Origin of the sequence: Neoalteromonas facilis (genome assembly GCF_002807665.1) — a bacterium.
GTDB classification, from domain to species: domain Bacteria; phylum Pseudomonadota; class Gammaproteobacteria; order Enterobacterales; family Alteromonadaceae; genus Alteromonas_E; species Alteromonas_E facilis.
This window is the reverse complement of the sequence record NZ_PEAY01000003.1, coordinates 288,358-346,028: the sequence shown is the minus strand read 5'-3', so window position 1 is coordinate 346,028 and position 57,671 is coordinate 288,358. Positions and strand designations below refer to the sequence as shown.

56 protein-coding genes (2 of these 56 only partly in view) are annotated in these 57,671 nt (G+C 45.2%); 22 read left to right on the top strand and 34 right to left on the bottom strand.

The window, feature by feature from the left end:
* The 3 genes from rsmH to CSH93_RS09895 all read right to left on the bottom strand — a co-directional run.
* On the bottom strand, window positions 1-344 hold the start of the coding sequence (rsmH, locus tag CSH93_RS09905) for a 16S rRNA (cytosine(1402)-N(4))-methyltransferase RsmH (RefSeq protein WP_100643083.1). 595 nt of this gene lie to the left of the window's left edge; 344 of the gene's 939 nt are visible here — the first part of the coding sequence; it begins with the start codon at window positions 342-344; its stop codon lies beyond the left edge, outside the window.
* Window positions 341-799, bottom strand: coding sequence for a division/cell wall cluster transcriptional repressor MraZ (mraZ, locus tag CSH93_RS09900; protein WP_100643082.1), 459 nt, complete (start codon window positions 797-799; stop codon window positions 341-343). The genes rsmH and mraZ overlap by 4 nt, the downstream gene beginning before the upstream one ends.
* 307 nt (window positions 800-1,106) lie before the next feature.
* Window positions 1,107-1,868, bottom strand: coding sequence for a SapC family protein (locus CSH93_RS09895; RefSeq protein ID WP_100643081.1), 762 nt, complete (start codon window positions 1,866-1,868; stop codon window positions 1,107-1,109).
* Between the two features lie 250 nt (window positions 1,869-2,118).
* Between CSH93_RS09895 and CSH93_RS09890 the strand changes: the two genes are divergently transcribed.
* Window positions 2,119-3,315, top strand: coding sequence for a dipeptidase (locus CSH93_RS09890; RefSeq protein ID WP_100643080.1), 1,197 nt, complete (start codon window positions 2,119-2,121; stop codon window positions 3,313-3,315).
* A 7-nt stretch (window positions 3,316-3,322) separates the two neighbouring features.
* On the opposite strand, the gene CSH93_RS09885 is transcribed toward CSH93_RS09890, so the two are convergent.
* The 3 genes from CSH93_RS09885 to CSH93_RS09875 are packed head-to-tail and all read right to left on the bottom strand — an operon-like array spanning window position 3,323 to window position 5,421.
* Window positions 3,323-3,628: a hypothetical protein gene (locus CSH93_RS09885; protein ID WP_100643079.1), complete on the bottom strand. Its 306-nt coding sequence runs from the start codon at window positions 3,626-3,628 to the stop codon at window positions 3,323-3,325.
* Window positions 3,629-3,649: 21 nt separating this feature from the next.
* A complete protein-coding gene (locus CSH93_RS09880; RefSeq protein WP_100643078.1) occupies window positions 3,650-4,684 on the bottom strand; it encodes an alpha/beta hydrolase in 1,035 nt (344 codons plus the stop codon).
* The gene (locus CSH93_RS09875; RefSeq protein WP_100643077.1) at window positions 4,681-5,421 is read right to left on the bottom strand and encodes a glutathione peroxidase; all 741 of its coding nucleotides are present in this window, start codon (window positions 5,419-5,421) and stop codon (window positions 4,681-4,683) included. The genes CSH93_RS09880 and CSH93_RS09875 overlap by 4 nt, the downstream gene beginning before the upstream one ends.
* 225 nt (window positions 5,422-5,646) lie before the next feature.
* On the opposite strand from CSH93_RS09875, the gene CSH93_RS09870 reads away from it, so the two are divergent.
* Both CSH93_RS09870 and CSH93_RS09865 read left to right on the top strand, forming a co-directional pair.
* Entirely contained in the window at window positions 5,647-6,342 is a 696-nt protein-coding gene (locus CSH93_RS09870; protein ID WP_100643383.1) for a division plane positioning ATPase MipZ, read from the top strand.
* 291 nt (window positions 6,343-6,633) lie between these two features.
* Entirely contained in the window at window positions 6,634-8,703 is a 2,070-nt protein-coding gene (locus CSH93_RS09865; protein ID WP_100643076.1) for a GGDEF domain-containing protein, read from the top strand.
* 1 nt (window position 8,704) lies between these two features.
* On the opposite strand, the gene prsR is transcribed toward CSH93_RS09865, so the two are convergent.
* The 5 genes from prsR to CSH93_RS09840 all read right to left on the bottom strand — a co-directional run bounded on the left by prsR (window position 8,705) and on the right by CSH93_RS09840 (window position 15,787).
* Window positions 8,705-10,063: a PEP-CTERM-box response regulator transcription factor gene (gene prsR / locus CSH93_RS09860; protein ID WP_100643075.1), complete on the bottom strand. Its 1,359-nt coding sequence runs from the start codon at window positions 10,061-10,063 to the stop codon at window positions 8,705-8,707.
* 29 nt (window positions 10,064-10,092) lie between these two features.
* On the bottom strand, window positions 10,093-12,117 hold the full coding sequence (gene prsK / locus CSH93_RS09855) for an XrtA/PEP-CTERM system histidine kinase PrsK (RefSeq protein ID WP_100643074.1): 2,025 nt from the start codon (window positions 12,115-12,117) through the stop codon (window positions 10,093-10,095).
* Window positions 12,114-13,238, bottom strand: a complete 1,125-nt coding sequence (locus CSH93_RS09850) for a beta-ketoacyl-ACP synthase III (RefSeq protein WP_100643073.1) — start codon at window positions 13,236-13,238, stop codon at window positions 12,114-12,116. Before CSH93_RS09850 ends, prsK begins: the two co-directional genes overlap by 4 nt.
* A 127-nt stretch (window positions 13,239-13,365) precedes the next feature.
* Window positions 13,366-15,195, bottom strand: coding sequence for a choice-of-anchor I family protein (locus CSH93_RS09845; protein WP_100643072.1), 1,830 nt, complete (start codon window positions 15,193-15,195; stop codon window positions 13,366-13,368).
* A 136-nt stretch (window positions 15,196-15,331) separates the two neighbouring features.
* Entirely contained in the window at window positions 15,332-15,787 is a 456-nt protein-coding gene (locus tag CSH93_RS09840) for a hypothetical protein (protein ID WP_100643071.1), read from the bottom strand.
* A 152-nt stretch (window positions 15,788-15,939) separates the two neighbouring features.
* Here CSH93_RS09840 and CSH93_RS09835 point away from each other — a divergent pair, with 152 nt between their 5' ends.
* On the top strand, window positions 15,940-16,728 hold the full coding sequence (locus CSH93_RS09835) for a M48 family metallopeptidase (RefSeq protein ID WP_100643070.1): 789 nt from the start codon (window positions 15,940-15,942) through the stop codon (window positions 16,726-16,728).
* Between the two features lie 65 nt (window positions 16,729-16,793).
* Here CSH93_RS09835 and CSH93_RS09830 read toward each other — a convergent pair whose 3' ends face one another.
* The gene (locus CSH93_RS09830; protein WP_100643069.1) at window positions 16,794-17,615 is read right to left on the bottom strand and encodes a mechanosensitive ion channel family protein; all 822 of its coding nucleotides are present in this window, start codon (window positions 17,613-17,615) and stop codon (window positions 16,794-16,796) included.
* Between the two features lie 326 nt (window positions 17,616-17,941).
* On the opposite strand from CSH93_RS09830, the gene CSH93_RS17925 reads away from it, so the two are divergent.
* The 6 genes from CSH93_RS17925 to ruvX all read left to right on the top strand — a co-directional run bounded on the left by CSH93_RS17925 (window position 17,942) and on the right by ruvX (window position 22,541).
* Window positions 17,942-18,118 carry a hypothetical protein gene (locus CSH93_RS17925; protein ID WP_164078340.1) on the top strand — a complete coding sequence of 59 codons (177 nt, stop codon included), beginning with the start codon at window positions 17,942-17,944 and terminating at the stop codon, window positions 18,116-18,118.
* Window positions 18,119-18,235: 117 nt separating this feature from the next.
* A complete protein-coding gene (locus CSH93_RS09825; protein ID WP_100643068.1) occupies window positions 18,236-18,964 on the top strand; it encodes a 16S rRNA (uracil(1498)-N(3))-methyltransferase in 729 nt (242 codons plus the stop codon).
* A gap of 111 nt (window positions 18,965-19,075) precedes the next feature.
* The gene (locus tag CSH93_RS09820) at window positions 19,076-20,518 is read left to right on the top strand and encodes a GAF domain-containing sensor histidine kinase (RefSeq protein WP_100643067.1); all 1,443 of its coding nucleotides are present in this window, start codon (window positions 19,076-19,078) and stop codon (window positions 20,516-20,518) included.
* A gap of 83 nt (window positions 20,519-20,601) precedes the next feature.
* Window positions 20,602-21,552, top strand: a complete 951-nt coding sequence (gene gshB, locus CSH93_RS09815; RefSeq protein ID WP_100643066.1) for a glutathione synthase — start codon at window positions 20,602-20,604, stop codon at window positions 21,550-21,552.
* Between the two features lie 3 nt (window positions 21,553-21,555).
* Window positions 21,556-22,122: a YqgE/AlgH family protein gene (locus tag CSH93_RS09810; protein WP_100643065.1), complete on the top strand. Its 567-nt coding sequence runs from the start codon at window positions 21,556-21,558 to the stop codon at window positions 22,120-22,122.
* The gene (gene ruvX / locus CSH93_RS09805; protein WP_100643064.1) at window positions 22,122-22,541 is read left to right on the top strand and encodes a Holliday junction resolvase RuvX; all 420 of its coding nucleotides are present in this window, start codon (window positions 22,122-22,124) and stop codon (window positions 22,539-22,541) included. The genes CSH93_RS09810 and ruvX overlap by 1 nt, the downstream gene beginning before the upstream one ends.
* An 82-nt stretch (window positions 22,542-22,623) precedes the next feature.
* Here the strand turns inward: ruvX and CSH93_RS09800 are convergent, their stop codons facing one another.
* Genes CSH93_RS09800 through CSH93_RS09790 form a run of 3 tightly spaced genes read right to left on the bottom strand, consistent with a single transcriptional unit; the run spans window position 22,624 to window position 25,121 of the window.
* Window positions 22,624-22,959 (bottom strand): putative signal transducing protein, encoded by a 336-nt coding sequence (locus tag CSH93_RS09800; RefSeq protein ID WP_338063495.1) that lies wholly within the window; start codon window positions 22,957-22,959, stop codon window positions 22,624-22,626.
* Window positions 22,959-24,074, bottom strand: a complete 1,116-nt coding sequence (locus CSH93_RS09795) for a PilT/PilU family type 4a pilus ATPase (protein WP_100643063.1) — start codon at window positions 24,072-24,074, stop codon at window positions 22,959-22,961. The genes CSH93_RS09800 and CSH93_RS09795 overlap by 1 nt, the downstream gene beginning before the upstream one ends.
* Window positions 24,075-24,077: 3 nt before the next feature.
* On the bottom strand, window positions 24,078-25,121 hold the full coding sequence (locus CSH93_RS09790; protein ID WP_100643062.1) for a type IV pilus twitching motility protein PilT: 1,044 nt from the start codon (window positions 25,119-25,121) through the stop codon (window positions 24,078-24,080).
* A 31-nt stretch (window positions 25,122-25,152) separates the two neighbouring features.
* On the opposite strand from CSH93_RS09790, the gene CSH93_RS09785 reads away from it, so the two are divergent.
* From CSH93_RS09785 to CSH93_RS09770, 4 genes are read left to right on the top strand one after another with little or no spacing between them, the layout of a single operon-like run.
* A complete protein-coding gene (locus tag CSH93_RS09785) occupies window positions 25,153-25,839 on the top strand; it encodes a YggS family pyridoxal phosphate-dependent enzyme (RefSeq protein ID WP_100643061.1) in 687 nt (228 codons plus the stop codon).
* Window positions 25,840-25,874: 35 nt separating this feature from the next.
* A complete protein-coding gene (gene proC, locus CSH93_RS09780; protein WP_100643060.1) occupies window positions 25,875-26,696 on the top strand; it encodes a pyrroline-5-carboxylate reductase in 822 nt (273 codons plus the stop codon).
* Window positions 26,697-26,710: 14 nt separating this feature from the next.
* Entirely contained in the window at window positions 26,711-27,250 is a 540-nt protein-coding gene (locus CSH93_RS09775) for a YggT family protein (protein ID WP_100643059.1), read from the top strand.
* Window positions 27,251-27,274: 24 nt separating this feature from the next.
* Window positions 27,275-27,703: a DUF4426 domain-containing protein gene (locus tag CSH93_RS09770; RefSeq protein WP_100643058.1), complete on the top strand. Its 429-nt coding sequence runs from the start codon at window positions 27,275-27,277 to the stop codon at window positions 27,701-27,703.
* Window positions 27,704-27,715: 12 nt separating this feature from the next.
* Here the strand turns inward: CSH93_RS09770 and CSH93_RS09765 are convergent, their stop codons facing one another.
* The 4 genes from CSH93_RS09765 to yaaA all read right to left on the bottom strand — a co-directional run bounded on the left by CSH93_RS09765 (window position 27,716) and on the right by yaaA (window position 30,684).
* Window positions 27,716-28,216: a GAF domain-containing protein gene (locus tag CSH93_RS09765; RefSeq protein ID WP_100643057.1), complete on the bottom strand. Its 501-nt coding sequence runs from the start codon at window positions 28,214-28,216 to the stop codon at window positions 27,716-27,718.
* Between the two features lie 38 nt (window positions 28,217-28,254).
* Window positions 28,255-28,590, bottom strand: coding sequence for a VOC family protein (locus tag CSH93_RS09760; RefSeq protein WP_100643056.1), 336 nt, complete (start codon window positions 28,588-28,590; stop codon window positions 28,255-28,257).
* Window positions 28,591-28,681: 91 nt separating this feature from the next.
* Window positions 28,682-29,812 carry an EAL domain-containing protein gene (locus CSH93_RS09755; RefSeq protein WP_100643055.1) on the bottom strand — a complete coding sequence of 377 codons (1,131 nt, stop codon included), beginning with the start codon at window positions 29,810-29,812 and terminating at the stop codon, window positions 28,682-28,684.
* Window positions 29,813-29,913: 101 nt separating this feature from the next.
* Complete coding sequence (yaaA, locus tag CSH93_RS09750) at window positions 29,914-30,684, bottom strand: peroxide stress protein YaaA (RefSeq protein WP_100643054.1); 771 nt, start codon at window positions 30,682-30,684, stop codon at window positions 29,914-29,916.
* A 167-nt stretch (window positions 30,685-30,851) separates the two neighbouring features.
* Between yaaA and tal the strand changes: the two genes are divergently transcribed.
* The 3 genes from tal (at window position 30,852) to CSH93_RS09735 (ending at window position 34,056) form a co-directional block, all read left to right on the top strand.
* Window positions 30,852-31,805 (top strand): transaldolase, encoded by a 954-nt coding sequence (gene tal, locus CSH93_RS09745; RefSeq protein ID WP_100643053.1) that lies wholly within the window; start codon window positions 30,852-30,854, stop codon window positions 31,803-31,805.
* Between the two features lie 249 nt (window positions 31,806-32,054).
* Window positions 32,055-33,716 (top strand): glucose-6-phosphate isomerase, encoded by a 1,662-nt coding sequence (pgi, locus tag CSH93_RS09740; protein WP_100643052.1) that lies wholly within the window; start codon window positions 32,055-32,057, stop codon window positions 33,714-33,716.
* A gap of 169 nt (window positions 33,717-33,885) precedes the next feature.
* A complete protein-coding gene (locus CSH93_RS09735) occupies window positions 33,886-34,056 on the top strand; it encodes a DUF3545 family protein (protein ID WP_100643051.1) in 171 nt (56 codons plus the stop codon).
* A gap of 171 nt (window positions 34,057-34,227) precedes the next feature.
* Here CSH93_RS09735 and ung read toward each other — a convergent pair whose 3' ends face one another.
* From ung to CSH93_RS09695, 8 genes are all read right to left on the bottom strand, one after another.
* Complete coding sequence (gene ung / locus CSH93_RS09730) at window positions 34,228-34,890, bottom strand: uracil-DNA glycosylase (protein WP_100643050.1); 663 nt, start codon at window positions 34,888-34,890, stop codon at window positions 34,228-34,230.
* Between the two features lie 3 nt (window positions 34,891-34,893).
* The gene (gene thrC, locus CSH93_RS09725) at window positions 34,894-36,180 is read right to left on the bottom strand and encodes a threonine synthase (RefSeq protein WP_100643049.1); all 1,287 of its coding nucleotides are present in this window, start codon (window positions 36,178-36,180) and stop codon (window positions 34,894-34,896) included.
* Window positions 36,181-36,199: 19 nt separating this feature from the next.
* The gene (thrB, locus tag CSH93_RS09720; protein ID WP_100643048.1) at window positions 36,200-37,159 is read right to left on the bottom strand and encodes a homoserine kinase; all 960 of its coding nucleotides are present in this window, start codon (window positions 37,157-37,159) and stop codon (window positions 36,200-36,202) included.
* Entirely contained in the window at window positions 37,149-39,614 is a 2,466-nt protein-coding gene (gene thrA / locus CSH93_RS09715; protein ID WP_100643047.1) for a bifunctional aspartate kinase/homoserine dehydrogenase I, read from the bottom strand. The genes thrB and thrA overlap by 11 nt, the downstream gene beginning before the upstream one ends.
* Window positions 39,615-39,953: 339 nt before the next feature.
* Window positions 39,954-42,011 (bottom strand): type IV pilus modification PilV family protein, encoded by a 2,058-nt coding sequence (locus tag CSH93_RS09710; protein ID WP_100643046.1) that lies wholly within the window; start codon window positions 42,009-42,011, stop codon window positions 39,954-39,956.
* A gap of 10 nt (window positions 42,012-42,021) precedes the next feature.
* The gene (locus CSH93_RS09705; RefSeq protein ID WP_100643045.1) at window positions 42,022-43,158 is read right to left on the bottom strand and encodes a PilX N-terminal domain-containing pilus assembly protein; all 1,137 of its coding nucleotides are present in this window, start codon (window positions 43,156-43,158) and stop codon (window positions 42,022-42,024) included.
* Window positions 43,151-43,786: a prepilin cleavage protein gene (locus tag CSH93_RS09700; protein ID WP_100643044.1), complete on the bottom strand. Its 636-nt coding sequence runs from the start codon at window positions 43,784-43,786 to the stop codon at window positions 43,151-43,153. Before CSH93_RS09700 ends, CSH93_RS09705 begins: the two co-directional genes overlap by 8 nt.
* On the bottom strand, window positions 43,780-44,298 hold the full coding sequence (locus CSH93_RS09695) for a GspH/FimT family protein (protein WP_100643381.1): 519 nt from the start codon (window positions 44,296-44,298) through the stop codon (window positions 43,780-43,782). Before CSH93_RS09695 ends, CSH93_RS09700 begins: the two co-directional genes overlap by 7 nt.
* Window positions 44,299-44,423: 125 nt before the next feature.
* On the opposite strand from CSH93_RS09695, the gene CSH93_RS09690 reads away from it, so the two are divergent.
* Window positions 44,424-44,798, top strand: a complete 375-nt coding sequence (locus tag CSH93_RS09690; RefSeq protein WP_100643043.1) for a type IV pilin protein — start codon at window positions 44,424-44,426, stop codon at window positions 44,796-44,798.
* Between the two features lie 17 nt (window positions 44,799-44,815).
* On the opposite strand, the gene CSH93_RS09685 is transcribed toward CSH93_RS09690, so the two are convergent.
* A complete protein-coding gene (locus CSH93_RS09685) occupies window positions 44,816-45,181 on the bottom strand; it encodes a response regulator (RefSeq protein WP_100643042.1) in 366 nt (121 codons plus the stop codon).
* 158 nt (window positions 45,182-45,339) lie between these two features.
* Here CSH93_RS09685 and aceK point away from each other — a divergent pair, with 158 nt between their 5' ends.
* On the top strand, window positions 45,340-47,058 hold the full coding sequence (aceK, locus tag CSH93_RS09680; RefSeq protein ID WP_100643041.1) for a bifunctional isocitrate dehydrogenase kinase/phosphatase: 1,719 nt from the start codon (window positions 45,340-45,342) through the stop codon (window positions 47,056-47,058).
* Between the two features lie 5 nt (window positions 47,059-47,063).
* Here aceK and CSH93_RS09675 read toward each other — a convergent pair whose 3' ends face one another.
* From CSH93_RS09675 to CSH93_RS09655, 5 genes are all read right to left on the bottom strand, one after another.
* On the bottom strand, window positions 47,064-47,459 hold the full coding sequence (locus CSH93_RS09675) for an MAPEG family protein (protein WP_100643040.1): 396 nt from the start codon (window positions 47,457-47,459) through the stop codon (window positions 47,064-47,066).
* 67 nt (window positions 47,460-47,526) lie between these two features.
* Window positions 47,527-50,454, bottom strand: coding sequence for a ligand-binding sensor domain-containing diguanylate cyclase (locus tag CSH93_RS09670; protein ID WP_100643039.1), 2,928 nt, complete (start codon window positions 50,452-50,454; stop codon window positions 47,527-47,529).
* Window positions 50,455-50,622: 168 nt separating this feature from the next.
* The gene (locus CSH93_RS18220) at window positions 50,623-51,924 is read right to left on the bottom strand and encodes a methyl-accepting chemotaxis protein (RefSeq protein WP_100643038.1); all 1,302 of its coding nucleotides are present in this window, start codon (window positions 51,922-51,924) and stop codon (window positions 50,623-50,625) included.
* Between the two features lie 150 nt (window positions 51,925-52,074).
* Window positions 52,075-52,623: a DUF3833 domain-containing protein gene (locus CSH93_RS09660; protein ID WP_100643037.1), complete on the bottom strand. Its 549-nt coding sequence runs from the start codon at window positions 52,621-52,623 to the stop codon at window positions 52,075-52,077.
* A 9-nt stretch (window positions 52,624-52,632) separates the two neighbouring features.
* On the bottom strand, window positions 52,633-53,145 hold the full coding sequence (locus tag CSH93_RS09655; protein WP_240615563.1) for a chalcone isomerase family protein: 513 nt from the start codon (window positions 53,143-53,145) through the stop codon (window positions 52,633-52,635).
* A gap of 237 nt (window positions 53,146-53,382) precedes the next feature.
* On the opposite strand from CSH93_RS09655, the gene CSH93_RS09650 reads away from it, so the two are divergent.
* From CSH93_RS09650 to nspC, 3 genes are all read left to right on the top strand, one after another.
* A complete protein-coding gene (locus CSH93_RS09650) occupies window positions 53,383-54,282 on the top strand; it encodes a 1-aminocyclopropane-1-carboxylate deaminase/D-cysteine desulfhydrase (protein ID WP_100643036.1) in 900 nt (299 codons plus the stop codon).
* A gap of 96 nt (window positions 54,283-54,378) precedes the next feature.
* Window positions 54,379-55,578, top strand: a complete 1,200-nt coding sequence (locus CSH93_RS09645) for a saccharopine dehydrogenase family protein (RefSeq protein WP_100643035.1) — start codon at window positions 54,379-54,381, stop codon at window positions 55,576-55,578.
* 14 nt (window positions 55,579-55,592) lie between these two features.
* The gene (gene nspC / locus CSH93_RS09640) at window positions 55,593-56,729 is read left to right on the top strand and encodes a carboxynorspermidine decarboxylase (RefSeq protein ID WP_100643034.1); all 1,137 of its coding nucleotides are present in this window, start codon (window positions 55,593-55,595) and stop codon (window positions 56,727-56,729) included.
* 9 nt (window positions 56,730-56,738) lie between these two features.
* Here the strand turns inward: nspC and CSH93_RS09635 are convergent, their stop codons facing one another.
* Window positions 56,739-57,671, bottom strand: partial view of a TonB-dependent receptor gene (locus CSH93_RS09635; RefSeq protein WP_100643033.1) — the 3' end only. Its footprint extends 1,137 nt past the window's final position; the window shows 933 of its 2,070 coding nt (coding positions 1,138-2,070); its start codon lies off the right edge, out of view; its stop codon occupies window positions 56,739-56,741.

Here is a 57,671-nt window from a genome sequence, read left to right as displayed (position 1 = left end):
GAAGCGTCATCCAGCTGAGGTGAAGACACGCCTAAATCCATCAATACGCCATCAACTTTTCCCGCCAAGCCTTTGCTTTCGCATACTTGCTGCATTTCAGCGAACGGCTCATGGATAATAGAAAATCGAGGATCATTGGCGAAACGTTGTGCGGACTCAATTGCCGTAGGATCGCGATCAAACGCTATTAAGCGGCCTTTGTCAGATAGTTGAGCCAAAATAGCCTGAGAGTGACCTCCACGGCCAAATGTGGCGTCAATGTATGTGCCTTCAGGTTTGATATTAAGCGCATCAACCGAAGCATCAAGCAGGACCGAACGATGTTCGAATACCTCAGTATTCACAGTGAGAAGTCCTGCAGGCGCTCTGTTAATTCAAAGCCACCAGCCTGCTCCGCAGCCATATCATCGCTAACCTGCTCGCTCCAAATACCAGCATCCCAAATCTCAAAACGATTGAGTTGGCCAACGAGCATAATCTGTTTATCGAGTTTTGCATGAGCACGCAGTGGTGGAGGTAGTAGAAAACGACCACTCTTGTCCATTTCACCTTCAGTCGCATGCCCCAACAACAAGCGTTGTAAGCGCCGCTCTTGCGGGATCATAGATGAAAGTTTGGTTAACTTGAGTTCGATTTCTTCCCATTCGGTAAGTGGGTAAAGCAGCAAACAACTTTGTTGAATGTCAACTGTACAAACCAGATTTCCGCCGCAATCATCAAGCAGCGCTTGGCGATACTTGGTGGGGATAGCCACCCTGCCTTTACTGTCAAGATTGATTGCGTTAGCGCCGCGGAACATTCCCCTAGCCTTCTTTGTTGTTTTTTATTATTCGTGTTTTGAAGCTCTGCTTTGCAAACAATTGACCACTGACATTCAACATTGATCCACAATTTGCCACTTTTACCCACATTTGTGAGTTTAGGTACGCAATAGCCCCACTGTCAAGCTTATTTCGGTATAAAAACCGCAAAATGAGGAAGGTTAAATTTCGGCAAAATTTGCCAGAGAAGAGAAGTTGCTGATTAGCTTATAAAAAAACCGCCACGGCTAAGGTGGCGGTTTTAATTTACGAGCTAAATTTTTTTACTTACACACGATGTGTCAATTAAGCGTTCGCAGTTTGCGCTTCAGGTTGAGCCGCACGAATTTGAAGATTTGCAATCGGCGTATCAGTATTGTTTGACAATTCAACCAAGCGGTTTAGCTGACCTAGAGAAATCATAGTTGCATAGATAGCGCCTAAGAAGCCATTCTTATGCATCTCTGAAACAACATCATCACTCAATTCACGCAATTTCTTTTCGTTGATTGACATCATGCCAGTCACGTTGCGCTGTTGACCGTTTGCGAAAGTTAAGCCAATTTCAATAGATTCCAGCAAACCAAGATCAACGACTTGCTTAACAAACTTTTGCGTCAGTAATTCGCTGTTCGCCAAGTCCGCTAAGAACTTTTGACGTACATTTAAGAATTCTGATGGTTCACCCTCATCGGTAAACACCGCTTGACCGTCTTCTTTATTCAGCAATTCACTGTTTTCATCAAAGAACACGCCCAATTTATCGCCATCAGGACGCACGTCAAATGGGTAACGCTGGATGTTCATTGGTACATGAGGACCCTGCCACACGCCATCTTTAACGTAGAAGTTTTTATTCTGTTCAGTACCCAACATCGCCACTACGTGGTAGTTACCCGACTGTGGGTCTTGAATGAATACGATTGGCATTGAACCAGCCAATTGTGCGAACTCGCGGATTGTTGCTGCAGCCAAGTGGCTATTTTTTGCGAATTCGAAGTCTTTATGTGCGCTAACCTTAAGCTCTTTATGCTTATTCTTGTCTAGCGGGATGTAATTTACTGCCATGGATTTATTCTCAGTCTGATTTATTCAAGTGTGGACCACACCATCAATTTGACTATGCATGAAGAAGGATAATGAAGAACCACTAATAATTATTGGTCTGTGTTTTACTGCATAATAAAACCGACCGTCCGTATTTTTCGGATGCGTAGTATCTAAGATCTCAAGCCCAATGTCGACAATGATTGCGAGATTTAAACGCTTAAGCTAGGGTAGTCGTCTTATTATCGCCTTAAATCAAGGAACTACCTCTATGTTATCTAAATATTCTGTTGTTGCTGCAAGCGTTGTTTTGTCTTTAAGTTCTCTCGCGAACGCTTCTAACAGCGAACAAAAAGCAAACGAAATCGCACAGCAAACCATTATTGTAGATGGCCACATAGATGTTCCCTATCGCGTAAAAGAGCGTTGGGTAGATGTGACCCAAGCTACCGAAGGGGGAGATTTTGATTATCCCCGTGCCAAGCAAGGCGGTTTAAATGCACCGTTTATGTCTATTTATGTACCGGCGTCACTGGATAACAGCCCAAAGTCGACACAACTTGCACACGAACTGATTGATTCTGTAGAAGCCATTGTTGCGCGTGCCCCCGATAAGTTTGCTATTGCCACATCAGTAGCAGAGGTAAAGGATCATTTTGCTAAAGGCTTAATTTCACTGCCTATGGGAATGGAGAATGGGTCACCGATACAAGGCGATTTAGACAACCTAAAAGCGTTTTATCAGCGCGGTATTCGCTATATCACATTAGCGCACTCGCAAAGTAATCACATCAGTGACTCTTCTTATGACTTACGCCGCCAGTGGAAGGGACTGAGTCCATTTGGCAAGCAATTAGTTAACGAAATGAATAACCTTGGCATAATGGTCGATATTTCACATGTGTCTGATGCAGCCTTTTATCAAGCACTGGAAATCACCAAAGTACCGGTGATCGCGTCTCATTCCAGCCTGCGTAAGTTTACCCCGGGGTTTGAACGCAATATGGACGATGACATGCTCAAAGCATTAGCCAAAAATGGTGGGGTCATCATGATCAACTTTGGTTCTGGTTTTGTAAGCCCAATAGCACGCCAATGGCGCGACCGTCTCACCGAGCGCCGAGAAGCATTAATTGAAGAGTTTGGCGAGCAAAGTGAACAGGTAACGGCATTTGACGAGCAATATCGAGAGCAAAATCCTTACCCTTTCTCTACCCTCGATATGGTGCTTGACCACATCGACCATGTGGTTGAAACCGTTGGCATAGATTACGTAGGCATAGGTTCAGATTATGACGGTGTTGGTGATTCGTTACCCGAAGGATTAAAGGATGTGTCGACCTTTCCTAACTTAGTGGCCGGTTTGTTGAAACGCGGTTATAGCGAAGCCCATATCAAACAAATACTCAGTGGCAATTTACTGCGTGTTTGGCAACAAGTAGAAGACTACGCTGCCAAACAAGGATAATTCGACCTTAGATCAACAACATGCTACCAATGATGATGCCAGCTAATAACATGACCATATAAGGTAATGGCGAGCGCCACAATGACAGTGGCGCTGCTGGCTCACTCTGAATAACGTCTGAACCAGCCTCTGCTGCATGCTCATTTTCAGCTGCCGCTCGCCTTGCCGAGCGTTTTCGACTGTATATGATGAGCCCTGTGACTGTCGCAAATATGAGTATTGCCAGCCACATATCAAATCCTTCATAGATCCACGCGGCGTAAAAATATAAAAACACGTAGGCAAATCCTACAAACCACAAAAACACTTTCAAGCTAAAGTCTCCGCTAAATATTTAGTCACTGGTCTGCTCCTGCATAAAATTCATTAACATCGCCAACATATGGGCATGTAAAGGGTTTGCCTCAGGCACTAGACAAAAATCGACTATCTCATCGACCGGTGCGCTGAAATTGATCGCCCTGATTTGCTCTGCATCAAGCAGTAAATCACCGTGACAGAGGTTGTAACGTTCATCCACAATGAAGGTTGTATTTTCTGCTTTATTACGTTGCAAGAAATCGGTTAGGCCACTCATTGGCGTGGTAACATCAGCGGCTGAGTGAGCAGCAAAAGTCGCAATATTAGGAGCTTTAATTACCATCAATTCTCTCACTTGACGAATAACCTGCATCAACTCTAATGCTGCAAATAAGCTAACCTCGGGATACTTGTAAGGATTCGGGCCATGTGTAAGGTAGTCGCCATCGATCCACTTGGCGATTGATTGCATCCCCCAAATTCGACTTAACTGTTCGGCATTCTCCGATAACGCCAATGCAGCTGAGAAAAGCAATAACCCATCAACACCCTCTGGATGACTCAGCGCATAGTGAGTGGCTAATGTCGCGCCGGCTGAAAAGCCGCCAACAAAAAGCTTATTACCCAGCACTTGGCTCAATCCAACAACATCCTCAACCGTGACTTGCCAACGCTCAGCCAAAGTCGGGTCTTGCATATCCGCATCAGCCTCGGCCAAACCGTGGCCGGGTAACAATGCTACAACCACATTGTTACCTTGCTGGTGAATTGCATTAGCTAATGAATGCAAATAAAAAGGCGAATCGCTTAACCCATGAAACAGCACAACGACAGCATCTCGCTTTTCTCCATGATGGAGTATAAAAGGTGCATTGCCTTCGTTGCGCAATCGCGCAGAGCATGCTTTTACCGTGTCTGGACGTTGAGTCATGCATCGTTGACTATCACCCAAAGAGGTTTGATAATAGGTGACAAATTCAGACAGTGCTGCCTCAAAGCGGTTTTCGGCCCACGCAGTATTCGATAAAACGCTTAAACCGCTAATCGTTAGCCATACCCAAAATCTCAACGAAAAAACGCCTCTAAATCATCATTTCCACCAATGTGTTTACCGCCAATAAACACTTGAGGAACAGTATCACGCCCGCTAATTGCTTTTAAAGTCGTAAAACTTGCACCATTCCCTAAGACAATTTCTTCGTAACTAAAACCTTTATCATTCAGCAACGCTTTTGCCTTTATACAATGAGGGCAACCTGGTTTAGTAATAATTGATACCGGTTCATTCAACTTCGCTTGCGGCGCGATATACTGCAACATGGTATCGGCATCAGATACTTCAAAGGGGTCACCTGGAACATCTGGTTCAATAAACATCTTATCAATAACACCATTCTTAACCAGCATCGAATAACGCCAACTACGCTTGCCGAAGCCTAAATCAGACTTATCAACTAGCATGCCCATTTTATCCGTAAACTCGCCATTACCATCGGCGATTAACGTAACGTTTTCTGCTTCCTGATCAGCCGCCCACGCATTCATCACAAATGTGTCATTCACCGACATGCATATAATGTCATCAACACCATTCGCCTTGAAAACACTGGCTAATTCGTTGTAGCGCGGTAAATGCGTAGAAGAGCACGTAGGCGTAAACGCCCCCGGCAAGGAGAATACAATTACCGTTTTACCGGCAAATAAATCTTCTGTGGTTTTAGTTACCCATGCGTCCCCTTCTCTCAAAGGAAAAGACACGCTTGGTACTGATTGACCTTCTTTATTTTCAAAGTGATGACTGGACATGACAGGTTCCTTAAGTGACATAAAGCCTTTAGCTTAGTCATTCCATGCCTAATTGCACAATGATTTCTTCACATCCTGTGGAAATAAAAAAGGGTATGTGTACTCATAATGTAGTATTGCCCCACTGGCTTGTTCCTATAAAGCCCTGAGTATAAGGTCAGACTACCAAAGCAGTAGGCGTTAGTTATCTCGTTGATAACAGTAACCGCGTAAATGGGGCAGAAAATGATCATAGTAGTAGGTGGTGAAAAAGGCGGTACCGGCAAAAGTTGTTTGGCTCAAAATCTGGCGGTGTACTTCAACAATGAGCAACAAGCCTCTGTCGTCATCGTTGATTGCGATCCGCAACAAGCGACAATGCAATGGTGTCAGGAACGTGATATGAATCGGTCACTGCCCAACCTGAAATGCGTCCAATTGAGCGGTAAAATCCGTAACGAATTGCTCAGCCTGAGTAATCATTATGATGTGGTCATCGTCGACTGCGGAGGGCGTGACAATATGGCGTTGCGTTCATCAATCTCAGTTGCCCACCATGTTTTGATCCCGGTACAACCAAAGCGACGCGACTTAAAAACAGTACCTCTAGTCGAAGATATCATCTCTACTTGCCGTATGGTTAACCCCAATATGAATGCTGCGTTTGTACTCACTCAGTGCTCTACGATTGCCAGCATGGCACCCCGACTAATAGAAGCAAAAGAAACCTGCAGAGGCTTTGAGATACAAGTTCTGAATTCTGTGACCTTTTCACGCAGTGTATACGATGATGCAGAAGAATCTGGTGCATCGGTTTTTGAAATAGAGCCAAAAGGAAAAGCTGCGGCAGAACTTCGCGGGATCATTGAAGAACTGTTGGCGAGGAATGCATCAAACAAAATCGATATGAGTGAACCGCTACACGTCCAAGCTTTTGCATAGCACCTTCAACGCCTAAGGGTTTACTAGTCGTTATGTTTTAATCAGTACAATTGTACAAAAATGCTTTCAATTGTAGGCAAATAGCTATACTTTGTGCATAAATTGTACAAGCTACTTGATAGGGAAATTCTTTTGGCTGGCAGTTCAGACGATGTCTTTTCAACCGCCACCGCAGCAGTCCAATACTGCGGTAAGTACTGCTCGTCCCTAATTTGTCATCTCGCCTATTTTATTTTACTCACGGCTAGCCTCTTCGCTCATGCGCAGAACTCTTCATCTTTGGAAGAGGTTATGAGCGAGCAAGGACGACAAGCCTACACCAGTGCAATAGAACTTTTTAACGCTGGGGCATTGGATGAGGCTCAGGTCATTGCGTTAACACTATTGGAAGCATCCAACAACAATCGGTTTGATAAAGCGGCAGCCCAGCGCTTAATCGGTATAGTCGCATCGCAACGATCACAATATGAGTTTGCTCAGCGCAATCTCATGGAGGCGCTAGAAATTGTACACGCTCAAGACGAGTATGTACTGGTTGCCATGTTAAATGCTGATATTGGACGAAACTTACGAGCGCAGACTTTATACGCGAATGCGCTTCGCTACTTCCATAAAGCCCTATCTTTGTATGAATCCTTTGAACTACAAACAGGTATCGCAGAGCAGCACAATAACATTGGCGCAACACTCGAAAAATTAGGTCAATATGAACAAGCCTTACAGTCATTTTCGCTTGCGTTGGAAGTACAACGACAGCAAAACGATACCTTCGGGCTCAGTACAACACTGTTTAATATTGCGGAAGTTCATCGTGAGCTAACACAGTTGGATATAGCACTAGGCTACTTTAAAGATTCATTGGAAATTGCTATACAATTGGGTGACAAGCGCTTAATAGCACAAACCAATGCCAAAATAGGCGCAGTGTTAAATGAACAAGGCCAATTTGAGCAAGCAAAGTCAGCATTCGACGTGGCTATTTCGCTTTTCACTGAACTGGAGAACCGACAAGCAATTGCAGGCGCGACAGCTGGACTTGGAGAAGCGCTCATCGGCATGGGCAAACAACAAGACGGCATGCAGTTATTAAGAGACGTGCTGATGACGTCGCAAAAGAATAATTTTCCGGCGATTCTAACCCAAGTCCGATTGAGCATAGCCCAAGTGAATATTCAGCAAGCCAACTATGCACAAGCACTTGAGCAAATACAATTGGGCTTAACTGAAGCTACTGCACGAAACGAGCTGCCACGACAAGCCGAGTTCGAATCTCTACGAGTAAGTATTTTCGAAAAAACGAAGCAATATGATCAGGCATTTAATGCGCTCAGAAATCAACAAGCACTTGAAGCATCCATTTTACAAGCGCGACGTGAAGCGGCCTTATTGAATTTACAATCAGAAGTTGAATATGTGCGCCAAGAGCAAAGCATCGCGCTGTTACGTAAAAATAAGGCTATAGAGCTCAATCTTGCTGAACAGCGCAATATGCGCAATATCACATTGATGGCCAGCTTGATTATTTTGTTATTACTGGCCTTTTTGCTGTTCAGCCGGCACTCACAAAAACTTCGCAATCAACAGCTTACAGGTATCGTAAAGCGTCGCACCCATGAATTGGAAAAAAAGAACGAAGAGTTGCAGCAAGCCTACCGCACACTGGAACATATGAGTCTACGGGATTCGCTAACAGGGTGTTACAACAGACACTTCCTTGACGCCAATCTACCAGCTGAGATAAATCGCTGCTTATTTAGCTACACCTCTGCCAGTGAGTTGGGTAAAGATGCCCCCCATCACAATGATCTATTGTGCTTTTTGATTGATATTGATGATTTCAAACATGTAAACGATACATATGGGCATGTCACTGGGGATCGCTTCCTGATCCAATTTGCCAAGATCATCAATTTAGTCTTCCGGCATTCCGATTTACAAATACGCTGGGGCGGAGAAGAGTTTTTGGTTATATGTCGCAACACTCCTCGCAGAGATGCGGCAATGTTGGCGGAACGTCTTCGTTCAGCCGTTGCAGAAGCCAGTTTCAGTACTCAGTCAGGCTCTAAGATCAAGGCAACGTGTTCTATCGGCTTTTGCGCTTTCCCATTAGACATAGATGAGCCTGGCAGAATTGGCTGGGATGCCTCTTTCGATTTGACTGATCATTGCCTTTATTCAGCGAAATTATCAGGTAAAAATTGTTGGGTGGGTATCAACCATGCCAAAGCCACAGTGTCAGCCGAGGAGCTTAGTGACAATGAAAAAACATTAGGCTTGGGCAGACTTGAGGTCGTCACCTCTCTGAACCATTTATCCTCTATAAAATGGCATTCCAGTGACGGTATAAAATCAGGGGATTAAGTTACACCCCTGTTTTCAAATCTTCTAAATGATATTTGTCGATTAGAGAATACAAGGTTGGTCGGGTTACCCCTAGCAATTCAGCTGCCTTAGAAATATTCTTATCTGCCCGCACATATGCACGACGGATGGCTTCACTTTCTGCTTGTTCTCGCACTTCTCGTAAATTCAAAATCTCTTTAGTATCAGCCTGTTGGCCACCAAACAGCCCTAAATCGTCCGCTGTCACCAATTGACCTTCCGCCAAAATGACCGCAGATTTAAGCTTATTTTGTAGCTCTCGAATGTTACCTGGCCATGGGTGCGCTAACATTGCATTGATCGCGCATTCACTGAAACCCTTAACCTTCGCGTTAAACTCACTGCAATATTGATTTAAGAACGTTTTAGCTAATAGGATGACATCCTGCTCACGGTCTTTAAGCGGCGGGATCTCGATGGTAATTTCGCCGATCCGATAAAATAAGTCTTCCCGAAACGATTCGTCAGCAACCATCTGCTGCAGATTGCGGTGCGTTGCACACACCACACGAATGTCGACGGGAATTTCTGTGCGCCCACCGACTCGTTCAATGACTCGCTCTTGCAGGAAACGTAACATTTTAGCTTGTAGGCCAATCGGCATATCGCCAATTTCATCCAAGAAAAGTGTGCCACCTTGCGCCATTTCAATTTTACCTAGAGTGGTTTTATTGGCGCCAGTGAATGCCCCTTTCTCGTAACCAAAAAGCTCACTTTCTAGCAAGTTCTCTGGAATAGACGCACAGTTAATAGCTACAAATGCATTATCGCTACGTTGGCTATGCTCATGGATACTGCGAGCAAACACTTCTTTACCTGTGCCACTTTCCCCTAACAACAACGCACTAATATCGGTTTGTGCTATTTTTTCAGCACGACGACTTGCCGCCTGAATAGAAGGGCTGTTACCAATGATCTTACCCATCGCAGGGTTAGTTTTTACCAAGATCCGGTTTTCATGCTCCAACTTTGAAAGGTTTAGCGCCCGATTAATGATGATTTTGATCGTATCTGAATCTATTGGCTTTTGATAAAAATCATAGGCACCCAGCTCAATCGCTTTCAACGCGTTAGTCTTGTCATTGTTGCCTGTCACCACAATCACTTTGGTGTGAGGTGCGAGCGAGAGGATTTCAGATAACGCCTGTAAACCTTCAGAGGCATTCGCAGGGTCTGGCGGTAAACCTAAGTCTAAAGTCACTACAGCAGGTTCATGACGTCGCAGTTGTGCAATAGCAGAACTTCGGTCTTCTGCGTATACAACGTCAAAATCAGTCAAGCTCCACTTGAGCTGCTTTTGGATCCCTAGATCGTCATCGACAACTAACACCTTCGTCATGATTTTGATTTCCCTCTATGTATGACGTTTTAGTTTGCAGGCACGTTAAGCGTGAAGGTTGTGCCTTCACCTACTTGGCTGCTTACTTTGATACTACCACCAATTGATTCCATGTAGCTACGGGCATCATATGCGCCAATCCCCATACCGGCATTTCCTTTCGTCGTATCAAAGGGTTTAAACAATCGATTTTGAATAAAGTCTTCAGTCATGCCTTCACCATCATCAACAATTTCGACCAGTTGACTATGACTCGATTCATCATGATGTAATCGCACCAAGACATGCCCGTCATCGGGCGTCGCTTGTTGCGCATTGCTAATCAAATGGTAAACAACATTGGCGAATTTCTCTGCATCCACTATGACATGTGTTTCGTTATCCACATGTAACTCAGGCATTGGAGAAAGTGTCGCACAACGTTGCGTTATTACGTCTCTAATAATTGTAGATAATGCGAAACTACCTTGCTTTACGTGGGTATGCTGTTGTTTATCCGTCAATTGGGCCAGCATTTTATCCATGCGAGACTTAGTATGCTCTAAGGTTTCAAACGTATCATCAATAAACTCGGGGTTATGTTTATGCTGCTGAGCATTCGCTAAGATGAGGTCAATTTGAGCCAAAACATTCTTAAGATCGTGCACCACGAACGCTGACATGCGAGAAAATGCTGCAAACTGTGCATTTTCGGCGATTTGGCTGGCCGCTTCATGGTTGTATATAAAGTTGCTCGTTTGTGCAGTTACAGCATTGAGGTAATCCCTCAATTCCCAATTGAGCTGTATATGACTATCCTTAGATGCTCGCAAGACGACCATTCCCCAGAGCGATTCTCGTTCAAATAATGGTACGACTATCAATTTGTCTAATTCGTTGAGCTCTTCTTTATCAAACTTAAGCCCCTCGTACAGATACGGTTTAACGCGATATTCTTCGCTATCAAATATCCAACTTATAGACGAAAAAAAAGATACAAATTTAGCGGCTATTTCTTCGGAAAACCCATTTTCGCCATGTTGCTCAGCCACTACGAGTAAACGCCCACCATGCTGTAACTTTAAAATCGCGCCTTGTTTGTACTTAATCGCGCCAAGGTAACCGCGTAATGCCGTCTTATAAACCTCAGATAACTGAGTACATTGAGTGGTCAATGCCGCAGTTAACTTCACCCATTCCTGGCGATAATCAAACTGGTTGGCAAAGAAATTTTTGGTAATGAAAACCTTAACTTTTGTGCGAAAACTGTGTGACAAAAATACCGTTGCCAACAACGCAATCGACAGTGCGATAAAGACGACTTGAATAGTCGCGCCCCATTGGCCGCCAATGAATTTAACCGCGTACCCGATTGTTGCCATGATCAACAGGTATCCACCCGCGACCAATAACAACGAGCTGTGCAAAACCACTTCACGGGAAATAAAAATATCAATTCCCCAATGCTTTATTCGGCGTGTAGCAACAATAATAAGTGGAGCAAGGATCACGTATATATAACCGCGAGCAGCAATATAGAGGGGCTCAACCTGAGCTACCATTGTGGCATTAGCATAGGTTACAAACTCGAATAGATTGATGACTCCTAGATAGAGCACCAGCGGCTTAAAAGCCCATTGATGCTCACCCGCTTGTCGATACACTTGTTCGAGTAAAATGAGTACTTCCAACGCGATGATGGTTTGCAGCAAGAACCGCCACGTCATCGACAGCACACCAAACTCAGGCAATACGATTGCGGCGGTCGGTAGCGCTAAGATTGCCCACGTCACTGGGCGAGATAAGACACTCCATAAAGAAGTGAAATTGTTACGTAAGAAAGCCGCCAGAAAGAGCAGCCAAATCCACTGTTTACCGCTATCGATAAACAACAATCTATCGAGGGTGAGATCACCCCCGACAATCGGTAAATGGGCAGCGGACCACAAGACAGTGGCCAAGGTCGACAAGATCAGAAGGTACTTTGCAAGGCCCGCTTTTCGCACGGTAAAAAGCAGCAGAAGTAAAAGAAAATACCCCAGGCCGGCGACACTGTACCCAATAGTTGCTATCACAGTTTTCTAATCACCAAGCTACCAATAGAATATCCGGCACCAAAACTACACAGTACGCCAACATCTCCACTGACTAAATCTTCATGATTTAATGCAAACGCAATCACCGAGCCCGCTGATGCCGTATTAGCATAGGTATCAAGAACAATCGGCGCCTCATCGGCATCCGGTAAACGCCCTAGTAACTTTTTACTGATAAGCGTGTTCATGTTGATATTGGCCTGATGCAACCACCAACGGCGCACATCATTTACGGCTAAACCACAGGCGTTCAAATGTTCCGCGATATGCTCAGCGGCTAGCGGACAAACTTCTTTAAATACCTTACGGCCTTCTTGATGAAACAGCTTATCGGGGCCGTATGGATCAACATCGGTTGCATGTGTCATATAGCCAAAGTTAGAGCGAATATTATTGGAAAAAGACGTGAAAGCTTTGGTACCTAGCACCTCATAACAGTGCTTACCCTTGGCTGAGGACTGACGTTCAATAATAGTCGCCGTAGCGACATCACCAAATATAAAATGACTGTCTCGGTCCGTATAATTAATTTGTGGTGACACTAGCTCAGGATTAATCACAAGTACCCGAGATGCCGTCCCTGCTTTAATCATTTCGTACGCGCGATGCAAACCAAATGTTGCCGCGGAACATGCTACCAGCATGTCAAATCCAAACCCGGAAATATTTAACGCTTGTTGCACTTCTATAGCTATGGCTGGATATGCGCGTTGTGTATAAGCACAGCTAACGATAACCGCGTCTATATCCGCCCCCTCAAGGTTTGCCGCATTTAAAGCAATCTGCGCTGCAGCTACAGCTATTTCAGCTTGTTGGCTAAGCTCATCGTCGCTTCGTTCAGGGATCAAGGGGCGCATTCGGTTAATGTCTAAAACGCCTTCTTTGCAATAGATATAGCGGCTTTTAATGCCCGATGCTTTCTCAACAAACTCAGCACTACTATGAGGCTTAGCGGCAATATCGCCTTTTTCGATTGCATCTGCATTTTCAGCATTAAACTTATCTGCGTATGCGTTATAACAATTAATTAGTTCTTCATTGCTGATACTGTGAGGTGGCGTCCATACGCCAACACCACTAATGACTACTGAGTCGGTCATAAAAATTCTCTACTTAGGTTATTGGCTACTGCCAACATCTTATTGTGAATAGAATACCCTGACTAACTCAGATTGTCATGAAACAAAAACGGCGCCGTAAAGGCGCCGTTTATTCGTAAAGATTTGTTTAGTTTGGCGTAATTTCCCAAACACTAACCGTTCCGCTCACCTCATTACCCGAGATAAGTAAAGGGTTACCGGTTGCGCTATCTTCAGCCGCAACAAAAACTAAACTCTCTGGAGCCAAGTCACCAATCACATCAGCCGCAGTCAGACCTTCAGTCAAATCGCGGTTAATTACGTACTCGGCAAATTGAACATCGTACGGGTTAGTTACGTCATACACCATAATACCGCCCATACGCTCTAATCCAATAAAGGCGTAGGTTCTGTTACCAATAGTACCAACCGTCAACGCTTCAGGCTCTGGTCCTTTATTTTCAGAGCGTGAATCACTCTCGTTAACGTCATTATCGTTGTTAAACTGAGCGCCGTGTACTGAGGCTGTAATACGCTCAAACTCATCACCTGAGTCATAAGTCACTAAACCATTTTGATCCCAAACCGTAAATGAACGGGCACCATAGGTGTAAGCCATTGAAAATTCGCCATCGTCATCTGCATCGCCAATTTCAGCACTTACCCGTAAGTCATCAATAGCCCCTGACATTTGCAGCATTTCCAACTTAGAGCCCGCCTCAGCGGTTAAATCCTTTAATTTGATTTCGTCGGTGTATGACAAACACCCATCATCTTCATCAAACGCTACTCCACCGGCGGCTAGACAGGTTGCTTCATCAGCAGCTTCGAAGAAATACTCTCTCGCATCACCCTCGTTAGCCGTAATCAGGAAATCTGCGCCTTTCCATTGGTATGTTGCAATGGTGTCAGGCATGTACACACCGTATAAACCATCATATTGGCCAAAGCTAACGGCGCCGTCTTCATTTCCATCAAAATACAGCTCTGCCCAATCTTTGAAGCCTAGGCCAATAATCTGAACTGATAGATCTTCAAGATCAACAATCGCTAAGCCATTATTTTCTTGCAGGGTTACAAACACCTGTTCATTAGTTGCGGCAATGGCTTCTGGTTCTAAATCTTGCGCCACAGTAGTGGTGATCGCATTGCCATTAATCGTTTGACCTGAAGGATTCGGGAACACCATTCCTTGCGCTTCAAGAGCTGCTTGATCGCCATTAAATTGAGTAAACGAAATGGTTTCTGCCGTTTCTCTTGGCTCATTGTTGGCCAAGATGTCAATGACAGAAATACTCCCTTCTGGATCATTGCTATAGTCACCGTTTGGCTCACCTTCATTCGCCACGATAACTTTGCCACCATTCGGCGTAAACTTAACCATATCCGGCAAGTTACCCACTTCAACAGCATCCAATAAAACAGGGGCTGATTCATCTAAACCGTTGTAGAACAGGACATAACCGTTGTCTGCTTGCGTAGCACCCGCTACCGCAACGGCCATCAAATCTCCGTGAACAGCAAGACTATTGACGCCGCCCAATGCCACACCCTCAAATTCGGTAGGCAATGTAATCGTCGTTGGGGTTAAGTTGACTAGGTTGATTGGATCAGACAATGCAGTAGAGGTTAAGCCGCTAGCATCGATAATCGAAATAGTCCCTGTTGCGCTATTGGTCGCATAAATGGTTTGCGTTGCTTTGTGATACTCAACAATTTCAGCAGACCCACTGCCTGACAAACTAGCACGACCGACAACAGAAAGAGTGATACCTAAAGAGGCATCAGATCCATCTTGACCGTCAGACCCGTCTTGTCCATCTTGGCCGTCTTGCCCGTCCTGACCAGGTTCACCTTGCGGCCCCTGTAATCCCTGTTCCCCCTGAACACCGTCGTCACCGTCTAATCCACATCCTGTAAGCGTTGCTGAAACAAAAAACGCCAGAAGTCCGTATTTAAATACATGTCGAGCCGCCATCTGCCTTCCTTTTTAGTAGTCGTTATTGTCAAACAATAGGTTATTATTGCTTATCATGCTAAATACTGTCAGTTAAGTCCACACCATTTGTGAATTAACCGCAGAGGTAGGGGACATTACTGCTCGACTATGACACTTACATGACAGCAGAGGCACAAGCCTCGGCTTCTACGGCAACTAACTCGACTTTGTCTGCAACGCGCACGATGACACAGTCACCTAACAATGCAGACTGACGCTGACTTAATACGGTAACGGAGTCTCCATCAACAGCCGTAAGCTGATACTCATATCCTGTGTTATCACCTTCAGCCAAAGCGGTTAAGAACCCAAGTAACATTCCCCCCCACAATGCTCCTCTCAGTGCATGATGAGAATCGATATGCGCACCCGATATTGCACCATGAACAGCGCCAAACGCTATATTTTCGTCAACATTAGAATCAAACTCGACCTCTTCAACACGATCCACCCATGCGTAAAATTCAACGATAAATTGATCGGCTTGGGCACGATGATAACGACCTGAGTGAACACACCCAGTTAAGGCTAAAATAGAACACACACATAAAGTTAGGGTTAGTTTGCGCATGGCATAAATTCCATTTGAAGATGACCCTGATAAGTATGTTCCCCATTAACTGAATGCTTGCTTAACAGAATGTTGTTTATTCTTCTATCATGGTGTTCATTGAAAGACGTTGTATACTTTTATCCATCATGTATTTACGGACAGAACACGCTATGCGTCATACCTTTACTCTTTTTATTTCCATGATTTTCTTAAGCAGCTGTGCAACATCGCCCACTGGGCGGAATCAAATGCTTCTGTATTCTGACAGTCAACTGTCCGAAATGGGCGCTCAAGCATTTAGCGGAATGAAAGATTCCGTGAAAGTATCGCAACAGCCTATTGAAAACCGTTATGTGCAATGCGTGGCGAATCACATCACGGCACAAGTGAGCAAGGACGTGTTTAGTGGGCAATGGGAGGTTGTTGTGTTTGATGATGAGCAAGTCAATGCTTTTGCGCTCCCGGGAGGCAAAATCGGCGTGTATACAGGCTTACTTAAAGTCGCAACGAACCAACATCAACTGGCCGCGGTTATTGGACATGAAGTCGGACACGTGATTGCACATCATGGTAATGAGCGCATGTCACAAAGCACACTAATTAACATTGGCGCTCAGGCTGTATCTCAAATAATGGCTGCCAATGAAGTGTCTAATTCAGGGCCCATAATGGCAGCTATTGGTTTAGGTGTTCAGGTCGGCATTCAACTCCCATTTAGCCGTACCCACGAGTCAGAAGCTGACGAAATTGGGTTAAGCCTTATGGCCAAAGCAGGATTTCAACCGGCAGAAGCTATTGAGTTGTGGAAAAACATGGAAAAAGCCAGTGGTGGTCAACGGCAGCCAGAATTGCTGTCAACTCACCCGGCACCACAAACCCGAATTGCTGACTTAACCGCCCTACTACCTAACGCACAAGCGATTCATAAAACTAGCTCTACTCGCCCAACATGTGACTAGCTCTACAACAATACGACAGAATCAAAAAAGCCGCTTTTAAGCGGCTTTTTTTACATGACTCGACTTCATTCGTCATTTTTGTGCACATGCACATCCATTTGAGGGAACGGAATTGAAATACCTTCCTTATCAAAACGTAATTTGACCGCTTCAGTGAAATCAAACAGCACTGGCCAATAATCTGCGCTTTTAACCCATGGACGCACAACAAAGTTAACGCTGCTATCACCTAATTCGGATACAGCCACTTTAGGTGCTGGGTCGTCAAGGATCCGCTCGTCTTCTTTAACCATTGCTTCTAGCACTTGCTTAGCTTTTAACAAGTCATCACCATAGCCAATGCCAAATACCATATCGACACGACGTGTTTCTTTAGCCGAGAAGTTAGTAATATTGCCACTGTATATCGCACCGTTAGGAACAATGATTTCTTTGTTATCTGGCGTGGTCATAACCGTAGTAAAAATACCAATTGCTTTTACCGTACCCATAGTGCCACCCGCCTCAACAAAATCTCCCGATTTAAACGGCTTAAACACTAATAGCATTACGCCCGCAGCAAAGTTTTGCAGTGAGCCTTGCAATGACAAACCAATGGCAAGACCGGCAGCACCGAGAATTGCAACCAATGAGGTTGTATCAACGCCAAGTTGATCTAACGCCGCGACAATAACAAACAGCATCAATACTGCATTTAAAATCGAGGCTAAAAACGCCACTAGCATCTGGTCGTAGTTAGACTTTGCCATAAGCTTGTTGAACAACGACATTAACAAACTAACGACGATTTTACCGACCACATAAATTAAAACGGCAAACACAATATTTATGCCCCATGGGATCACATAGGTGTTAACCAAATTTTCAATATCTTCCGCAGAATACATATATTTTCCTTGTTGATGGGTTGCTCACTGAATCGAATTAAAAAATAGCAACAATTTTGTATAAATGACAACGAATAATTCAGCCCACTTAATATCTGAATTGGCAAACGTTAGACATATTTTCATCAAATTAACACCGTACTGTCACAATTCATTCATTTATCTAGAAAAATCTGTCACCAATAGGAGACACAACGCTTTCAGCGCAATTTATTTTCCAAAATAACTGGCATTTTCTGAGAATTTGACTATATTTCACGCACGCTTAAAACCTGCTCAGAAGAACAGGTCGCGACTTCTAATTAATGTTTTTAAAGGAATTGAAAATGTTATTACTATCGATATTGTTTACTGCAGTTAGCTTACTCTTTATTTATGCGTTGATGAGAGATACGGGCGTGAATACACCTCATGCCAGAGGAACCGGTACCCCACAAGATACAAATAAAGTCATTCAACCGGCGAAAAGCATTACAGAGAAGGATGCTCAGGCAGTTATGTAAGCGTAAAGTGCTGCAAAAGATTTTTACAGGCGCGTTAGCGCCTTTTTCTTGTCTTGCGATGCATTCAACACAAAAGCCGTGATATTCTGATAATACCATTCGTTAACAACCTTAATTATGCGTATCTCCCGTTTTTTTGTTGATGACACTCTTGCCGCCGAAACGACGATAACGTTACCCGCGGAAACGTCCCACTACATGGCTAATGTCCTGCGCTTGTCCACGGACACGCCGGTAGTCTTGTTTAATGGTGATGGGCATGAGTATAGTGGCGTAATCAGTGTAATTAACAAGCGAAATACGCAAGTCAGTATCGACGCTAAATTAGCGCTAGACCCTCAATCGCCATTGCGGCTTCACCTTGGACAAGGTGTCAGTAAAGGTGAACGCATGGACATGGCGCTGCAGAAAGCGACAGAGCTTGGTGTTACCGAAATAACGCCAATTATCACTGAACGATGTGCGGTTAAGCTAAACGAAGAGCGCTGGCAAAAGAAGCTGGCGCAGTGGCGTAAAATAATTCAATCCGCCTGTGAACAGTGTGGTCGAAACACATTACCCACCTTGCATACACCGGTTCAATTTCAAGACTGGCTAAAAGCAACAACGGAACAAACTAGATTGTTATTTGATCCTACCGCGACTCAAAGAATTGGACAGATGGATTACAACACCCAAGGCTATCGATTGTTGGTTGGTCCCGAAGGCGGTCTTTCTGAACAAGAAACCTATACGGCAATTCAAGCTGGATATAAAGCACTCAGCATGGGGCCTCGAATTCTACGTACCGAAACAGCCGCCATTGCATCAATTGCAGTATTACAAGCTAACTTTGGAGACCTTTAAAAAAGGGCTCCCCGATCTCAGGCGACAAAACTTTGACACCTATTCGATTTGTGGTTAATTTGAGCAATATACCCACGCATTCTTTGTCCACGGTAGAAACGCAGTAAACACATGCCATTTGAGTCTCTCAAAAGCGCTAGTAAGGATCAGTTAGCAAGTTTAGAAAGCAGGAACGCTATTGAGCAAGGTCGAGCGAAAGCTCTTGATCTATTGATAGAGGGTGCCTCTTTAGAAGACGTCGCACGGCCTATGCTAGAGGGGATTGAATCTGCGCATAAAGGTGCTCGCTGCGTTATAATGCTGCTCAATGATGACAAGTTCACGTTATCACCTCTCGTCGCTCCTAGCTTTGAAGAAGCGTTTGTTAGTGCACTCATCAACTTTCCAGTCGGTACCAATAGTGGATGCTGTGGCTCGGCAGTATTTCATCAATCACCGGTTTACTTGAGTGAAATAACGGCAAAGCAAAATTGGCATGGCATATCATCATTGGTGCAAGACGCTGATATTCGTTCCTGCTGGTCTCACCCTTTGATTTCGCCTAACGGTGAAGTGTACGGCACCTTAGCCATCTATTTATCGACGAGTGCCTCACCGACAGACACTGACATTGAAATGTTAGATTACGAAGCCAAAGTGTTTAGTATGATCATCGAGCGCTCTCATATGATTTCAGCGCTCAAACGGTCTCACGCTGAATTAGAAAAACGTGTAGAAGAAAGAACAAAAGAATTAAGTGAAGCCAACACACTGTTAAGTAAAGCACTGGATCAACGTAATGAAGTGCGCATGCAGTTACTTGAAATGGAAAATATGGCAGCCCTTGGCACTATGATGTCGAGCCTCACACATGAAATTAACACGCCGATTGGTGTCGCGATAACCGCTTCGACTTATCTGCGAGCCATGCAACAAAAATCAAAAGTATTGTTCGACAACAATGAATTGAAACGCTCTGATTTGCTTTCTTTTTACAACGAATGTGATGAAGCGGCTCACATTATCGAGAGAAACTTGTCGCGAACAAGTGAATTGATCACAACGTTTAAGCAGCTTTCCATTGATCAGCACTCGCAAGAGCCACGCAAAGTCAACCTAACCGACTACATAGATGAAATTTTACTCTCACTCAAGCCTCGTTTAAAACGCTTTGGCCACTTATTCTGCATCGATGTTGATCCCGATATGAATATCAAAACAAACCCTGGAGCACTCAGCCAAATCCTGATCAATATGATCATGAACTCAGCAAACCATGCGTTTGAGCCAGAGGAGCGTGGCAGGATACTAATCAAAGCCAGAATTGAAGGTATACAGTCTGATAATCCTCATTTGATTTTGGACTATAAAGATAATGGTAAAGGCATGTCAGAGCACACCGTCGAAAACATTTATAAGCCGTTTTTTACCAATGCTCGCAATAACGGCGGAACAGGACTAGGCATGCATATTTGCTATAATCTCGTGGTCGATGTACTGCGGGGCACATTGGATTGCCAATCTGAGCTTGGCAAAGGTACTTTATTTCGTCTGCGCGTGCCCCTGAGCCTATAATAGCCTATCCTTTTGTCTCTCAGCTCTTGAAATAGCGATACATAACGCCACTTAATACAATAGACGTTTTTATAAGGATTAGCATGGGCATCAAGTTAGCCATCGTGATGGATCCCATCATGAACATTAATATTAAGAAAGACACGAGCTTCGCAATGCTGTTAGAAGCGCAGCGCCGTGGGTATGAGTTGTATTATATCGAAATGGCCGACTTGTATATTGACAGCGGCCAACCGTTTGCAAGTTGTCAAAAATTGCGTGCCAAGGAAGACGCGACTGGCTGGTTCGAGCTAGATGAGCGAAATGACGTCCCATTACATAATTTTGATGTTGTGTTGATGCGCAAAGATCCCCCAGTTGACGGTGAGTTCATCTATGCGACACACATTCTCGAATTGGCTGAAAGGCAAGGGTCGCTGATAGTAAACAAACCGCAGAGCTTACGTGATTTTAACGAAAAGCTATTCACAACATGGTTTGCCGAATTTACGCCGCCTACCCTTGTAACGGCTAGCAAGAACCGAATTAAAGCGTTTCATGCTGAGCATCAAGATATTATTTGTAAACCGCTCGACGGCATGGGTGGGACGTCTATATTTAGAGTGTCACCTGATGGCACAAACTTAGGCGTTATCGCAGAAACATTGACCGATAATGGTCAACGTTACGCTATGTTCCAACGCTATCTGCCTGAGATAAAGGATGGTGATAAACGGGTGTTGATTGTTGATGGCGAAGTTATTCCCTATTGCTTAGCGCGTTTACCAACTGGCAACGAAACACGCGGGAATTTGGCGGCAGGCGGCACGGGGCGCCCACAACCCATCAGTGAAAGTGACCAAGCACTGGCTGAAGCAATCGCCCCTACGTTGGTTGAAAGAGGTTTGCTGTTTGTCGGTCTTGATGTGATTGGTGACCGAATTACCGAAATCAACGTGACCAGCCCAACCTGTGTGCGTGAAATTGAAGCTGCATACGACATCAATATTTGCGCTAAGCTGTTTGATGCCATTGAAAAAAGGATATCCTGTTAATCTATGACTAACCCGGTTTCGTTTGAAAATCACTTTTTAATCGCCATGCCTTCTCTGGAAGATCGGTATTTTTCTCGTTCGCTTACCTATATCTGCGAGCATAATGAACAAGGCGCGATGGGGTTAGTCATTAATCAACCCACAACCATGAATTTAAAAGCGTTGCTAGAACAAACCGATCCCGAAGTCGTCGTTGATGACGAACATGCTGAAAAGATAATCTTAGCCGGCGGTCCAGTGTCACAAGATAGAGGTTTTATTCTGCACACCACCCAACCAGGCTGGTCATCAAGCCTCCAGCTTACGCCAGAAATTATGGTAACAACGTCCAAAGATATACTACCGGCATTAGCCAATGACAGTGGGCCTGAAAAATCGCTAGTCACGCTTGGTTATGCGGGATGGTCTGCGGGTCAACTAGAGCAAGAAATTCAGGAAAACAGTTGGTTAACGGTAGAGGCTGATATGGACATCCTGTTTAACACGCCCATCCACAGACGCTGGCAAGCGGCGGTCAATAAGTTAGGTATAGACATCTGGCAATTAGCACCAAATGTGGGGCACGCGTGATGTCAATGGGCACACTGTTGTGTTTCGATTATGGCCTCAAAAGTATCGGTGTCGCCGTAGGACAATCAATAACGGCCACGGCTTCTCCTTTAAACGCATTGTCAGCCAGAGATGGAGTGCCAGACTGGAATCAAGTAGAAGCATTGATCAATGAATGGCAGCCATCCTCTTGTATAGTCGGCATGCCGCTCAATATGGACGGCACAGAACAGCCCATATCAGAGCGTGCGCGTACTTTTGCCAACCGCCTTAATGGTCGTTTTAAGATTAACGTTGAATTATGGGATGAACGCCTAACGACGGTAGACGCCAAAGCCGAATTGTTTGCTCTCGGCGGTTTTAAAAAGCTCGATAAAGGAAAAATAGACAGTGTTTCTGCCTGTATTATTTTACAGAGCTACTTTGACAATAACGCCTAGCCTAGGCGAATAGGTTTCCGACAGTCTAGCCAGTATAAACGCTCTGCCCGAGCCAAACGGCGTTCGTGCATCACAGAAAACATTACTCATGCCTTGTTTCCTCTGGAGAATGCTGGCACTGCCAGCACACATCAAAACTGGCGGCATTGACTTCACCGCAGTGTGAGCATGACCAATCTTCCACTTGTGAATCATCACTCACGTCCTGCTTAAAGCCCTCTATTAGCGCTTTAGCTCTTTTCTCCCACAAGGGGTCAGACAGCCACACTTCAGGCTGCGAATCAAACGGTGATACCTCGCCTATCGCACCTGAGACAAATTCATTTTTGATGAAGCATGGAATACCATGCTCCTCCAACAACGTTTTAACTCTGAATACCAAGAAACGGTCGAAATCCCGATAGATCCGCAATGCCATTAATCCATATCGATCGAAACGTTAGACAATGAGCCCAAACCTGAGCCTTCATCAGTATCCAACTTGATCATCAAGCGCAGATCATTTGGTGAATCAGCATGATGCAGTGCCTGATCAAGCGAGATTCGACCAGCTTTGTAGTGATCATACAACGCCATATCGAACGTCTGCATACCGGCTTCTTTACCTTTTTGCATGGCTTCTTTTAACGAGCCAATATTATTACGTTGGATCAAATCAGTTACTAATGGTGAGTTAAGCAAGATTTCAATTGCGGCGACGCGGCCTTTACCATCAATGGTGGGAACCAACTGTTGAGCAACAATCGCGCGAATGTTCAAACTTAAGTCAAAGCGAAGCTTGTCATGCAAGTCTTTGGGAGCCAAATGCATGATACGTTCTATGGCTTGGTTAGCGTTATTGGCGTGCAACGTCGCAACACACAAATGCCCGGTATCAGCAAACGACATGGCATATTCCATGGTTTCCATCGATCGTATTTCACCGATTAAGATAACATCAGGTGCCTGACGCAAAGACGACTTAAGCGCATCATCGAATGACAAGGTATCAATACCCACTTCTCGCTGAGTAACCACACACTGGTTGTGGTCGTGCACGAATTCTATCGGGTCTTCGATGGTTAAAATATGCCCCTTCGAATTAGCGTTTCTATGGCCAATAAGTGCCGCCAGAGACGTCGATTTACCAGTACCGGTTCCACCCACAAATAGCACCAAGCCACGCTTAGCCATAATGATATCTTTCAGTACCGTTGGTAATCCAAGGTCATCTGCCTGCGGGATTTGGGTAACAATGCGGCGGATAACCATACCGGCCAAATCTCGTTGCCAAAATGCACTGCAACGGAAACGCCCAATCCCCTCGCGAGCAATAGCAAAATTACATTCTTTACTATTTTCGAACTCTTCACGTTGCTTATCATTCATCGCCTGATGCACTAAATCGAGTGCATCATCATCAGTCAAAGCGTCATCCGCAAGCGGCGTTAACTGCCCGTTAATCTTGGCGCTCACTGGATAACCGACGGTAATAAACACATCGGAAGCCGATTCGCCGACCATTTGCTCTAAATAATCATCGAGTGAATGCATATTTTAGAATCCTGGTTTTGGTTGCTTATCAACAGACTTCGCTGCAGCATCTTGAGGTGTGATCACGCCCATACCAACCAATTTCTGTAAACATTGATCCATCGTCTGCATGCCATGCGCCTGCCCTGTTTGTATCACAGAATACATTTGCGGGACTTTATCTTCACGTATCAGGTTACGAATAGCCGGTATACCGATCATGATCTCATGTGCCGCTATACGCCCGCCGCCGACTTTCTTAAGCAGCGTTTGAGAAATTACTGCGCGCAAGGATTCTGACAACATTGAGCGGACCATCGATTTTTCCTCGGCTGGAAATACGTCAATAATACGGTCAATAGTTTTAGGCGCCGAGTTTGTATGCAATGTGCCAAATACCAAGTGGCCTGTTTCAGCCGCTGATATTGCGAGACGTATGGTTTCTAAGTCACGTAGCTCGCCCACCAGTATAACATCAGGGTCTTCACGCAATGCACTGCGCAGCGCGTTATTAAAACTGTGCGTATCGCGATGCACTTCACGTTGGTTAATAACGCTTAATTTATTGTCATGCACAAATTCGATAGGATCTTCGATGGTCAATATGTGCTCACGCTTATGTGTATTGATATGGTCAATCATGGCTGCCAAGGTCGTACTTTTACCACTACCGGTAGCCCCCGTTACCAAAACGATCCCCGTCGGTTGATTGATGATGTCTTTAAAAATAGCCGGCGCACCAAGGTCATCCAAAGTCAAAACTTTACTTGGAATGGTCCGCAATACAGCCGCGGCGCCACGGTTTTGCACGAACGCGTTTACCCTAAAGCGAGATAAATCTTTTACTTCGAACGAAAAGTCAGTTTCTAAGTTTTCTTCGTATTCTTTGCGCTGCATGTCATTCATGATTTCATAAATCAGTGCATGCACTTGCTTGTGATCCAGCTCGGGCACATTCAAGCGTCGCATCTCGCCATCCACTCGAATAATAGGTGGAAGTCCTGCGCTCAAATGTAAATCTGATGCGTTGTTTTTCACACTAAAGGCTAAAAGTTCGGTAATATCCAAGGCTTATGTCTCCGAAGAATTTAAACACGCTATGCAAACAATAGCAGATCGGCTGGAAAGCGCCCACAAACTGATCGCCCAAGCCACACATGATGCTCATCGTCCTGCAAATTCGGTCAAATTACTAGCCGTTAGTAAAACAAAACCGGTATCTGATTTACGACAAGCGTATGATGCCGGGCAACGATTGTTCGGTGAGAACTATGTTCAGGAAGGCATTGAAAAGATACAACAAATGCGTAGTTTCACAGATATTGAATGGCACTTTATCGGCCCATTGCAGTCCAATAAAACCAAAGCGGTAGCCGAGCACTTTGACTGGGTGCAAAGCATTGACCGACTGAAAATAGCACGACGGTTGTCAGAGCAACGACCTCACGACATGGCGCCGCTGAATGTGTGTATTCAAATCAATATTGACGATGAAGAAACCAAATCAGGTGTACTTGCTAGCGATGTCAAAGACTTTGCACAAGAAATAGCCGACTATGGTCAGCTACGGTTACGCGGCGTTATGGCGATACCCAGTGCGAGCAGCAGTGGCGCTCAACAAATCGCCAGTTTTCGCGCCATGCAAAATATATTCGATGACTTGAAAGCGACATATTCATCCATAGATACATTATCTATAGGTATGAGCAATGACGCATCTCTAGCCATTCAACACGGCAGCACTATGGTGAGGTTAGGTACCGCAATATTCGGCAGTCGACAGTAAAGCGCTGCCCAAATAAATAACGACACAGGAGTCCCATGCAGACACGAAATATAGGCTTTATTGGCGCTGGCAACATGAGCAGAAGCATCATTTCAGGATTGGTCGAATCTGGCTATTCCCCTTCCGCTATAGTCGCTAGCAACCGATCTATCGAAAAGTTAATGGCCTTACAAGAAGAGTTTGGCATTAATATCACAACGGATAATGACGCCGTTGTTGCCTATTCGGATGTAATCGTAATGTCTGTAAAACCACAGATCATGGCTACCGTTCTGGCCGATCTTGACCCTGCACAAGTCAGCGACGATAAAGTGTTTATGTCGATCGCAGCTGGCATCAAACTAGAACGCCTCGCGCAAATGCTGCCAGTGGCGAAAAAGTGGGTAAGGGCAATGCCGAATACGCCCAGCGCTGTAGGTGAAGGCTTAACAGGGTTAATCGCGAATGAGGCCATCAAGGAGCAGGAAAAGCAATTTTGCTCTGAGCTGATGGGTGCTGTAGGGGAAGTCGTTTGGGTTGAGCAAGAACCACAAATTGACGGCGTTATTGCGGCAGCGGGCAGTTCACCGGCTTATTTCTTTCTGTTTCTCGAAGCTATGCAAGCTGAAGCCGAAAAAATGGGCTTTAACCACCAACAGTCAAGACTGATGGTTCAGCAAGCCATGTTTGGTGCCGCTAAAATGGTCGTTGAAAACCCAGAAATCGAACTTTCAACCCTACGGGAAAATGTTACATCTAAAGGCGGCACTACAGCACAAGCTCTCGATACTTTTATACAAGGTGGTTTAAAAGAGCTTGTCAGTAAAGCCATGCAAGCGGCCGTAAAGCGTGCCGATGAAATGTCGAATGAATTTTAGTTAATGGACTCTTTATGAATGCAACTTACTTTTTAATTACAACGCTGTTCAACCTGTATCTCATGGTGGTTATTTTACGCTTGTGGTTACAATGGGTAAGAGCTGATTTCTACAATCCACTGAGTCAAGTGGTAGTTAAAGCCACACAGCCAGTGGTAGGCCCCTTGCGTCGCGTGATCCCCTCAATTGGACCATTTGATACCGCCACATTCGTATTTGCACTGCTAGTGTCAGTGGCTAAAATCACCACCATATCCTTGGTGTTCGGGGCTAATTTTGCCCCTATTGCGATCGTTATTGCGTCGTTTGTTGACGTGTTACGAGAAGCGCTTTCACTGGTGTTCTGGATACTCATCCTACGTGCCATACTCAGTTGGATCAGCCAAGGCAATAACCCCATTGAATATGTCACCATGCAACTTACCGAACCATTCTTAAGCCCAATCAGACGTGTCATTCCCCCCATGGGAGGATTGGACTTATCAGTACTGATTGCCATTATTGCGCTGCAATTTATTCGCATACTGTTGGGCGATATTTTTGGTGGTTTTTAGTTAGCGAACGGAGAATAAACGTTAATGATTAATTCGATGCGGATTTTTATAGCGGTTTTATGCTGCGCATTCAGTTTCTCAGCCATTGCCGAGCAAAAACAAACGCTTGGTAATTGGGATGTTCATTATATGGTAGTCGGCACAACCTTTTTAACACCCGAAATAGCCAAAGCAAACGGCATCATTCGCAGTAAGTTTAATGCACTGGTGAATATTTCCGTGCTTGATGCTGACTCTCAAAAAGCCTTGGAACCTTCGGTAACGGGAAACGCTAAGAACTTATTAGGCACTGTCAAACAGCTGTCATTTAAGCGGGTGCGAGAAGGCGACGCAGTTTATTACCTTGCGGTATTACCCTATCGCGACATGGAAACCTACCGCTTTGAAATAGATATTCAAGACGGCAACCGCACAGAAACCTTATCCTTTTCGCAAAAGCTATACGTTGACTAGCTAACACCAACGTTATACCCCTTGTTGTTCGCTCACTTTAATTTCGGTATTTACCATGTGGGCGAACTCTAACAACATATTGAAATCCTGCTGAGTTAATGCCCGAGGGTTAGGGTCAATTACGCACAGTGTCCCTAGCGGTTGACCACAGCTACTCCGAATAACCGCGCCAGCGTAAAATCGAATAAGTGGCCCAGCGACGACATTACCGGTTTCAGCAAAGCGTTCATCTTGGCGTGCATCAGGCACGTACAAATAATCATCTTCAGCGATAGCATGCGCACAAAATGACACCGAAAGGTCAGTTTCATCGTCGTCTAAACCATCTTTAGATTTAAACCATTGCCGGTCTTTATCCACCAGTGTGATGGTCGAGATAGCCACGTCAAAATACTGTTTTGCCATCCGCGTAATGGCATCAAAGCGCTCTTCTGGCTCTGAATCCAGTAATTGAGTGCGGTATAAAGCAGCTAGACGTTTGGTATCTTCAACATAAAGCAGCGGTGATTTCATAGGCTATATAACCGTTCGTTGAACGGTCCCGAATGTATTCAAAATTGATCAAACATTACCTGATTGCCATCAGGATCGACAAATACGCAGTGACAAGGACCGTTGTCTCCTTGCGTGGACTTGATCGGTTCAAATCCAGCGGACTGCATTGACGCCTCTATGGCTCTGGCATCGGCTGGGTTGAAGGTCAGAATGTTATCTTCAAACATGTCTTTAAATAGCCCGATAACGACTGCTCCCTGTTGTAAAATCAACCAGTTATCTTCAATCGAACCACAGCCCTCGAGCGCCTCAAAACCTAGCGCTTCATAAAACGCTTTTGATTTATGCATGTCTTTAACCGCTAAACTGACTGAAAATTGTCCAAGTTCCATGTGCCCTGCTCCGAAAAGTCATTTTTATAACCTTAGACCTTTTATCGACACGAGACAAATGACATGGAGGTAGCGGTTGTTTAGTTTAAGCTTAGGTTCGTTTAACCGTTTGCTCCAGAGGGCGCATAGAATCTTTTATCTTGGTTTTCTGTTCACTGGACACTCTGTCCACCAGTCTGGCTGGCTTCGCAAATAAGTAGCCTTGCAAATAATCAGCCCCCATACGTTGCAGTAATGCCCTCTCCTCCTCACGTTCAACCCCCTCAGCAATCACTTTTATACCGTTGTTACGCGCTATTTGAATAAGGTGCTCAACAATGGATTGTTTCAGTGGATCCGAGTCAATGTGTTGAACAAGCTCCATATCAATTTTCACGTAGTCAGGTCGAACATCTTTCAACATATTCAATCCTGACCAGCCAGAGCCGATATCATCTAACGCCACCCCAAAGCCAGCATGACGATAGAAGGCCAAAATCCCCTTCAAATGAGCCATATCGGTAACACGATGGGTTTCTGTAATTTCAAATACAATATCGCTAGGTTTATAACCGATTTCCGTAATGGCCGACGCAGTAGAACGCAAACAATATGCGGGGTCATAGACACTTGAAGGGTTAAAATTAATAAAAATTTTACCCGGCAATCCTGCTCGAGCAGCACATTCCACTGCCGAGCGTCTGGCGATCAAGTCGACGGAATACAACAATTCAGAAGAATGCGCCATAGAAAACACCAATGATGGAGGCATCATATTGGCGTTATCATCAAACACTCTGAACAAAGCCTCATGAGCGAATACAGTGGGATCTGCAATGGATGAATCCGCATATACGATAGGTTGGAACCAGCTTTCATAGTGTTTTTGCTCAATCGCATTCATTATCCAGCCGCTCTTATGGCGGTGAACAAACACATCAGCGGGCAGTACTCGCCCAAAGTCTCTGGGCTTCGGTATCTCACCTTTAGGTACGGTAATGATTTTACTTTTTGCTAAGGAGGGTGGCGCTAAGCAACCGGTGAGTTGAATAAGAAATTTTTCAATCTGCTCGCTGGACAGACAGGTTCGTAGGCAATGAGAAGACTCGGAATGAGTTGTGTAGCCGCAATCCCCACACATTTTTACAACTTTAGAATATGCATCCTCTGTTGGAAAAAATATCCAAAACTCTGTCTCGTCAAAATAATACTCTTCGATGTTTTCGCAATCCGGACACCACATAACAAAAACTCCCACAACGTTGTGGGAGTTTTTACTATGAAATGTCAGTTTCGGATCTAACCCAAAAAATATTGATTCACACTACTTCCTCAGTAGCAGCACTACTGTTTACGCGTAAACACCCAATCCGAGGAAGTGCTCAACGCGTCGTCATAGGCGTAACCATCAACATTAAAGTGCTTTAAATCTGCTGCATTGGTGATTTGGTTTTCTAGAATGTAGCGAGCCATCAGGCCACGCGCCTTCTTGGCAAAAAAGCTGATCACTTTGTACTGCCCATTTTTAAAGTCTTTAAATACTGGCGTTATGACCGGTACAGATAGTTGCTTGGACTTCACGGCTTTAAAATATTCATTCGAGGCAAGATTGATCAGCACCTCTGAATCAATATCAGCTAACTGCTTATTTATCTCATCGGTGATATCAGAACCCCAGAATTCATACAGGTTTTTACCTGCAGGCGTTTTTAATGCTGTCCCCATTTCTAATCGATAGGCTTGCATAAGATCCATGGGTCGTAGCACACCGTATAGCCCGGATAAAATACGCAAATGTTTTTGCCCAAAGGCTAGCGCTGACTCACTGAGCGTAGCTGCGTCTAGCCCCGTGTACACATCACCATTAAACGTAAATACTGCGGGTTTCGCATTCGACTTTGTGAAAGGAACGTCAAACGAGTTAAATCGCTCAGCATTGAGGATGGCGAGTTTATCACTGATTTTCATTAAAGACGCTAAATCTGCGGGAGACTGTTGTTTACATACTTTCACCAGATCTTGAGTGCGGCTCATCAATGACGGCTGAGTTTCCGGCAGTGAGTATGAGGTCGGGTCAAGATCAAGGTTTTTTGCGGGCGATAAAACTACAAGCATAATTTAACTACAACGTATTATTCGAAATTGAGGCGTATGCCTTAAACATTGTGGCAAGGATACTAAAAGCAAGGAGCAGATAAAAATTATATTAAATTCCACACGATGACTGGCACTCCCCTTCTGACAGTTATACCCTATGCGAAATTGAATTTATGGATACCTATATGACCGACCAATTGTCTTCTCTTCGTACTATGACCACAGTTGTTGCTGACACGGGTGATATTGAAGCGATCAAGAAATACCAGCCTGTAGATGCGACGACTAATCCATCACTTCTGTTGAAAGCGGCTGAACTACCACAATACGCCAGCCTTATCGATGAAGCTGTTGCGTATGCAAAGTCGTTAGGCGGCAGTGAAGCTGAACAAATTGACAACGCAAGCGATAAACTTGCCGTCAGCATAGGTCATCAAATCCAACAGATTATTCCAGGCCGAATTTCTACCGAAGTCGACGCTCGCTTGTCGTTTGATACACAGGCCACTATTGCCAAAGCAGAAAAACTTATAGCCTTGTATCAAGCAGCCGGTGTTGATAAGTCGCGCATCTTGATCAAAATCGCCTCAACCTGGGAAGGTATAAAAGCGGCTGAGCATCTAGAGAAACAAGGTATTAACTGCAACCTCACTTTACTGTTCAGTTTTGCCCAGGCACAGGCATGCGCTGAAGCCGGCGTTTTCCTGATCTCACCTTTCGTTGGCCGTATTCTGGATTGGTACAAAAAGAGCACAGGCAAAGACAGTTACGCCTCAGCAGAAGATCCAGGTGTCGTGTCCGTCACCAAGATTTACAATTACTACAAGCAGCACGGTTACAACACAGTAGTCATGGGCGCAAGCTTCAGAAATACCGGTGAAATAACCGAATTGGCTGGCTGTGACCGCCTGACTATTAGCCCGCAGCTATTAGAAGAGTTAGCCAACACTGGTGGTGAAGTTCAACAAAAACTAACACCTGCAACAGATGTCAGTGCTAAGCCTGAGCCACTCAGTGAAGCAGAATTCCGTTGGGCACATAATGAAGATGCGATGGCGACGGAAAAGTTAGCTGAAGGTATTCGCAACTTCGCAGCCGATCAGGAAAAGCTTGAACAATTGTTAAAGCAAAAGTTCTAATTTCACGATACTAACCATCTCTCCAAAAACACATGATACTCGCGGTTAGCAAACCGCGAGTATCCATGATTTTGCACTTTCTTCTGTTAGGCAATATTTCATGTTTAGCGCATTAAATTCTCACCTCTGAAGCGCTAAAGAGATCCGATCATTGACAACGCTGTCAATTTAACCTTTTTTTAACTGCACACTTCTTGCAGAATCCGATACCATATTACCTAATCGACTGTGTGAAATAAGGAACCGGCCATGACGAATACCAATGCATCCCCGCAATGGAAAGCATTAAATCAACTTGCGAACCAGATGGAAGGGCAGCACATGCGAGATTGGTTCAAAGATGATCCAACTCGCGCCCAACGTTTTACCGTCGAAGCATGTGGTCTTCACTTGGACTATTCGAAAAACCGCATTACGGACGAGGTACTATCTGGACTGCTTGATCTCGCGTCAGTTGCGCAAGTGGAGCAATCTAGAGATGCAATGTTTGCCGGTGAACAAATCAACACCACGGAAGGGCGTGCCGTTCTACACACAGCACTACGCAACTTTTCTGGCAACCCCGTCTACATTGACGGCGTTGATGTCATGCCTGAAGTACAGGACACATTGGCAAAAATAAAAGCCTTCACTGAGGCCGTACATTCAGGTCAACACACCGGATACACTGGACAAGCGATTAAGAGTATCGTTGCCATTGGGATCGGTGGGTCGTTTTTAGGCCCCAAGATTATGACCGAAGCGTTAAAACCACTTCAAACCGATAAGGTTGATGTGCATTTTGTTGCCAATGTCGACGGTTGCCACATACGCGATGTGCTGGCCAAGCTGGATCATACTGAGACCTTAGTGGTCATGTCCTCTAAGTCCTTTACCACCCAAGAAACGCTACAAAATACGCTAACAGCGAAGGAATGGTTTTTATCTTCTGGCGGCACACAGTCAGACATTGCAAAACATTTCGTCTGTGTATCGTCGAACGTAGCTGCGGCGGAATCGTTCGGTATAGCCCGTGAAAATATTTTTCCAATGTGGGATTGGGTCGGCGGCCGCTACAGTCTCTGGTCGGCTATAGGATTGCCCATTGCATTAGCTCTCGGCTATGAACACTTTGAGCAGTTACTCAAAGGTGCATTTGCGATGGACGAGCACTTCCAAACTGCACCATTGCAGAGCAATATGCCCGTAATTATGGCATTGCTTGGTGTGTGGTACCGCAATTTTCAAGGTGCTCAAAGCCATGTGCTACTGCCCTACTACCATTACCTACGCGGATTCCCTGCGTATGTACAGCAACTCGATATGGAAAGTAACGGAAAACAAGTGACGCAAAGTGGACAAGCTGTGACCTGCGCAACCGGACCCATTATTTGGGGCAGCGAAGGTACTAACGGCCAGCATTCTTTCCATCAATTGATTCACCAAAGTAACACACTTATTCCCGCTGACTTCATACTCCCCTTACGCGTACATGATAACCAGTCTGAGTCTGCCAAAACACACCATGCCATGTTGGCATCAAATTGCTTCGGTCAAACGCAAGCGCTAATGCAAGGCAAAAGTTATGACGAATGCCTCAGTGACTTGCAAGGCACTGACCTACCAGCATCGGAAAAAGGGCGCTTAGCGGCACACAAAACCATGCCCGGTAACAAACCAAGCAACATACTCAGGTTTGAGTCATTAGATGCTTTCACCCTTGGCGCGCTTGTTGCTTTGTATGAGCACAAGGTATTTGTCCAAGGCGTCATTTGGGAATTAAACTCTTTTGACCAATGGGGTGTAGAACTTGGCAAAGTTCTTGGTAATCAAGTACTTGATGGCATAAACGGTACGCGCAGTCTGGACCAATTCGATGCGTCTACCGCTGCTCAAATTGATGCATTTAAGGGTGCGCAAAGCACCATTTAAGTGCAGCCAATTCGTAACCAAAATGTCATCAAATGTTAACGATAAGTTAACATTTTGGTTTTACATTCCTAGTTGTTGTGGTATTAATACCTTGTGAGTTGAAAAGGCAACTTTATGTACTTCGACTGACAATCGTAGTGTGCGCAAAAATAACTATAAGGAGATCGCCGTGAATAAAAACGACGTATTCGCGATGGCAGATAGTGAAAATAAAACGAGCAAACAACGAAGCAAAAAACGCAAGTGGAGAGAAATAGAAGCTATTCAAGATCGCTTCAGACTAGAAAAAGAACTCGCTGAATTCGATATGGATTTCGACTTCGACACAGCAATCAGATAACGAAAACGGCCGCATCTTTGCGGCCGTTTCTGTTTCTAGCACTTAATTTCCGACAATATTGAAGGTCTACGCTTTGCTTTAATCTTCGACCTTATCGGAAACTGGATTCGACCTCTTTCGGGAACCCGTTAGGAAACCCCTTGCGGGACTAATCGGAAGGTTAATCGGTGGCTACACTTGCCATTCGATAGGCGTTTTATTGTGCTCAGCTAACCATTGGTTGGTTTTCGAGAAATGCCCACAGCCTATAAATCCTCGGTGGGCTGATAGCGGTGATGGATGAACTGCGGTTAAGATACAATGACGTGAAGCATCAACATGCTTTGCCTTACGTTGTGCGTGCCCTCCCCATAGCATAAACACAACGTTATCGGTGTGCTCACTGATAGCCTCAATCACGTGATCAGTAAATGTTTCCCATCCTAGCTTAGCATGCGAATGCGCTTTGCCTTGCTCTACCGTCAAAACTGTATTTAGCAACAAAACGCCTTGCTTTGCCCAAGCCGTTAGATTGCCGTGGCTAGGGATGTTGAACTGTGGGAAATCCCTATCAAGCTCTTTGTAGATATTCTTCAGGGATGGCGGTGGCCTAATACCCTCAGGTACTGAAAAGCACAAACCATGCGCCTGCCCTTCACCATGATAGGGATCTTGTCCCAAAATAACGACTTTAAGGTTTTCAAGTGGAGTTAATGCAAGTGCATTAAAAACACTATCAGATGGTGGATACACTACTGTGCCTGATCGTCTGATCTGCGCAATAGTATCCATCATCTGAATAAAATAAGGTTGCTGTTTTTCCTTCCCTAAAACATCTGCCCATGTCAACGACATGAGTTATTTACCAAGCGTTGTAAACAAATACTGTTTGAGTGCCGCATAGTCATTATTGACGTCTTGTGCCAGGCTTTCTTTGCCGGCGACTTCTGCTAATGGTGCAGGTAGATTGATTGGCTGCCCCAACACATTCTCTACCGACTCGCGAAATTTTGCGGGGTGAGCTGTGCCCAAGAATAAACCTACTTCGCCGTCTTGTAGGTGATGCTGTAGCGCACGATAAGCAACCGCTGCATGAGGTTCACTAATGTAGCCTAGTTTCGCTAGCTGTTTCATAGCCAATTGCGTGTAATCTTCATCAACCATCTCGCCCACGATGTCATCGCTGGCTATTTCACCGCGTTCAAGCATGGCTTCAATGCGAGGCCAGTTGTTCGGTTGGCTAACGTCCATGGCATTAGACAACGTCGCCTGAGTGGCTTTTGGCTCCCACTTGCCTGTACGCAAATAGCGTGGCACCGTATCGTTCAAATTGGTCGCTGCCACAAAACGCTTTATCGGTAACCCCAATACTTTCGCGATAACACCTGCAGTGAGGTTGCCGAAATTACCACTTGGCACAGACACAACGAGTGAGTTGCGTTTCTCGACAGGCAACTGCGCAACCGCTTCAAAATAATAACAGACTTGCGCCAATAGACGGCTAATATTAATCGAGTTTGCCGAATTTAAGTGCAATCCATCACGCACATCAGGATCATCAAATGCTTGCTTAACCAACGCTTGGCAAGCGTCAAAATCGCCTTCAATGGCAACGGTATGAATGTTCCCGCCCAAAGTCGTGAATAACTTTTCCTGAAGTAGACTAATTTTGCCTTTAGGGAAAAGGATAACAACATTGATATTCTCAATCCCGTGGAACGCATGTGCAACCGCCGCCCCAGTATCGCCAGACGTTGCGGTGAGAATGGTAATAGGCTCACCGTCGCTTATCTGCGATAGGCATTGCGCCATAAACCGCCCACCAAAATCTTTAAACGCTAATGTTGGACCATGGAATAATTCAAGGCAGTAGGAGTTGTCTGAAATCGCTTCGATGGGCGCAGGAAAATTAAACGCTGTATTCACAATCTGTTCCAGCGTTTCTGAAGGCAGATCATCACCAATTAAGTGAGATAAAATTGCAATGCTGCGTTCAGCTAAGGGTAACGCTAACAATTCTTCTACATTTCCAAGAGGCTCGAATTGCTCTGGGAAAAACAAACCTTGTTGTTTTCCTAATCCTGTTTTAACCGCTTGAGGAAAATTTACGCGCTGCTCAGCGACTTTTAAATTAACTAGTTCCACTACTGTATTCTCACTGTTCTTATTCTGTTATGGCCCCAACGTTTGGGATGGTGCAGATATGACTAAAGCCATCGGCGTTCTGCACGTAATGTTGTTCTAAATACGCTTGGATCTGCTTTGCCTTGTCCACATCGTCAGTTACGCTGAATACTGTCGGCCCAGACCCGGATATGCCAAATGCAATACCACCAAGCTTCAGGGTTTCTTCTCGCGCAGCATCAAACCCTGGCAACAACTGTTTGCGCCAAGGTTCCGCAATCACATCATGGACAACTTTTGAAGCGGCCAACGCATCTTGCCGGTGCAAGGCGTCCACAAACACACCGACTTGGCGACCAAAGGTTAGCGTGTCCGCCATACTATAATGCTGTGGCAATATACGACGCGCTTCAGCCGTCGAAACAGACAGACCAGAATAGCAAACAATCCAATACCACTGTTCAATACTGGGAAGCTTAGAGGCAGGTTTTAATTCATCACCCGTCATTAAGGTAATGCCGCCCAAATAGGCTGGCGCGACGTTGTCATAATGCACACTACCGCTGATCCGCCCTTCAAGCTCACCCATCATGTGCAGTAAGGACTCTTCACTGAAAACGTAATCAACGTGCGCGTTTAAGGCGTGAAAAGCGGCCACAATTGACGCTGCGCTACTACCTAGTCCGCTACCAATGGGTAAGCGCTTTTCAAGGTGCATCGCCAGCGCAGGGCATTGCTTTCCGATGGCACGCATTTGCTCATTAAAAAAGGCGTAGCATTGCATAACGATATTATCGCTAGGCTCGCCTGGCAAACGATCAGCAAAGCGCCCACCAACCGTTAGTGATGTTTCATCCGCATCGGTGACGCGCACACTGTCGCCCAACGCAGCACCATCAATTGGCCGCACGGCTGCGCCTAGAATATCGAACCCGAGGCTTAGATTACCTATCGATGCAGGTGCAAACGCTACCGTCGACTTTTGTTGACTAATGGACATCTTGTTTCCATGGCATAGTTCTCAAAATATCAGCAAAGACACCCGCGGCAGTTACCGTTGCCCCCGCTCCGTAGCCTCTTATAACATACGGAATCGGTTGATAATAGGCACTGTGAATAGCCAACGCATTCTCACCATCTTTGACCGCCGCAAGCGGATGTTCAAGCGGTACAGCTTGAATATTTACATGACATTTGCCATTGCTGATGGAGCCCACGTAACGTAAGACTTTGCCTTCATTTCTGGCATCTTCTACACGTTGCACAAATAGCCCATCGAGCGACGTCAAATTGTCAAGAAAAGTGTCCACAGAGCCTGATGCATCAAAATCTTTTGGTAACACTGACTCAATATGAATATCATCTAATTCCAATTTCATGTCAGCTTCTCTTGCCATAATAAGAAGCTTGCGGGCTACGTCCATACCACTAAGATCATCGCGAGGGTCGGGCTCAGTAAAACCTTTAGCTCGCGCTATACGAGTCGCTTCTGAAAGTGTTTTACCATCTTCGAGTTCACCAAAAACATAGGATAATGAGCCTGACAAAATGCCTTCAAAGCGTTCTAAGCTATCGCCTGCACTGAGCAGTTTTTGCAAATTATCAATGACTGGCAACCCTGCGCCAACGGTCGCTTCATACAGATATTGTCGGCTTGTTAGCTGCGCCACATCGTGTAATTGGTGATAGTAAGCTAATGACTTGGTATTGGCTTTTTTGTTAGGTGTCACAACATGGAAACCACTCTCCAATAGGGACAGGTACATGTCAGCAACACTGTCACTGCTGGTGCAGTCAACAATGACCGGATTAACCAGTGCATTATCTGCCACAAACTGACTTATTGATTCAGGTGAAAACGCCTGCTCTGCATTTTCCAATTTGACCTTCCAGTCAGTCGCTAGGTCGATACCGTTCGCATCAAGCAAAATTTTGCGACTGTTGGCAATACCGTAAACATTCAAGCGCACTTTTCGCTCTGACAACAAAGGTTGTTGACGCTCTATTTGGTCTAACAGTGCACCACCTACGGTGCCACAACCGACTAAAAATACATCGATTGTATGAGAATTGGAGAAGAAATTTTGATGGATCACTTTCACTGCTTTTTTTCCTTTGCGACCTTCAATAACGGTCGAAATAGAACGCTCAGACGATCCCTGAGCAATGGCGACATTGTTGACTCTTGCCTGCGCGAGGGCACTAAAGAAACGCGCAGCTAAACCTTTTTGATGGCGCATGCCATCACCAACAAGTGTCACAATTGCCAATCCTTTTCGTACTTCTATGGGATCAAGCAGTTGATTAGTTAATTCCAAGGCAAAGGCGTCTTCCAAAACGTCTAGAGCCTTGCTTGCATCTTTTTCATGAATACAGAAACTAATGCTGTACTCACTGGATGATTGAGTGATTAAACATATCGATATATTGGCATGGGCCAACACCTCAAAAACGCGACTAGCCATACCCACCATGCCTTTCATACCTGGTCCAGCAACGTTAAACATGGCCATGTCGTCAAGTTGAGAAATTCCCTTCACACTAGTCCATTTTGTGCTCGGCTCAGCACTGATCAATGTACCCTGCGCGGATGGGTTTAACGTATTCTTGATCCAACAAGGAATGTGAAACTGCGCAATAGGCCCTATCGTCTTTGGATGCAATACCTTGGCACCAAAGTAAGATAATTCCATGGCTTCTTGATATGTAAGCTTGTCTAGCAGTACTGCACCTTCAACCTGATTAGGGTCGGCGTTGTATACACCGTCCACATCCGTCCAAATTTCACAGCCCTCGGCGCTTATGCATGCAGCCAGTATTGCCGCAGAGTAATCGGAGCCATTGCGCCCCAGAGTCACTTTTTCACCTTTGTCATTAGCCGCTACGAAACCCGGCATGATCAACAATTCACTGCCATCCGTCGGCACATGTTCAAAGCGAGCTCGACTTGCTTGTAAGTCTGCAACGCTATCTAGGTAGTCGCCTTCTGCTAACACATATTCAACAGGGTCAATCACGCGATTGAGGATCCCAGCCGCACTCAACAAGTGACTGAATAAGGTTACGCTGACATATTCACCAATACTTAAAATGCCGGCTGTAACAGCTGGCGGTGCCATACCCAGCAGACGCACACCTTCCAACTGAGCCGCCAATGACGATAAACGCTCGCTGATAAATGCTGTAACTTGTTCGCGCTCAAATCCAGGTTGAGCATCATCTAGTTCTGTTGCAATGCTGGTAAGTGTCATTTCTAACTTAGCGAACAACTCACCAAAATCACGCCCAGCTGCCGCCTCGTCACAAAGTAAAGAAAGTGCGTTGGTTACTCCCTTCGGCGCTGATAGAACAACCGCCGCGCCCCCGGTCTCATGTGCTTGACGACTAATTTCCACCACATTCATATAGCGCTGTGCATCTGCCAGTGATGAGCCACCAAACTTCATAACCTTCATAACCTGAACTCCCTAAACTGTTCTAGAAGCAAAAAAAAACCCGCTTGGTTTAAGCGGGCTTTCGTTGATTTAGTTATACGCACTAGCCAACGACCGCCCTAATAAAGGTGGTTGTCATCATGCCGATAGTGCTAATAATTGTTTTCATGGGTGCAATGTGACGTATAGACGTCTAGATGTCAATACTGATTTGAAAAATAATCATTGCGGCACATCCAAACACATCGGCATACACAGCAAATCAACTCTATCAAAGTAATTGAGTGGCGCAACTAGCAAAGGGAAATAATAAAGATATCTCCACTCTATGCTGGGCATAGAGTGGAGACAAAATAAAGGTTAGTTTGGCGTTAACTCAATGATCAACGCAAATTCACGGTTAGATGTAGCCGATAGTTTTTTACTCAAATCTAACTTGTTGGTTGTGACTACTGAACCATCAGGTTGACGGACTTTCAACACCGTGGTGTAACCCGCTTTGGCAAAGTCAAACAAGATAAATCCATTGTAGTTTTCAGACACATTCTCACAATTGAAGAATGGTGTAGATTTACCTTTAGGTACATCAATCACACACGAGAAGTTGTTCGGATTAGGATCTATCGCAATCGTGGTCAAGTCCACATAGCTTGATTTCTTGGTGTTATTGGTTTCACAGCTTTCCGCGACACCGTTAACCGTGATAATACAGTTAATATCAACCACCAAGCCATAAAACTTCTCTGTACCCGCTTTGCTATTTACGGTAACCGTAATGCTGTCATCTACACGCGCGCCTGCAACTTCATCGGGTGAAATTGCGCCTGTACCCGTGATACTGGCATTGTATGCATAGCCCTGCACCGCCACTTTAGTTACACCATCTTTAAGTGCTTCCAAACGACCTCTGCTGTAAGTGCCGTAAAAATCATTGACGGGATCAACAATCGTTTCGATATCTTCTTGAGTTACCGTGGCAATCGTTCCATCAACAGTACTCCAGTCTGATAGCAAGGTTAAATTAATATCATAGAAAGGCGTAAACGCTTTCCAATCAGGGTCACCGGCCGCAATCTTGGCCTGAACTTTGGCTGTATGCGCAGACGTCATTCGGTCAAGATATATGCCACGCGATATTAATTGGTAACCACCTGGTAACACCGTAAGGTCTCGACCAGCAGGTTTTGCAGGTCTGGCGCCACCACTGATTTCAGCCGCAATCACACCTTCGGAATAGCTGGTGTAGGCCGCTAAATTAGCCCCTGCAAACAAGAAGCTATCATCAAACTCTACAACGTCTATCAGCTGCCAATCTGGATAAATCTCAAAAAATCCATCTACGCGTTTAAAGCGACATGCCTCATGATATTTATCCCCAGTGCTGGTCGCCGGTGTGAAAGAACCATTTGCTTCGCGGAAATAGTGTTTGTGTGGACCACCCGCTTCAGTGCGGTAGTAATTTTCATTCGCTACGGTGGTTGAAGTATCATGGTGATCTCGACAGCACTGCACACATAAAGACGGTTGCTGGTTGTTTGCAGGCTCGCCGGTCATCTTGGTCATTTCCTCGCCTGATTTAACCACTAAAGCATCATCATCAAGCACCGTCATAGACGCAGACATACCCTTACCCGTTCCCGCTAGGGCACAGGTACAGTTCACTGTTAAGAACTCTTCTTGTTCTAGCTTGTCGGTCTCGTTAAGCAGTTCTAAGTATCGAATCGTTTCAAACTGAACCACATTGTTTTCGCCTTGATTATCAATATCAGGCACAGGTTTACTGGTCTCAATTTTCTCGCCGTTGCCTAACTCATACGAAATAACATCAGGCGCTGCGCCCGGCACATAGGCGACTTGCGGCTGATTCTTGGCATTATCGGTTTCATTGGTAGCTTGGAAACTGCGCCCTACGGGAATTGGGGCCACACTACCATCGATAGAGACTGTTTTTGCGTCTCCGTCGGTATTGACGTAAGACACACTCACCGTAATCGATTTTTGCGTCGGGTATGGTGGTAATACGCCCGGTAACCCTGGGTCTCCGGCATTTAGCCAAGCATCTGCTGTGCCGTCTGCGTCAGTATCAACAAAATACTGATCGGTAACCTGCCAAGAACGAGTAAACTGGTGCACCTGACCAGCCGCGGATTTAATGGCCACATTGACAGGGCCAGCGGCTAAAGTCCCCCCCTGATTATTGACAATATCATTAAATGCAACAGCACCAGCGGTGGTTTGTAACTCATCAAATTGGCGCAAATCGTCCAGCTTTTCTTGTGCCAGTTCAGTGGCAACAGAACGCAAATTTATGGTCGAGTCCGATCGAACCAACTCGCTTTGCAGAGTGACATAGCCCGTCACACCGATCATTACGATCAATGCAACAACAATTACTTCAATTAAGGCAAAACCTCTCATACTCACCTCTCTAAAAATCGCGCCAGCTTCCGGGGATCCGCGCGACACGTTGGAACGTGTCGTTCAGCTCCAACTGAGCTAGGACGTCTGCATCGTAAACTGCATTGTAGGTGCCGTTTGCGTGACCAACAGGATGATTTGAAGCAACGACCCCATTGACTTGGGCGCCACCAATCATATTGATTTCAAAATCAGCCACGACACCTGGTTTACGAAAAGAAAACACCATTCCATGGATTTCAGCACCACCGTTCATGGTTAAATCACCATCAGTAACAATCAAGATGACAGGGTCTGCCGTTGATCCCACGACAGTACCTGCATTGATATGGCAGTCGCCGTCCATCCAAATTAAGCCTGATGTTGCAGCATTAAGGCCTGCACAGGAATTGATAACCAGGTCTGCATCAGAGCGAAGCGTCGCCCATTCTGCTTCAGGGACATTGAATAAATATTCCATAAGATCCGTTGGAAAGCTTGGATCGTTGTCGAGGATATCCAAGTCCTTAAATCCCTTTTCTGAATAAGGCGAAGAACTGCAGTTACCATCGGTAAATTCCTGTAACCCGCAAGTAGTGCCGCTACCATTATTGAGATCAACATCCAAATCTGTCCAAATAGACAGGGGGACTCCTGTACCGCCGCCATTAGGGTTAGCCGCAACCTCAAAATTACCGCCAACGGCTAATCCACCTGCTACGATTAAAGGTACATCAGGCGGATTTGCTAGCACCGAATACTGCAAGGCTTGCTCAATTACCGTCACATTGGCCAAACCATCAGCCGAGGTACCGACAGCGGTGATCGTGACTACATCCACGGTCGCAGAATTGCGCGCAACTTCTTGGCGCACACCGGTCACATTAAATTGGCTTTGATTAACCAACAGTTCATTGAATGCTGCACCATTCCAGCGAGGTTCATCCATCAAGCGACCAAACGCTTTCATTGAGCCCGCCTCCGCTGCAGCGAAGGCTTCCTTGTAGTTTTGAGTATTCAGCGTAATTTGATGTTCAACCGTTTTGATACGCCCGGTGTACAAGGTACCCAATGTTACCAACACCAATAGCAGCACCGATGCTGCCAACATCATGGCACCACGCTGCGCCTGAAAAGACGATTGAGGGGAATATGAACGATTAATCATAATTTCTTACCACAAAACTGGAATCAAAGCGGCGGCTAATCGCATTGTCAGCAACGAGTTGCCCTTGCAAACTAATGGTTATTTCGTTCGCCGCCACACCATTTTCAATAATTTGATTCAGCACAAAGGTGAGGGATGTAATGGACGTCATCCCCGGATCTGTCAATGGGATCCAGCCAACATCCTCGCACGCGAGTCCATTGGTACGCATTTCAACTGCGCCGTTACGTAAGCGGTAACCGTAATTCTCATTGTTACCTGCCGCGACGTCTAACACGCCGTCATTATCATTGTCGTAACTAAATAATATACAACTGTTGGCTAGCTCACCTGGAAACGCGCCTATTGCAATACTGCCAGCAAATGCAGACGGATTTGCTGCGGGATCAGCCACCATCAATACCGAGTTACCGTTGTAACCTGCACGTCGCACGTCGCGCGTAATTAATGTCATGACGTTGCCCACTTCTTCGTTTAAACGAGAACTGGCGAGCAACTTGGCATTCACCCCCATGCCATAGCCTACTAAGCCTGCTAACGCAGAAATAGCGGTAACCCCTATAGCAAGGGCGATTAACAGCTCGATTAAGGTTGCCCCGCGTTGAAGGCCTGTCGATTTAATTAACATGCTGGATACGTCCCTAAACTTCCGGTTTCCATGCAAATGCGTAAACGGCCAATATTACTTAGCTCCAAACGCGCTTCTGCATCACCATCTGAAAGCACAAAACTGCCCGCATTATTCAGTGCCATACCGCGTTGACCGTCATAAACAGTAAACGCGTTACCGCCAAAATTAATTTCCTGTAATACGATATTGTCAAAATCGGTCGCATCAATGACTCGCTCCACACCATCTACCTGACAACTATTTGCAACCTGACAATTACACACACCACCGTCACTCACGCCTATGCACCAGGGCGCTGTGTCATCAAAATTAACTGTGATATTGTTGCCTGAACTAATAGCTCTGGAACGAGCAGACTGCATGGTGAAATAACTCGACTCCACCGCACCTTTGTGTGCCATGATACGTTGAGATTCTACGATTGACGGTGCACCAACAGTGATCACGATGCCAATGATGGCAATGACGACAATCAGCTCTAAGAGCGTCAATCCTTTAGCGTTGTACATGGTTCGCAAAATTAATACCTAAACGTTTTATTTATGTATCTATACTAATATCCTATGACACATTGTAGTTTAGTTTCTTCGGCTAAGCGTATCTGGTTACACAATTGGTATATGAGGTAATAATTATGACTTATCGGAAACAACGCGGCTTTACGTTAGTCGAGTTAATGCTAGTAGTAGCAATTATGGGTATTATTGCGGCTATCGCTATTCCCTCATACAACAGCCAAGTGATTGAATCCCGGCGAGATGATGTACAAAAACAGCTTTTGCATTTGCAGATCCAACAAGAGGCATGGCGCTTGGAAAATGTGAGCTACGCTGCAGCTGCAAACCTGACATTGCCGGCAAACGATTTTTATACTTTTAGTGTGGCCAACGTCACAGCCACGACCTACACCATTACGGCCACTGCGAAAGGAAAGCAAACACAGGATGCAGGCTGCACCACACTTAATCTGGACCAGTCAATGAACCGAACGCCAGCTGATTGTTGGTAAGGGTATAAATTTGATGCTTAATACAATCCAAAACGCTGCAGAGTCGTGTGCAGGCGCGCGGAATCTACGGGCTTGGTAATAAAGTCTAATGCCCCTAAGGACAATACACGTTCTTGCATCTGTGGTTGAATATCACCAGATACAACAATGACAAAGACTTCTAGCGACTTTTGTTTGATTTGACGTAGTACTTCAACCCCGTCCATAAAGGGCATCGTTAGGTCTAGGAATAGTAAACTAATAGGACGTTGTTCCAGTATTTCTAATGCTTGCTCACCATTTTCAGCAGTAAAAACTTGCTGAGCCAATGGATCGGGTAAGCTCCTACGCACCATTTTACGCGCGAGCGAAGAATCATCACAAATGAGTACTGGAAACGACATAGTGTGTCCTTGTTATTATTATAACTGTGCCGAAGTTAGCTCAAGTTACCCGATAAGAGTGGAAAAGGGAAGTATTTGCACAGTTCTTAAAGAATGTTCATCTGGTAATTAAGCGTCACAATGCTACTCTAGCCGCACAAGATGAACGAGCGTAAGGCATGAGTGATACTAAGATTTGCGCAAAAGTTGCGTATCAAATTCTTAACGGTTTTGACAAAAATTATCGCTGGTACACCCGGATTACGCGTGGCGCTCAAACCCGCTTTGAACAAGGCGAGTGGGCAGCCACACAAGCTGCCGTCAAAGAGCGCATAACCATTTATGAACAAAGTCTGTCAGATGTTGTTAGCGAAATTTATCAGCAAATTCATGTGCACCATCAAAATCTTGCATTTTGGCAGCAACTTAAGCGCCATTTCCAACATTTACTCGACAATCATCCCCAATATGAATTAGCTGAAACGTTCTATAACTCGGTCATTGGTCGTGTCTTTCGGCATCGTCAAATCGATCAGAGCATTATGTTTGTGCTACCCAGCCGCTGTTTTCTATCTGGACATGATCGCGACAAAGTAGTGAATAGTTTCGATACCACGGGTACCGTTAGAGCGATGCACGAGTCAATACTGAATACATACCGATTCAATATTGCTTTTGAAGATAAGGAACGCGACCTTCAACTGATGGACGAAGCCTTACGCAGTCGCCTTAACCGAGAACAATTGGCCAGTGTACATACCGTGGAATTGCTCAAGCCGATATTTTTCCGAGGCAAAGCCGCCTATTTAATCGGTCGTATTTGCATGCCTGATGACACCTTGCCCTTCGTTTTGGCCCTGCAAACCAATGACCAACATCAACTCTTTGTCGACGCGTTATTAACGGAGCGCAAAGACTTAAGCGTAGTTTTTGGCTTTGCACGTTCTTATTTTATGGCTGATACCCAATTCCCTGCAGAGGTTGTCGCTTTTCTACAAGAACTCCTCCCCAACAAGAAGCACTTTGAGCTTTACATGGCTTTAGGGTTTTATAAGCATGGAAAAACCGTGTTTTACCGCAACTTTCTGGAACACGTGCAACATTCCACAGATAACTTCTGTATTGCACCGGGGATCCGCGGTTTAGTGATGATGGTATTCCACTTACCTTCATATGGTGTGGTGTTCAAGATCATCAAAGATGAATTCGCTGAAAGTAAAAAGATCACGCGTGAACACGTCAAAGACTGCTATCGATTGGTTAAAACATCCGATCGCGTTGGCCGCATGGCAGACACTCATGAATACGTTAATTTCCGCTTTCCACGCTCTCGTATGGACCAAGCGTTGATTGAAGAGCTGTTAGAAACCTGTGCGTCAAGCGTGGAGCTTACCGATGATGAAGTCATTATTAAGCATCTTTATATTGAGCGAAAGATGACGCCTTTAAACCTGTACCTACAGCAAGAAACAGACCCCGACAAGATCCGTCATGCTATTGATGAATTGGGTTTATGCATCAAACAAATTGCGCTCGCCAATATCTTTCCGGGCGATATGCTGCATAAGAATTTTGGCATTACCAAACATGGCCGCGTGATCTTCTACGACTACGATGAAATCTGCCTAATGCACGAACGTAATTTCCGTGAACTACCAAAGTCAGATGATCCATATGCCTTAGACACATTATCCGTTGCGCCCAACGATGTGTTTCCCGAGCAGTTTGAACACTTTATTGTCGGCAAAAAGGAATTTAAGGACATCCTTAAAGAGCTACACAGTGACTTAATGTCGGCTGATTATTGGCGAGAAGTTCAACGCATTACAGCCACAGGCGCAATCCAAAACTTCTCTCCATATCCAGCAGATCGTCGTTTTCTATCCAGAACAGGGTAATCGGCTCAACCAAACGCCAACAACAATCTTACCAACAGGGTGATAGAGCAACCAAAGCCTATCACCCATACGATGCTGCGCAGAATATCCCAATTAAGCCAATAAAAAACAAGGTAAGCGAGCCTACTGACAACAAAACTGATTGCTAGCCACTTCGCCGTACTGTCTATGGCTCCTAGCGCGAGTACCGTAACAGCCGCGGGGGTGAAATAAGCGATCGCTTCAAAACTATTCTTATGTGCCGCAAGCGCTCGCGCACCATAGCCTTCTAACTGATCTTGCTGTGCTCTGGGATGCTTGTTGTCATATCCTCCACGAGCGTGCATTGCCAATGCAACTGGCGCCTTTGCGACCATCGGCAATATCAGTGTTATCAGGATACAAATTAGCATAACGGCCATGTGAATTTCCTTTCTTTGTTGTGAGCAATGAATTGAGGACTATACAATTATACCTTGGGTACTTCGGTTAATACGACGTCTGATTCCTGCCGTTACGTTTGCCCTCATACAACTTCTTGTCCGCAATATTGATACACTCATCCAATGATTGCTCTGGCTGTATTTCACTGACCCCAATAGTGATCGTGATATTCAAGGCACGATTGTTAATATTGAAGGTTGATTGCTCAATAGCACTGCGGATTTTTTCAGCTGTCACCACGGCTGTTTTCAGATCGGTATTTACCGCTAACATGATAAATTCTTCACCACCCCAGCGCGCCAAAAGATCGTGCTTTCTCGTTAAATTCTGCATGACCTTAGAACATTCAACTAGCACCTCATCGCCACACGCATGCCCGCATTCATCATTGATTGCTTTAAAATGGTCAATATCAATCATCAACATCGAGAATGGGATCTCTTGTCGTTTGTAACGATCCAGCTCAATTTCTGCATGCGCTCTGAAGTCACGGCGGTTTTTTAAGCCTGTCAGCTCATCAACGGTTGATAATAAGTGCAGCTTACGGTTGGACTCTTCTAAGTCTTTTGTTCTTTTTTCTACTAACTTGCGCAGTTCTTCAGAGCGTATCTGGAATGACCAAATTCGCCACCGGTACATGCCGGTGATCAGCATAAGAATTAATACGCCCCACAGGGCCTTTGACCAAGTGTTCCAATACCAAGGCGGAGTCACGACTATGTTTATGCTCGCTTCTTTATCACTCCAAACGCCATCTTTATTGGTGCCCCGTACTCGCAGTTTATAACGTCCTGGGTCGAGGTTGGTGTAGGTGGCAACACGATGACGTGCAATAGCCGTATTCCAATCAGTGTCAAACCCTTCCAACTTAAAAGCGTACTGATTATTCTCAGGTGCTGAAAAATCCAGCGCACTGAATTCAATACTGAATACATTGTCGGTGTGCTGAAGCGCGATACGATCCGCGATATGGATAGGGTCTATCAAAGTAGCATGAGCGACATCCTTTGGATTGGGCTGGATGGGTTTATTTAGAACCAACAAACTGGTCAACACGATATCGGGCTCCCAACGAGACAGCGCGATGTCCTTCGGATAAAAATGTGACATCCCCCGAGGCCCACCAAAGAAAATTTCGCCTTGCTGTGTGCGTACACTATGATTGATATAATAACCTTCAGAATACGCGCCATTCTTTTTGTTGAAATAGCCAATGGATTTATTCTGCTGGTCAACATGGGCCACCCCTTCGGTCGTACTGACCCAAAGATTGCCCGACTCACCTTGCTGTACGCCACCTACCGACAAAGTAGCCAAGTGGGACTGAGGGTAGAGAGCCTCAAATTCCATGCTACCGTCGACGTCCTTCAATGAATAAATGCCTGAGCCTTGGGTACCCAAAATATAATTGTTAATGCCCAGCGAGGATATCCACGTAACAACACGAGGACTGCGTTGATTCTCAGGGCGTGATTCGTCATGTAAATTCTCTGTCTCTCCTGAGTGTTTATTGACTTTAATCAGCCCTTCAATAGTACCTGTGAGAATGTAGTCATCATGATCTACGTAACTGTGCGTAACTGTCGAAAGAGGCCAGTGTCCAAGCGTATCTAAACTCGTTGAATCAATTCGATATAATCCACTGTTGAAGGTCCCGACCCACATATGTTGGTTTCGGTCCATGACAATATGAAAGATGCTGTCATCAGGCAGAATGTTGGTATTAATTAAATTAGGCTCCGATTCATACAAGAAAAAAATCCCTGCTGTCGTACCCACCCAAAAGCGCTGATGCTTAGCATCATACTCGATACTGCGAACGACGCTTTGTTGCGCCGTTTCAATGCTCGGGAAACGCCATGGCCCTTGAATATCACCATTCTGTTCGCGCTTCCAAATACCTTCCGCGGTACCAAACCAAATATTGTCATCCGCATCTTTAACCAATCCACGTACCCATGTAAAAGGCTTTGCGTTTACTGATTTAATCAGCAGACTGTTAGGGTCAAAAATAGAAAAACCGCCTGTCCATGTGCCTTGCCAAACTAACCCTGACGCACTTTCAAAGGTGCGTGTCATATGGGCAGAACTCAAAAGCGTCGCTTCGTCGCTACGATAATATAAATCAGAAGGTGCGGATTTACTGTCAGCTCGCAGAATGCTCAATCCTGTCATCGCACTGACCCATATATCGCCATTACGTAATTGCTTAATCGAATTAATACCTGACTGCACCAACGAATCAGATAACCCTCCCAGCTGACTTAACTGAGCTAATTGCCCTGTGCCATCAGGCTTGCGTAACACACCATTGCGCAAGGTAGAAATCCAAAATTCACCTGATTCTAACCGCTCAATATCGGTAACTTGCTCACCCAATAAAGCTGACGTCGCCGTTGCGCTGTCACTTAAATCAATCGCAAACAAACCTTCAGTGGTGGCGACTAGAAGTTCTCCACTGCTATCAGGCTCAATGTCTAAAACCCATGAGCTCTCGCGAATATCCAGTGTTACCGGCGAAAACGAGTCGACATCACGATTATATTTAAAAACCCCATGACGAGTTCCAACCCACACCTGATCATCTTCATCTACCGTGATTGTTGAAACGATGTAACGCTGCTCTCCGTCATCACCAATTAACGCATAGTGAGAAAATGAGTCAGTAGCATAGTGGTATCGGCTCAACCCACCCGAGGTCGCTACCCAAATATCATCGGTTACGGGGTCGAGCGCTAACTTGTAGGCAAACTCGCCCACAGGCCCTGAACCATCTTGCGCTTTATCTTTCTTATAAATGACAAAATTATACCCATCGTAGCGATTGATCCCGTTTTGAGTGGCTAGCCAAATGAACCCTTTGCGGTCTTGGATGATATCGGCAACGGTTACCTGTGACAGACCGTCACTGACTGATATATGACGAAAATAAGTGGGAACATTAGGGGACGCACTCTCGGGATGATCAGGCACCCCTAGTGCAAAAGTTGAATAGATAAAAAATACAGCGTAAAAACAACGCTTTATAACACTGTAAGAATTAATGGGCGGTTCCTACAAACAATACTGGTTACATCTTAACCATAGCCAAGCTTGACGTAGTTGCAAGAATAAAACGCAGCTTGTTAAAAAGTCTTTGCGCTAAGCCGAAAGGTCCCGCACGATATCCACCATTTCATTGGTTCTATCATTGATCCTCGCGATGATAGCGCCAGCCTCACGTATCTGATCCAAGCTCGCATTGGAACGTTCTTGAATCTGCGTAATGGCACTAACCGCAACCTCCGTTAACGCATTGTTTTCTTGCACCATATTCTCAATTTCTCGCGTCGATGCGGAGGTACGCGAGGCCAATTGCCGAACCTCATCCGCCACAACGGCAAATCCGCGCCCTTGCTCGCCTGCACGAGCCGCCTCAATCGCGGCATTCAACGCGAGCAAATTGGTTTGATCAGCAATTTCGTTAATGGTGTGTACAATCTTGGATATTTCTCTCGACTGCTGGCTTAATTTACTGATATTTTCAGCTGACGCTTCCAAATCAAGTTTCACTTGATCCATAGCCCCAAGAGTAGCAGAAATACATTCATCACCTTCGTTAGCGATATCATCGGTTTCCACACTGGTTTTAAGGGCCAGTTCGGCAGTCGTGAGCCGCTTATTAACACCTTCGGAAATATCGGCAGCAATTTTAACGACTCTGATCCAATTGCCTTTACTGTCTTGAATTGGGTTGTACGACGCTTCTAACCATACATCGCTACCGTCTTTGTGTTTACGCCGAAAACGGCCTTGTTGAAAATCCCCTTGACGCAAAGCCTGCCAAAAACGGCGATAATCCTCGCTCGCGGCATAATCAGAAGGACAAAACATGCGGTGATGTTTGCCAACAACATCCGTTTTGTTATAGCCAACCACTTGTAAGAAGTTATCATTCACGTCGAGGATATTGCCGTCCATGTCAAACTCAATAGTCGCCATGGAATGGTCAAGAGCATCTAACACGCCTCTGTCTTTATGGCGTCGCTCAACAGACTGTGTAACGTCACTGGCAATTTTGACGATCTGTGTAACATTATTGTGTTCATCCAGTACCGGACAATAACTGGCCTCTAGCCATACGTCTTGGCCTCGCTTGTTCTTACGTAAACACTCGCAGGAAAAAGCCGTACCTAAACCTAGCTTATGCCAAAACTGCGCATAATCTGACGATCGTAAAAAACTGTCTGGACAGAAAATTTTATGATGCTGGCCAATAACCTCATCTGCGCTATATCCCATGGTGCGCAAGAAGTTATCGTTTGCCTGTTTAACCACACCATCGGGAGAGAAGTAAATCATCGCCATCGAACCACTTAACGCGTCTAAAATCGCTTGATTCTGAGAAGCGTTTATTAATAACGGATTTACGACAGGCTCTGTTTTTTCTCGACGAAACCACATCAGGTAATCTCCAGCAGGTTGGTTATTTTTAAGCTAAACCTTTTTATCGGTAAACACCAACTCAAATATAGACCAAATGTGGGAGCGTGCTATGCCTATCACTGCTTTAATGATATTAGCTTGAGCCTGATCAATGCTTTCACAGCGATATCACTGACGCTGCATAAAGATAGTCACTTCTGCCATTACTAAACCAAATTTTCGAATGTAGCTTCGGTTCATAATGGTTTGCTCGTCAAATGCCCAGAACCAATCATCGAATGCAACCCGATATTGAGTGTCACCCACAGGCAAATCCATCTCATAGGCAAAATTAAATGCGTTCCCATATGAAATTCCCGAGGCATCTCCAGCGATGTCATTGGCACTACCTACATATGTATTCTCAGACAACTGTTGAATGCGCCAGACACGCGATAGCGGACCTTCCCCCACGCCATATTCAAAGGTCTCATCGAGAATAAGCGTGCCATCATCCACACGACCATCAATGGTAACAATAAAACGCTGCACCACATCTCCATCGCGATTTTGGACAATTCCCCATGCCCGTACTTTGCCGTCAAAAAAGTTTTTGAGGTCAAACGAGGGTGATACAGATTGATAGCTCGCACCGTCGATTGAAGAGCTACAAGCGGATACCAACAATAAGGTAAACATGCTTAAAACGAATGCGCGAAGATTGGTTAAACAAAACATAGTAGCGTCCTAAAGTTTAAGTAGTTGTTTGCGTAGCCCGGGTTCAGAAGTTTTCTCACCTAGCCAGATATCAAAGAAACGTTGAGTAAATTGCGCGTCCTTAATCTGCCCGATGGGCTTATCGTTCAGATAGAAGCTCGCTACCCCATCTAAAGCCACACCAGTGATCGTCTGCCCCTTTTTGACATCAGGGAAAATGGCCTGCATTTGTTCATTCCATGCGGATAAAGTAGACGTGTCATTAAACCCTTGTTGACGCATCTCCTTAACCGAACGCTCGGCAATATCAACGCCCTTAAAGTCACGCAAGTATGTCAACGCCAATGCAAAGTGTTTATCGGCTTGATATTGACCATCCGGTGCAAAAAGCTCTGCGCGATAGACATCAAAAAAGAAATATTCGAATTTAGCTGCGCCAACGAGCTGAGCATTGGTAATTGCAGCTTCCACCACTTGATTACTGGCCATTACACTCCCCGAAATCAATAACGAGAGGCTAATGCCATGAAATATTTTACGCACACTCTCACTCCAACCATTATGTCTGCTTTGATACGCAAAATATGCGGTTCTGATCATTTTCACTTTGCCAAAGAGGTCAGCAAAGCAAATGCAACTTTGTGATATCTCGCCAATCAGGTAGCCAACCTCAACACAATAAAACCGTGTGTTTAGCCAGGCTTGCTGCACCTGTGCGGAGACTTCGGATAATAACTCGCGTAGACTAATGCCAAACCATGCCATGAGTTTTCGACTGTTGTGGAGTCTGTTTTTCGTCAACTTGAAATAAACACGCCATCGCCTATTCAGCGCATCACGCCTGATTGGGCAAACGCTCGAGAATACGCGCTATATGTAAAGCGTGATGACCTCCTGCACCCGATCATTTCTGGCAATAAATGGCGAAAGTTGCAGCCAATTGTGCAACAGCTGCAACATGCAACGTCTCCGACACTTGCAAGCTTTGGTGGTGGCCATTCCAATCACATTCATGCTCTCGCCTATGTTTGTCACCGTCTCAATTGGCCCTTTCACGCCATCATTCGCGGTAACTATGAAAACAACTTTACGCCCATGCTTAATGATATTGTGCAATGGGGCGCTCACATTCATTTCATCACCAAGCGGGAATACCAGCACCGCCATGAACCAGACTATCTGGCGAGGTTAAAAAAACACTTGGATCTTGACGTGATCATTCCTGAAGGTGGCAGCCACGCTGAGCATTTAGTCGGTATGCAGACACTTGCAGATGAACTCACTGACCCCAACGATTATTTAATAACGCCCGTAGCCAGTGGTGGTACTTTAGCGGGCTTGGCATGTGCTTCGAGCAATATTAAACACCTTATTGGCATCGCAGTGCTTAAAGGAAAAGACTACCTTGAACCCTTGGTAGCTGAGCTGATTGCTCAGCGTGAAGTGAAAACACCGTACGCTATCAATCATGATTTCCACTTTGGTGGTTATGCCAAAGCCCCACTAGATTTGCGTCAGTTTTGCCAAGCACAATCTGCACATCTAAACATTCCATTTGAACCGGTATACTCAGGCAAAGCATTGTATGCGATGAAATCCTTCGTCGAAGGCAAAGCATTTCCATTGGGTAGTCGTATTACGCTGTTACACACCGGTGGCCTTCAAGGGGCCAGAGGCTAGAAGATTTCACTGATTTCGACTCATCTTAACTTGCAAGATCCTTAATTACTGCTAGCATTCAGCGCAAATCAAATGTAGTCATTAGGATATAGAAATATGGCAAATGTGTTAATTATTGGCGCGGGCGGTGTTGCCGCTGTTACGGTAAAGAAATGCGCCCGTTTAACCGAACACTTCGACGAAATTTATCTAGCAAGCCGCACAGTGTCTAAATGTGAGGCATTGCAACAAGAAGTCGGCGCAGACCGCGTAAAAGCGGTATTTGCAGTTGATGCTGACAATGCTGCGGAAGTTGAAGCGTTAATCAATAAAGTTAATCCTGATTTGGTTATTAACTTAGCGTTGCCATATCAAGATTTACCTATCATGGATGCCTGTTTAGCCACCAAAACTGATTATTTGGATACTGCTAACTACGAGCCAAAAGACGAAGCGAAATTCGAATATTCGTGGCAATGGGCATATCAAGACAAGTTTAAAGATGCGGGCATTATGGCGCTGTTGGGCTCAGGTTTCGATCCGGGTGTAACGAACGTGTATACAGCATATGCAGCCAAACACTACTTCGACGAAATCCATTATCTGGATATCGTCGATTGTAACGGTGGCGATCACGGTCAAGCATTCGCAACCAACTTTAACCCAGAGATCAATATTCGAGAGATCACACAGCGTGGTCGTTTTTGGGAAAATGGTGAGTGGAAAGAAACGGATCCACTAAGCGTACGCGAAGATCTGGATTATCAAAATATAGGTGTAAGAGCCTCATATTTGATGTTCCACGAAGAGTTAGAATCAATCGTTAAACACTTTCCAACGTTAAAACGCGCACGCTTCTGGATGACATTTGGTGAAGCCTACTTAACACACCTACGTGTACTAGAAGGTATAGGAATGACCAGCATTGAGCCGGTTGATTTCCAAGGCCAAAAAATTGTCCCGCTTGAGTTCCTAAAAGCCGTGTTACCTAACCCTGGCTCTCTAGCAGAAGGTTACACCGGTAAAACCTGTATCGGTACATACATCACGGGTATTAAAGATGGCAAAGAGAAAACCATCTTCATTTACAACAACTGTGACCACGCTGCCTGCTTTGAAGAAGTGGGAGCACAAGCAGTGTCTTACACAACGGGTGTTCCAGCAATGATCGGTGCAGCGTTAATGCTAAACGGCACGTGGAAACAAGCAGGTGTATGGAACATGGAGCAGTTTGACCCAGATCCATTTATGGAAATGCTCAATCAACACGGTCTTCCATGGCACATCATTGAATGTGACAGCCCGTTTGCACGATAAGGGAAAATGTGACGATGAACTTGACCCAGCGAACTGACATTCCATCTCCTTGCTATGTATTGATTGAGGAGCAGCTCGAACGCAACCTTCAACTGATGCAGCACGTTCAAACGGAATCAGGCGTAAAGATTATTCTCGCCTTGAAAGGCTTTTCAATGTGGTCAACGTTCAAACAAATTCGCGGTTACCTGCATGGGGCAACCGCGAGCTCTGTTTGGGAAGCGAAACTGGCCAAGTTCGAAATGGGCGGTGAAGTTCATGCCTATTCACCAGCGTATAAAGACGCGGATATGCAAGAACTGGTCAATCTAGTCGACCATTTGTCATTCAATAGCATTGGTCAATGGCTGCGACACAAAGCTGCTACCGACGCAGCTGGTATATCGGTTGGTCTGCGTGTTAACCCCGAGAATCAGGAAGCAGAAACGCCACTGTATGATCCCTGTGCGCCGGGCTCACGCTTGGGCATTCGTGCCGAACAATTACGCGGTGTTGATCTAACCGGAATCGACGGCTTTCACGTACACAACCTTTGTGAATGTGACTCCTTTGCTACAGAACGTACGCTTAAGGCCATTGAAGAAAAATTTTCACCTTGGTTAGGGCAGTTAAAGTGGCTTAATCTGGGTGGAGGACATTTAATGACCCGAGAAGGTTACAACGTCGAACATTTGATCGCGACATTGAAAGCCTTTAAAGCAAAATACCCCCACTTAGAAGTCATCATGGAGCCCGGCTCAGCGGTTGCATGGGACACAGGCCCTTTAATCGCGGAAGTAGTCGATATTGTTGAGAACCAAGACAAAATCGCAATTTTAGATATTTCAGCGACTGCGCATATGCCAGATGTATTGGAAATGCCCTATCGCCCAAGAATACTCAACGCGGGTATGCCCGGTGATAAACCCTACGCTTATAAGCTAGGCGGCAATTCTTGTTTAGCCGGTGACGTCATCGATATCTATACCTTCGATGCACCTTTAGCCATTGGCGACCGCTTGCAGTTTGAAGATATGATGCATTACACCATGGTGAAAACCACGTTCTTTAATGGTGTAGAGCACCCTACTATTGCGATTCTACGCAAAGACGGAACACTCGATGTGGTGCGCCAATTCTCTTATGAAGATTTCAAAGGGCGTTTATCTTAACGCCCCTTTTTAAAAGTAATACTGTACACCCACCTGTGCGTTTCTCGGTTCACCCGGGAAATACCGCGGACCACTGAAAGACGTATAGTCGCCACGCTCTGCATAGGCGCGATCAAATACATTATTGAGCTGCGCCTTTACCGTTAACTTAGGTGTTACTTGCCAGACTGCGCGAAGATGGAATAAATGATGTCCATTGTATTGCTCCCTATTTTCAGGCGCCAGATAGTAGTCACTGGTGTATTCCCAACTCAATTCAGCACGAACATCATCGCGTGGTATCCAGGTGATTTGGGTGCTGCTCAACCAACGCGGCGCGGTATCCATCATATTGCCAGCTAATGCAGTCCCGCCAACATCATTCGCGTAGGTATGCTTGCTGTAAGCAATTGCTGAGTTCAGTTGCCACTGTTCAGACAAGTTTGCACTGCCTGTTAATTCAATGCCTCGATGCTTAGTTTCGCCATTGCTACGATTGAAAAACTCGGTATCGCGGATGATGACGTTATCCTTGTTCATTGCGTATACGGCTACTTGAACATGCCACGTTGGCATAAACAGGCGATAGCCGGTTTCAATGTTGATCGCATCGACACTGTCTAACTCAGCAACCGTTTGAGCGCGCTGCAAGCGATACAACTCGGTAGCCTGAGGTGCTCGATAGCCTTGGCTTAAAGTAGTATAAATAGAGTGGTTAGGATCGATTACGTACTGCAACGATACACGCGGAGAGCGCGTAAAGTAATCGTCGCTTCTATCGTCGGGTCGGGTATATCGGCATCCACCAAATCCACAGCCATTGCCATTTTCATCTACCCTGCCACTGACCATTAAATTGTCATAGTCATAATTGATATGCTCAGCACGCATACCCACGTTCAATTGCCAATCCGTCGCAAACTGCCAGCTCATTTGCACAAAGGCTGCAAGCATTTGCGCATC

What these genes read in the sequence shown, in the direction of transcription:
- tal (WP_100643053.1), top strand. Translation starts at nt 30,852, where the DNA reads ATGACCGACCAATTGTCTTCTCTTCGTACTATGACCACAGTTGTTGCT.
- CSH93_RS09775 (WP_100643059.1), top strand. Translation starts at nt 26,711, where the DNA reads ATGAATGCAACTTACTTTTTAATTACAACGCTGTTCAACCTGTATCTC.
- CSH93_RS09675 (WP_100643040.1), bottom strand. Translation starts at nt 47,459, where the DNA reads ATGGCCGTTATGCTAATTTGTATCCTGATAACACTGATATTGCCGATG.
- CSH93_RS09865 (WP_100643076.1), top strand. Translation starts at nt 6,634, where the DNA reads ATGAGCGAGCAAGGACGACAAGCCTACACCAGTGCAATAGAACTTTTT.
- CSH93_RS09850 (WP_100643073.1), bottom strand. Translation starts at nt 13,238, where the DNA reads ATGACCGACTCAGTAGTCATTAGTGGTGTTGGCGTATGGACGCCACCT.
- CSH93_RS09810 (WP_100643065.1), top strand. Translation starts at nt 21,556, where the DNA reads ATGACTAACCCGGTTTCGTTTGAAAATCACTTTTTAATCGCCATGCCT.
- CSH93_RS09830 (WP_100643069.1), bottom strand. Translation starts at nt 17,615, where the DNA reads ATGTATTCTGCGGAAGATATTGAAAATTTGGTTAACACCTATGTGATC.
- CSH93_RS09660 (WP_100643037.1), bottom strand. Translation starts at nt 52,623, where the DNA reads ATGTTTTGTTTAACCAATCTTCGCGCATTCGTTTTAAGCATGTTTACC.
- yaaA (WP_100643054.1), bottom strand. Translation starts at nt 30,684, where the DNA reads ATGCTTGTAGTTTTATCGCCCGCAAAAAACCTTGATCTTGACCCGACC.
- CSH93_RS09690 (WP_100643043.1), top strand. Translation starts at nt 44,424, where the DNA reads ATGACTTATCGGAAACAACGCGGCTTTACGTTAGTCGAGTTAATGCTA.
- CSH93_RS09710 (WP_100643046.1), bottom strand. Translation starts at nt 42,011, where the DNA reads ATGAGAGGTTTTGCCTTAATTGAAGTAATTGTTGTTGCATTGATCGTA.
- aceK (WP_100643041.1), top strand. Translation starts at nt 45,340, where the DNA reads ATGAGTGATACTAAGATTTGCGCAAAAGTTGCGTATCAAATTCTTAAC.
- CSH93_RS09840 (WP_100643071.1), bottom strand. Translation starts at nt 15,787, where the DNA reads ATGCGCAAACTAACCCTAACTTTATGTGTGTGTTCTATTTTAGCCTTA.
- CSH93_RS09695 (WP_100643381.1), bottom strand. Translation starts at nt 44,298, where the DNA reads ATGTACAACGCTAAAGGATTGACGCTCTTAGAGCTGATTGTCGTCATT.
- gshB (WP_100643066.1), top strand. Translation starts at nt 20,602, where the DNA reads ATGGGCATCAAGTTAGCCATCGTGATGGATCCCATCATGAACATTAAT.
- CSH93_RS09795 (WP_100643063.1), bottom strand. Translation starts at nt 24,074, where the DNA reads ATGCATTCACTCGATGATTATTTAGAGCAAATGGTCGGCGAATCGGCT.
- CSH93_RS09685 (WP_100643042.1), bottom strand. Translation starts at nt 45,181, where the DNA reads ATGTCGTTTCCAGTACTCATTTGTGATGATTCTTCGCTCGCGCGTAAA.
- CSH93_RS09845 (WP_100643072.1), bottom strand. Translation starts at nt 15,195, where the DNA reads ATGGCGGCTCGACATGTATTTAAATACGGACTTCTGGCGTTTTTTGTT.
- thrA (WP_100643047.1), bottom strand. Translation starts at nt 39,614, where the DNA reads ATGAAGGTTATGAAGTTTGGTGGCTCATCACTGGCAGATGCACAGCGC.
- CSH93_RS09645 (WP_100643035.1), top strand. Translation starts at nt 54,379, where the DNA reads ATGGCAAATGTGTTAATTATTGGCGCGGGCGGTGTTGCCGCTGTTACG.
- CSH93_RS09800 (WP_338063495.1), bottom strand. Translation starts at nt 22,959, where the DNA reads ATGGCATTGCGGATCTATCGGGATTTCGACCGTTTCTTGGTATTCAGA.
- CSH93_RS09895 (WP_100643081.1), bottom strand. Translation starts at nt 1,868, where the DNA reads ATGGCAGTAAATTACATCCCGCTAGACAAGAATAAGCATAAAGAGCTT.
- mraZ (WP_100643082.1), bottom strand. Translation starts at nt 799, where the DNA reads ATGTTCCGCGGCGCTAACGCAATCAATCTTGACAGTAAAGGCAGGGTG.
- CSH93_RS09785 (WP_100643061.1), top strand. Translation starts at nt 25,153, where the DNA reads ATGCAAACAATAGCAGATCGGCTGGAAAGCGCCCACAAACTGATCGCC.
- CSH93_RS09825 (WP_100643068.1), top strand. Translation starts at nt 18,236, where the DNA reads ATGCGTATCTCCCGTTTTTTTGTTGATGACACTCTTGCCGCCGAAACG.
- pgi (WP_100643052.1), top strand. Translation starts at nt 32,055, where the DNA reads ATGACGAATACCAATGCATCCCCGCAATGGAAAGCATTAAATCAACTT.
- ruvX (WP_100643064.1), top strand. Translation starts at nt 22,122, where the DNA reads ATGTCAATGGGCACACTGTTGTGTTTCGATTATGGCCTCAAAAGTATC.
- CSH93_RS09835 (WP_100643070.1), top strand. Translation starts at nt 15,940, where the DNA reads ATGCGTCATACCTTTACTCTTTTTATTTCCATGATTTTCTTAAGCAGC.
- proC (WP_100643060.1), top strand. Translation starts at nt 25,875, where the DNA reads ATGCAGACACGAAATATAGGCTTTATTGGCGCTGGCAACATGAGCAGA.
- nspC (WP_100643034.1), top strand. Translation starts at nt 55,593, where the DNA reads ATGAACTTGACCCAGCGAACTGACATTCCATCTCCTTGCTATGTATTG.
- CSH93_RS09760 (WP_100643056.1), bottom strand. Translation starts at nt 28,590, where the DNA reads ATGGAACTTGGACAATTTTCAGTCAGTTTAGCGGTTAAAGACATGCAT.
- ung (WP_100643050.1), bottom strand. Translation starts at nt 34,890, where the DNA reads ATGTCGTTGACATGGGCAGATGTTTTAGGGAAGGAAAAACAGCAACCT.
- prsR (WP_100643075.1), bottom strand. Translation starts at nt 10,063, where the DNA reads ATGACGAAGGTGTTAGTTGTCGATGACGATCTAGGGATCCAAAAGCAG.
- CSH93_RS09765 (WP_100643057.1), bottom strand. Translation starts at nt 28,216, where the DNA reads ATGAAATCACCGCTGCTTTATGTTGAAGATACCAAACGTCTAGCTGCT.
- CSH93_RS09870 (WP_100643383.1), top strand. Translation starts at nt 5,647, where the DNA reads ATGATCATAGTAGTAGGTGGTGAAAAAGGCGGTACCGGCAAAAGTTGT.
- CSH93_RS09700 (WP_100643044.1), bottom strand. Translation starts at nt 43,786, where the DNA reads ATGTTAATTAAATCGACAGGCCTTCAACGCGGGGCAACCTTAATCGAG.
- CSH93_RS09705 (WP_100643045.1), bottom strand. Translation starts at nt 43,158, where the DNA reads ATGATTAATCGTTCATATTCCCCTCAATCGTCTTTTCAGGCGCAGCGT.
- CSH93_RS09890 (WP_100643080.1), top strand. Translation starts at nt 2,119, where the DNA reads ATGTTATCTAAATATTCTGTTGTTGCTGCAAGCGTTGTTTTGTCTTTA.
- CSH93_RS09770 (WP_100643058.1), top strand. Translation starts at nt 27,275, where the DNA reads ATGATTAATTCGATGCGGATTTTTATAGCGGTTTTATGCTGCGCATTC.
- CSH93_RS09755 (WP_100643055.1), bottom strand. Translation starts at nt 29,812, where the DNA reads ATGTGGTGTCCGGATTGCGAAAACATCGAAGAGTATTATTTTGACGAG.
- CSH93_RS18220 (WP_100643038.1), bottom strand. Translation starts at nt 51,924, where the DNA reads ATGTGGTTTCGTCGAGAAAAAACAGAGCCTGTCGTAAATCCGTTATTA.
- CSH93_RS17925 (WP_164078340.1), top strand. Translation starts at nt 17,942, where the DNA reads ATGTTATTACTATCGATATTGTTTACTGCAGTTAGCTTACTCTTTATT.
- CSH93_RS09820 (WP_100643067.1), top strand. Translation starts at nt 19,076, where the DNA reads ATGCCATTTGAGTCTCTCAAAAGCGCTAGTAAGGATCAGTTAGCAAGT.
- thrB (WP_100643048.1), bottom strand. Translation starts at nt 37,159, where the DNA reads ATGTCCATTAGTCAACAAAAGTCGACGGTAGCGTTTGCACCTGCATCG.
- CSH93_RS09875 (WP_100643077.1), bottom strand. Translation starts at nt 5,421, where the DNA reads ATGTCCAGTCATCACTTTGAAAATAAAGAAGGTCAATCAGTACCAAGC.